Annotated in this window: 54 protein-coding genes and 1 pseudogene (1 of these 55 only partly in view); 22 read left to right on the top strand and 33 right to left on the bottom strand. The window is 53.1% G+C overall.

Translation table 11 applies throughout. The features are described from left to right. The 5 genes from CUN67_RS27135 to CUN67_RS27155 form a co-directional block, all read right to left on the bottom strand. Nucleotides 1-225 (bottom strand): transposase (locus CUN67_RS27135; protein WP_208718398.1); only part of this gene is annotated, 225 nt, incomplete at its 3' end. A gap of 749 nt (nucleotides 226-974) precedes the next feature. Next, the gene (locus CUN67_RS27140; RefSeq protein ID WP_208718556.1) at nucleotides 975-2,222 is read right to left on the bottom strand and encodes a hypothetical protein; all 1,248 of its coding nucleotides are present in this window, start codon (nucleotides 2,220-2,222) and stop codon (nucleotides 975-977) included. Nucleotides 2,223-2,410: 188 nt separating this feature from the next. Further along, the gene (locus tag CUN67_RS27145) at nucleotides 2,411-4,129 is read right to left on the bottom strand and encodes a LeoA/HP0731 family dynamin-like GTPase (protein ID WP_208718557.1); all 1,719 of its coding nucleotides are present in this window, start codon (nucleotides 4,127-4,129) and stop codon (nucleotides 2,411-2,413) included. Further along, nucleotides 4,101-5,753: a hypothetical protein gene (locus CUN67_RS27150; protein ID WP_208718558.1), complete on the bottom strand. Its 1,653-nt coding sequence runs from the start codon at nucleotides 5,751-5,753 to the stop codon at nucleotides 4,101-4,103. Before CUN67_RS27150 ends, CUN67_RS27145 begins: the two co-directional genes overlap by 29 nt. A gap of 1 nt (nucleotide 5,754) precedes the next feature. Then, nucleotides 5,755-6,318, bottom strand: coding sequence for a hypothetical protein (locus CUN67_RS27155; protein WP_208718559.1), 564 nt, complete (start codon nucleotides 6,316-6,318; stop codon nucleotides 5,755-5,757). A 191-nt stretch (nucleotides 6,319-6,509) separates the two neighbouring features. On the opposite strand from CUN67_RS27155, the gene CUN67_RS27160 reads away from it, so the two are divergent. From CUN67_RS27160 to CUN67_RS27170, 3 genes are all read left to right on the top strand, one after another. Then, nucleotides 6,510-8,819, top strand: coding sequence for a molybdopterin-dependent oxidoreductase (locus tag CUN67_RS27160; RefSeq protein ID WP_208718560.1), 2,310 nt, complete (start codon nucleotides 6,510-6,512; stop codon nucleotides 8,817-8,819). Between the two features lie 185 nt (nucleotides 8,820-9,004). Beyond that, complete coding sequence (locus CUN67_RS27165) at nucleotides 9,005-9,244, top strand: type II toxin-antitoxin system RelB/DinJ family antitoxin (protein ID WP_208718561.1); 240 nt, start codon at nucleotides 9,005-9,007, stop codon at nucleotides 9,242-9,244. A gap of 153 nt (nucleotides 9,245-9,397) precedes the next feature. Continuing rightward, the gene (locus tag CUN67_RS27170; RefSeq protein ID WP_208718562.1) at nucleotides 9,398-10,036 is read left to right on the top strand and encodes an NAD(P)H-dependent oxidoreductase; all 639 of its coding nucleotides are present in this window, start codon (nucleotides 9,398-9,400) and stop codon (nucleotides 10,034-10,036) included. Nucleotides 10,037-10,108: 72 nt separating this feature from the next. Here CUN67_RS27170 and CUN67_RS27175 read toward each other — a convergent pair whose 3' ends face one another. The 20 genes from CUN67_RS27175 to hycA all read right to left on the bottom strand — a co-directional run bounded on the left by CUN67_RS27175 (nucleotide 10,109) and on the right by hycA (nucleotide 33,323). After that, a complete protein-coding gene (locus tag CUN67_RS27175) occupies nucleotides 10,109-11,116 on the bottom strand; it encodes a substrate-binding domain-containing protein (protein WP_208718563.1) in 1,008 nt (335 codons plus the stop codon). A gap of 29 nt (nucleotides 11,117-11,145) precedes the next feature. After that, nucleotides 11,146-12,555, bottom strand: coding sequence for a sucrose-6-phosphate hydrolase (locus CUN67_RS27180; RefSeq protein WP_208718564.1), 1,410 nt, complete (start codon nucleotides 12,553-12,555; stop codon nucleotides 11,146-11,148). Next, on the bottom strand, nucleotides 12,555-13,925 hold the full coding sequence (locus CUN67_RS27185) for a sucrose-specific PTS transporter subunit IIBC (RefSeq protein WP_208718565.1): 1,371 nt from the start codon (nucleotides 13,923-13,925) through the stop codon (nucleotides 12,555-12,557). The genes CUN67_RS27180 and CUN67_RS27185 overlap by 1 nt, the downstream gene beginning before the upstream one ends. Before the next feature lie 68 nt (nucleotides 13,926-13,993). Beyond that, entirely contained in the window at nucleotides 13,994-15,514 is a 1,521-nt protein-coding gene (locus tag CUN67_RS27190; RefSeq protein WP_208718566.1) for a carbohydrate porin, read from the bottom strand. Nucleotides 15,515-15,682: 168 nt separating this feature from the next. Continuing rightward, nucleotides 15,683-16,609, bottom strand: coding sequence for an aminoimidazole riboside kinase (locus tag CUN67_RS27195; RefSeq protein ID WP_208718567.1), 927 nt, complete (start codon nucleotides 16,607-16,609; stop codon nucleotides 15,683-15,685). Nucleotides 16,610-16,753: 144 nt separating this feature from the next. Further along, nucleotides 16,754-17,791, bottom strand: a complete 1,038-nt coding sequence (locus CUN67_RS27200; RefSeq protein WP_208718568.1) for an Abi family protein — start codon at nucleotides 17,789-17,791, stop codon at nucleotides 16,754-16,756. Between the two features lie 457 nt (nucleotides 17,792-18,248). Further along, complete coding sequence (locus tag CUN67_RS27205; RefSeq protein WP_208718569.1) at nucleotides 18,249-19,262, bottom strand: HoxN/HupN/NixA family nickel/cobalt transporter; 1,014 nt, start codon at nucleotides 19,260-19,262, stop codon at nucleotides 18,249-18,251. 4 nt (nucleotides 19,263-19,266) lie between these two features. After that, complete coding sequence (hypF, locus tag CUN67_RS27210; RefSeq protein WP_208718570.1) at nucleotides 19,267-21,504, bottom strand: carbamoyltransferase HypF; 2,238 nt, start codon at nucleotides 21,502-21,504, stop codon at nucleotides 19,267-19,269. A gap of 45 nt (nucleotides 21,505-21,549) precedes the next feature. Further along, entirely contained in the window at nucleotides 21,550-23,700 is a 2,151-nt protein-coding gene (gene fdhF / locus CUN67_RS27215; RefSeq protein ID WP_208718571.1) for a formate dehydrogenase subunit alpha, read from the bottom strand. A 14-nt stretch (nucleotides 23,701-23,714) separates the two neighbouring features. After that, nucleotides 23,715-24,266 carry an electron transport protein HydN gene (hydN, locus tag CUN67_RS27220; protein WP_208718572.1) on the bottom strand — a complete coding sequence of 184 codons (552 nt, stop codon included), beginning with the start codon at nucleotides 24,264-24,266 and terminating at the stop codon, nucleotides 23,715-23,717. Between the two features lie 379 nt (nucleotides 24,267-24,645). Further along, entirely contained in the window at nucleotides 24,646-25,323 is a 678-nt protein-coding gene (locus CUN67_RS27225; RefSeq protein WP_208718573.1) for a hypothetical protein, read from the bottom strand. A gap of 186 nt (nucleotides 25,324-25,509) precedes the next feature. Next, complete coding sequence (gene hycI / locus CUN67_RS27230; protein WP_208718574.1) at nucleotides 25,510-25,986, bottom strand: hydrogenase maturation peptidase HycI; 477 nt, start codon at nucleotides 25,984-25,986, stop codon at nucleotides 25,510-25,512. Continuing rightward, nucleotides 25,979-26,389: a formate hydrogenlyase maturation HycH family protein gene (locus CUN67_RS27235; protein WP_208719549.1), complete on the bottom strand. Its 411-nt coding sequence runs from the start codon at nucleotides 26,387-26,389 to the stop codon at nucleotides 25,979-25,981. Before CUN67_RS27235 ends, hycI begins: the two co-directional genes overlap by 8 nt. Continuing rightward, complete coding sequence (locus CUN67_RS27240) at nucleotides 26,389-27,153, bottom strand: NADH-quinone oxidoreductase subunit B family protein (RefSeq protein WP_208718575.1); 765 nt, start codon at nucleotides 27,151-27,153, stop codon at nucleotides 26,389-26,391. Before CUN67_RS27240 ends, CUN67_RS27235 begins: the two co-directional genes overlap by 1 nt. After that, the gene (locus tag CUN67_RS27245; RefSeq protein ID WP_208718576.1) at nucleotides 27,150-27,695 is read right to left on the bottom strand and encodes a formate hydrogenlyase complex iron-sulfur subunit; all 546 of its coding nucleotides are present in this window, start codon (nucleotides 27,693-27,695) and stop codon (nucleotides 27,150-27,152) included. Before CUN67_RS27245 ends, CUN67_RS27240 begins: the two co-directional genes overlap by 4 nt. A gap of 12 nt (nucleotides 27,696-27,707) precedes the next feature. Next, nucleotides 27,708-29,417, bottom strand: coding sequence for a hydrogenase large subunit (locus CUN67_RS27250; protein WP_208718577.1), 1,710 nt, complete (start codon nucleotides 29,415-29,417; stop codon nucleotides 27,708-27,710). 18 nt (nucleotides 29,418-29,435) lie between these two features. Beyond that, complete coding sequence (locus CUN67_RS27255; RefSeq protein ID WP_208718578.1) at nucleotides 29,436-30,362, bottom strand: respiratory chain complex I subunit 1 family protein; 927 nt, start codon at nucleotides 30,360-30,362, stop codon at nucleotides 29,436-29,438. A gap of 9 nt (nucleotides 30,363-30,371) precedes the next feature. Further along, on the bottom strand, nucleotides 30,372-32,180 hold the full coding sequence (gene hycC / locus CUN67_RS27260; protein WP_208718579.1) for a formate hydrogenlyase subunit 3: 1,809 nt from the start codon (nucleotides 32,178-32,180) through the stop codon (nucleotides 30,372-30,374). Further along, nucleotides 32,177-32,782: a 4Fe-4S dicluster domain-containing protein gene (locus CUN67_RS27265; protein ID WP_208718580.1), complete on the bottom strand. Its 606-nt coding sequence runs from the start codon at nucleotides 32,780-32,782 to the stop codon at nucleotides 32,177-32,179. The genes hycC and CUN67_RS27265 overlap by 4 nt, the downstream gene beginning before the upstream one ends. Nucleotides 32,783-32,870: 88 nt before the next feature. Beyond that, complete coding sequence (gene hycA / locus CUN67_RS27270) at nucleotides 32,871-33,323, bottom strand: formate hydrogenlyase regulator HycA (protein WP_208718581.1); 453 nt, start codon at nucleotides 33,321-33,323, stop codon at nucleotides 32,871-32,873. 207 nt (nucleotides 33,324-33,530) lie between these two features. Between hycA and hypA the strand changes: the two genes are divergently transcribed. The 6 genes from hypA (at nucleotide 33,531) to flhA (ending at nucleotide 39,322) form a co-directional block, all read left to right on the top strand. After that, complete coding sequence (gene hypA / locus CUN67_RS27275) at nucleotides 33,531-33,893, top strand: hydrogenase maturation nickel metallochaperone HypA (protein WP_208718582.1); 363 nt, start codon at nucleotides 33,531-33,533, stop codon at nucleotides 33,891-33,893. Beyond that, on the top strand, nucleotides 33,886-34,749 hold the full coding sequence (gene hypB, locus CUN67_RS27280; RefSeq protein WP_208718583.1) for a hydrogenase nickel incorporation protein HypB: 864 nt from the start codon (nucleotides 33,886-33,888) through the stop codon (nucleotides 34,747-34,749). Before hypA ends, hypB begins: the two co-directional genes overlap by 8 nt. Next, entirely contained in the window at nucleotides 34,740-35,000 is a 261-nt protein-coding gene (locus CUN67_RS27285; protein ID WP_208718584.1) for a HypC/HybG/HupF family hydrogenase formation chaperone, read from the top strand. Before hypB ends, CUN67_RS27285 begins: the two co-directional genes overlap by 10 nt. Further along, nucleotides 35,000-36,121, top strand: coding sequence for a hydrogenase formation protein HypD (gene hypD, locus CUN67_RS27290; RefSeq protein ID WP_208718585.1), 1,122 nt, complete (start codon nucleotides 35,000-35,002; stop codon nucleotides 36,119-36,121). Before CUN67_RS27285 ends, hypD begins: the two co-directional genes overlap by 1 nt. After that, nucleotides 36,118-37,128, top strand: coding sequence for a hydrogenase expression/formation protein HypE (gene hypE, locus CUN67_RS27295; RefSeq protein ID WP_208718586.1), 1,011 nt, complete (start codon nucleotides 36,118-36,120; stop codon nucleotides 37,126-37,128). The genes hypD and hypE overlap by 4 nt, the downstream gene beginning before the upstream one ends. Before the next feature lie 109 nt (nucleotides 37,129-37,237). Next, on the top strand, nucleotides 37,238-39,322 hold the full coding sequence (flhA, locus tag CUN67_RS27300) for a formate hydrogenlyase transcriptional activator FlhA (RefSeq protein WP_208718587.1): 2,085 nt from the start codon (nucleotides 37,238-37,240) through the stop codon (nucleotides 39,320-39,322). Nucleotides 39,323-39,358: 36 nt separating this feature from the next. Here the strand turns inward: flhA and CUN67_RS27305 are convergent, their stop codons facing one another. From CUN67_RS27305 to CUN67_RS27315, 3 genes are all read right to left on the bottom strand, one after another. Continuing rightward, a complete protein-coding gene (locus tag CUN67_RS27305; RefSeq protein WP_208718588.1) occupies nucleotides 39,359-40,264 on the bottom strand; it encodes an alpha/beta hydrolase in 906 nt (301 codons plus the stop codon). 31 nt (nucleotides 40,265-40,295) lie between these two features. Further along, a complete protein-coding gene (locus CUN67_RS27310) occupies nucleotides 40,296-42,584 on the bottom strand; it encodes a TonB-dependent siderophore receptor (RefSeq protein WP_439332304.1) in 2,289 nt (762 codons plus the stop codon). A 226-nt stretch (nucleotides 42,585-42,810) separates the two neighbouring features. After that, nucleotides 42,811-43,650, bottom strand: coding sequence for an ABC transporter substrate-binding protein (locus CUN67_RS27315; protein WP_208718590.1), 840 nt, complete (start codon nucleotides 43,648-43,650; stop codon nucleotides 42,811-42,813). A gap of 291 nt (nucleotides 43,651-43,941) precedes the next feature. On the opposite strand from CUN67_RS27315, the gene CUN67_RS27320 reads away from it, so the two are divergent. Beyond that, nucleotides 43,942-44,202 carry a hypothetical protein gene (locus CUN67_RS27320; protein WP_208718591.1) on the top strand — a complete coding sequence of 87 codons (261 nt, stop codon included), beginning with the start codon at nucleotides 43,942-43,944 and terminating at the stop codon, nucleotides 44,200-44,202. A gap of 175 nt (nucleotides 44,203-44,377) precedes the next feature. Here CUN67_RS27320 and CUN67_RS27325 read toward each other — a convergent pair whose 3' ends face one another. Continuing rightward, entirely contained in the window at nucleotides 44,378-45,304 is a 927-nt protein-coding gene (locus tag CUN67_RS27325) for an alpha/beta hydrolase (protein ID WP_208718592.1), read from the bottom strand. 116 nt (nucleotides 45,305-45,420) lie between these two features. Here CUN67_RS27325 and CUN67_RS27330 point away from each other — a divergent pair, with 116 nt between their 5' ends. Beyond that, nucleotides 45,421-46,308, top strand: a complete 888-nt coding sequence (locus CUN67_RS27330) for a LysR family transcriptional regulator (protein WP_254711434.1) — start codon at nucleotides 45,421-45,423, stop codon at nucleotides 46,306-46,308. Between the two features lie 84 nt (nucleotides 46,309-46,392). Continuing rightward, nucleotides 46,393-47,094 carry an NADPH-dependent F420 reductase gene (locus CUN67_RS27335; RefSeq protein ID WP_208718594.1) on the top strand — a complete coding sequence of 234 codons (702 nt, stop codon included), beginning with the start codon at nucleotides 46,393-46,395 and terminating at the stop codon, nucleotides 47,092-47,094. 96 nt (nucleotides 47,095-47,190) lie between these two features. Here the strand turns inward: CUN67_RS27335 and CUN67_RS27340 are convergent, their stop codons facing one another. Next, entirely contained in the window at nucleotides 47,191-47,703 is a 513-nt protein-coding gene (locus CUN67_RS27340; RefSeq protein WP_208718595.1) for a hypothetical protein, read from the bottom strand. A 69-nt stretch (nucleotides 47,704-47,772) separates the two neighbouring features. Beyond that, nucleotides 47,773-48,132 carry a DUF6404 family protein gene (locus tag CUN67_RS27345; protein WP_208718596.1) on the bottom strand — a complete coding sequence of 120 codons (360 nt, stop codon included), beginning with the start codon at nucleotides 48,130-48,132 and terminating at the stop codon, nucleotides 47,773-47,775. A 302-nt stretch (nucleotides 48,133-48,434) separates the two neighbouring features. Here CUN67_RS27345 and CUN67_RS30625 point away from each other — a divergent pair, with 302 nt between their 5' ends. The 4 genes from CUN67_RS30625 (at nucleotide 48,435) to CUN67_RS27360 (ending at nucleotide 51,179) form a co-directional block, all read left to right on the top strand. Then, a complete protein-coding gene (locus CUN67_RS30625) occupies nucleotides 48,435-48,557 on the top strand; it encodes a hypothetical protein (RefSeq protein WP_302882500.1) in 123 nt (40 codons plus the stop codon). Between the two features lie 146 nt (nucleotides 48,558-48,703). Beyond that, nucleotides 48,704-49,249, top strand: a complete 546-nt coding sequence (locus tag CUN67_RS27350; protein ID WP_217621310.1) for a hypothetical protein — start codon at nucleotides 48,704-48,706, stop codon at nucleotides 49,247-49,249. After that, nucleotides 49,209-49,685, top strand: a complete 477-nt coding sequence (locus CUN67_RS27355; RefSeq protein WP_208718598.1) for a hypothetical protein — start codon at nucleotides 49,209-49,211, stop codon at nucleotides 49,683-49,685. Before CUN67_RS27350 ends, CUN67_RS27355 begins: the two co-directional genes overlap by 41 nt. Nucleotides 49,686-50,021: 336 nt before the next feature. Further along, entirely contained in the window at nucleotides 50,022-51,179 is a 1,158-nt protein-coding gene (locus tag CUN67_RS27360) for a glycosyltransferase (protein ID WP_208718599.1), read from the top strand. 46 nt (nucleotides 51,180-51,225) lie between these two features. On the opposite strand, the gene CUN67_RS27365 is transcribed toward CUN67_RS27360, so the two are convergent. Further along, on the bottom strand, nucleotides 51,226-51,669 hold the full coding sequence (locus CUN67_RS27365) for an ester cyclase (protein ID WP_208718600.1): 444 nt from the start codon (nucleotides 51,667-51,669) through the stop codon (nucleotides 51,226-51,228). Between the two features lie 115 nt (nucleotides 51,670-51,784). Here CUN67_RS27365 and CUN67_RS27370 point away from each other — a divergent pair, with 115 nt between their 5' ends. Together CUN67_RS27370 and trpA are read left to right on the top strand one after the other, a co-directional pair. Further along, nucleotides 51,785-52,696: a LysR family transcriptional regulator gene (locus CUN67_RS27370; RefSeq protein ID WP_208718601.1), complete on the top strand. Its 912-nt coding sequence runs from the start codon at nucleotides 51,785-51,787 to the stop codon at nucleotides 52,694-52,696. 123 nt (nucleotides 52,697-52,819) lie between these two features. Then, nucleotides 52,820-53,629, top strand: a pseudogene (gene trpA, locus CUN67_RS27375) (tryptophan synthase subunit alpha). A 57-nt stretch (nucleotides 53,630-53,686) separates the two neighbouring features. Here the strand turns inward: trpA and CUN67_RS27380 are convergent. Then, on the bottom strand, nucleotides 53,687-54,085 hold the full coding sequence (locus CUN67_RS27380; RefSeq protein ID WP_208718602.1) for an H-NS family histone-like protein: 399 nt from the start codon (nucleotides 54,083-54,085) through the stop codon (nucleotides 53,687-53,689). 661 nt (nucleotides 54,086-54,746) lie between these two features. On the opposite strand from CUN67_RS27380, the gene CUN67_RS27385 reads away from it, so the two are divergent. The 4 genes from CUN67_RS27385 to CUN67_RS27400 form a co-directional block, all read left to right on the top strand. Next, on the top strand, nucleotides 54,747-55,343 hold the full coding sequence (locus CUN67_RS27385) for a DUF2913 family protein (RefSeq protein WP_208718603.1): 597 nt from the start codon (nucleotides 54,747-54,749) through the stop codon (nucleotides 55,341-55,343). Nucleotides 55,344-55,412: 69 nt separating this feature from the next. Continuing rightward, nucleotides 55,413-56,105, top strand: a complete 693-nt coding sequence (locus CUN67_RS27390; RefSeq protein WP_208718604.1) for a 2,3-bisphosphoglycerate-dependent phosphoglycerate mutase — start codon at nucleotides 55,413-55,415, stop codon at nucleotides 56,103-56,105. A 148-nt stretch (nucleotides 56,106-56,253) separates the two neighbouring features. Next, entirely contained in the window at nucleotides 56,254-56,508 is a 255-nt protein-coding gene (locus CUN67_RS27395; protein ID WP_208718605.1) for an EF-hand domain-containing protein, read from the top strand. A gap of 23 nt (nucleotides 56,509-56,531) precedes the next feature. Further along, nucleotides 56,532-57,404: the 5' portion of an efflux RND transporter periplasmic adaptor subunit gene (locus tag CUN67_RS27400; protein WP_208718606.1), read on the top strand. 201 nt of this gene lie beyond the right edge of the window; 873 of the gene's 1,074 nt are visible here — the first part of the coding sequence; the start codon lies at nucleotides 56,532-56,534; its stop codon lies off the right edge, out of view.

Genomic DNA, 57,404 nt, shown 5'->3' on the forward strand with positions numbered 1-57,404 from the left:
CTCTGAGACGCTGACCACCTCGTCGCCTGCGGCGATCGCAGACTTCCCACCATCGTTCATGAGCCGTTTCCACTTAAAAAGAAGACTGGGTGTAATGCCATATTGCCGGGCAACGAGTGAGACGGTGTAGCCGGGTTGCATGGCGAGCGCAACAAAACGGGCTTTCTCTTCGGGAGTATAACGACGACGCTTTTGCTCGCCAGTGATCACTTCGATTCTTTGCACAGGACACTCCTTAAACATAGCTCTATGACTATGTCTTACTGGTGAAGTGTCCGGTTTAAACGGGGGCTATTACAGGGTGAAAATAAATTATTAAGATAACAAGTTGAAGAGATCACAATCTATTATTTTAATATCTTGTTAAGCCACTAAGCCACTAAGCCACTAAGCCACTAAGCCACTAAGCCACTAAGCCACTAAGCCACTAAGCCACTAAGCCACTAAGCCACTAAGCCACTAAAAGGCTAGCTTATTTAGTTGTTATTTTAACAAGATAGCATGAAGTTAAGTTGTTATAATCATGCGGGCTGGTGTTAATGCCATAACAACTTAACATCTTAATCAGTTAAGTGCAGATAACTTACTCCAGACTATCACCAGGTTTAGAGCGCCCAGGATAGCATTAATAAATGGGGTGCAGAATCAAAGAAGAATCATGTGACCGAAAGTCAAACGACATAAAGGGAATGGATCAAATTTGGATTGGCAAGATAACAACAGACTAATCCATTATCTTGTTAAGATAATGACATACTGATTGTATATGCATTTTAACAAGACATGAAGTTATCAAAGAGCACAGAAAATGTATTGTTATTTTAACAAGATGATAATTTAACAAGTGATTTTCTTATTAAGAATCAAGAGGCGTCGCAGCAAAAATCACCAAAGCTGATTACCTCCCTGAACCAGCATTGATGCTCCACCATCCACAATATCTCATGAACAAAATACGATGCATCAGGCAACGATTACCCCTTATCTGTCTGAGCAGAGGGGACAGGCTTATGTTCAGCACTGTAAATAAACATCGGATAACCTAACGCCAGGCTTCCCGCTGCGGTGACACTATCAACGAGGATGCCGCCCTGAATTGCAAAAGTATTTGCATAGGTAGATGCAAATAAGGCCGAGCGGCTGGCAATGGGGATGGTAAGCAGGTCGCCAATGCTTTGCCAGGTTATCTCCTCACCCGAACGTAAATGACAATCGATCTGCAATGCTCCGCTGTCAGTAAAAGAGGCATGTAATTGGCGGCAGGTTATATGTTCAACCGTTTCACCTATAACATTCAGGCAGGTAGCCGAGACAACATTAGCCGTGACCGGACCCAGAGCAGCAAGCGAGTCAGCGACATGTGCCATTGCCAGACAGATCAGCGTCTGATTAACGGCATAAGCCCCTGCTGCACAGACTACCGCAGGCAGGACGGCTTCCGGTGTCGCATTATCACGCAACGTCAGAAAGTACTGGCACAGATCCCGAACGGGGACATAAACCCAGAACGCGGAAATCAATGCAGGGGCGGCCGCAGCGAGGCCACTGCTGAATGCCAGACCGGCCATAGCTCCGCTCACCATCGCAATGTTAGCCAGGCGAGCACAATTACTCTGCAGTGTCTGCCTTCCCTGATAGACATCATTGGTCAATCCGGCCAGTTGTAAAATGATCGGCAACAGACCGGAGATGACACCTGCGGTGGTGACTGCAGCGGGAGCAAGTGTGACTAAGCGTGGCAACAAACCATGTCTGAAAACTTCTCTGACGGCGGTCGATACGCCTACCGACACGAGATTGCGAGAAAAAACAGTGCGAAAATTGTTTAACACCTGAGACAGGTCAGTTTTCGTCAGTTCAGCAGTGAAATCAGGGATATCTATCGCGATAAAGTCTTCGGTGAAAATCTGTTCGCCAGCAAAGCCGTCAATATCAATCGCAGTAAAATCTTTGCCAGCCGTAAGCGCGTTACCTTCCTTAGCAGGCAGATCAGACGCATTCAGCGTCACCGAATGTGGTTCTTCCATTTTTATAGCAAACGAAGTTACTGGTAGCCGAACATCATTGCCATCATTACCGGGTGTGATATACGGTCTGTCAACAACGTTCCTGACATAAGAACATCGGCCTGATAATGACTGTTCCCTCGATACATTGCTGGGTGGCAAAGGTTGAACCAGGGGTAAAAAAGAGTGATGAGGGCAGGTGGCGATTGAATACATGTGACATCCATTTTTTATAAGTGAAATAACTCGCTATTCCCAAAGTAGAAATGTTTTAGCTGTTCTTCCCATATAAAAAACTTATTACTTATAACGAGGTAGTCCTTTGATGCGGAATCTTAATGATGGGGAAAGCCAGGAAGGACCGGGCCATACAGACCCGGCGATGAAGCGGTACTCAATGGCAGTTAATTTACCGGCAGGGCTTTCATATCAACCAGTTTCTGGTGCAGGATCCCCAGCTTTTCCTGGTTTTGGGTAATGGTCACGGATGTTTGTTGCAGGTCATTCACGACTTTCTCCATGTTCACAATCTGCGGCGCAAAGAAGGCAAACATTTTCTCGTCATCGGCCAGGATGTCATAAATTTCCTTAAACGCCTCCTGGATAAGTTGAGTCAGAGAGGTTTTTGCTTCTCTGAGTTCCTCTTCACGCGCATGTGCCGCCCACATACCATATAAATCGGTACCAATCTGGATCGCTGCACCCGCGGGGCCAGCCCAGCGAGCAATACCACCAGCCAGCTTAGTGGCTTCCCATGGCTGGAATTTATAGACATACCCTGTCACTTTACCCACCGTATCACGCGCCAGAAAAATGGTGCTTTTGATGGTATCCGGATCAATTTTTGACAGCGTTTTAAACGTTCCGCCGAGAGATTTGATGGCGCCTTCACTCAGTGTGCCGAGAAAACTGGCGCTGGAGTCGACCTGACGAATGATATTGTCGGACAGGCGCTGCGTAATTGATGAAGATTGATCAAAATAACTATCAATCACGCTCTTAATATTCATGCTCAGTTTAAAACCAATACCATCAGCGGCCAGCCCCAGCTCATCTTCCATAAATGAACGGATATCTTCTGCACTGAGCGGGCGGAGCATTCCCATAAGCTGTTTTTCCATCCCCAGCAAATGCGTCTGTAGGTCACGGGCCAACTGTTTAACCTCGCGACGGCTTTGACGAATATCTTCGCTGAAACGAACCGACTCCTCATTATTTTGACGCGCAAATACCGCCAGAGCTTCAAGCTGTTGCTGCGCATGAATAACGCGCTGGCGAATGATGTCATGCACCACATCCAGACCGGTTTTGGCCTGCAATTCAGCAGGAACGGTGGAAGCCAGGATCTCACCGGTCACTTGTTTGAGATGAGGTATCCGTGAGCGGCTGTCGTACTGCTCAGGTTTGCCAAACCAGAATTCCAGTCCACGTCCATTAGGATTGGAGGCGACACAAACAATATACAGTTGGGCCAGTTCATCTGCGGAAAGATCAGCCATGCGCGCGAGTTTATCGCGCAAATTCGCTTTCTTAATGGTTTCCTGCTGCTCGAACAGAGATTGTTCGGTCAGGTCAGTCACCTCGTCCATTTTGTTGATGACAAAAATGGTGGAGGAGAGTTTGTTCAGATCACGCAGCAGCCAGCGAACGATAGCGCTGTGGCTTTCTTTTAGCGGGTTGGTGGCATCGACCACATATAAAATCAGATGTGCCTGTGAGATATATTGTTTAGTCAGATCTTCATACATCACCTGACGACCATCAATCTCACGTTCTTTATCGCCAAACAATCCCGGCGTATCAATGATTTCGCATTTTCCCGGTAATCCTTCAGGTTGATAAACAGCCACCTGATTGGAGGACTCATCCATCGATATCGCCATGTCGTCCATGATCCTACCGAGCCAGGCCGCAATCACGCTGGTTTTACCATCTGAAAATGCGCCGAGCAGGGCGATGCTGAGTACATCAGATTCGACAGCCTGCATTGCCGCGTGGATTTTTTCCAAATCCTGCGCGACGTCGATTTCCAGTTCACCCAGTGACTGCACCACATCGCGCAGTTCATCAAGGGCAGCGATGGCTCGTTGTTTTTCAATACTGAATTGCGTTAAGGCATCCATGGGGCATTTTCTCCAGTTGGTTCTGTATCTGGCCGATAAGTTTTTTCTGTTTATTAAGAATGATTTTGGGTTCATGAAGCGCAGCCTGAATGGCATCGACGCGTTGCAGCAGCTCGATATCAATCTGTTCACGGATTGAATGAACCAGATTGCTGATTTCGGCGGGGAGTGAAGCAAACACCTCATCGTGCATGCTGTTAATTTTGCTGTGCACTTGGGTCTGAGCCTGGCGCACTTTTTTGTCGCGACCCAGGAAAACACTGACCACACTCATCACCGCACCAAAGATGCCGCCAATCACGCCGCCAATAATGTTACCCGGACCGGGAAACAAACTGCCGATAAGCATGCCACTGACGATGTAGCTGCCGATCTTCATCGCCATGCCGCCCAGTTCCCCAATATCAAACTCGCTTTCGAAGGCAAATTCGGTGTCCAGCCGCCAGCTGGCGCCGGGTGTCACCGCCATCTTCTGCTGAAATTCAACATTATGAATATCCTGCTGCAGGCGGAGCAGGGCATGTTCCAGCTGCTGCTGGAGTTGAGCGATGTCATTCGCGGTGTCATCACGAATTTTTGTGTCAGTCTGCGTTCTGAGGCGTTTGAAGGCAGCCATGATGTGACGCGTTATCTCATCTTCATCGCCAAAATGTTTTTCGACGATGTCATCGCTGTCCGCAATCAGGTCGACAAAAAATCTGTTCCAGCCGTTGTCCCAGTGTTTTTTTACCTTGTCTTCAAATCCTGTGATGGCGGCGGCAAAAGCGACCCGGCATTTTTCAAATTCAGGCTGCGCTTTACGCATAAAGGTATCCTGTAACGCCAGTTGCTCATCGAGAATCACCAGATAATCGCTCAGCAATTGAGTGACCTGCGTCTTATTACTTTCAACAATATCCTCACGCCAGCTATCCAGCTTGCCATGAACGACATTTGCCAGCCCTTCAATACGGCTGAAGCAGGTCATTTCCTGCGCAGAGGTGAAATATTTGCGATAGTTGCGTTGCTGAACCACCAGGTCATTACTGCGCGAGGGATGGATGGAGGTAGAGCCGTCTTGATTGATCGCCAGTGATGAGAAGGCGAGCAGGCCCTGAACTACCTGGCCGGGGAGCAGCACCTTTTCATCAAGGGCCGACGCCAGCACGTCGGTCGTTTGCTGCAACGCGCTACCTGCTCCCGCGTGCTGCAACAGATCTATTCTGTCCTCACTGAATTCATAAGCATCAGCATTACCGCGCAGATTGATCACCGGTAAGACCTGAGTGCCTCGCTTAAGATAGCTGCCGATTTTATGCGCTGTCTGCTTCTCTGGTTTCTTGTTGGTGCCGTTAACGTAGATAATCAGGTGTGCGGTGGCGACCGCCTTTTTCACTTCTTCGATATAGCGAGCTTCATCCCCCTCAATGCCGGGAACGTCAAGCAGCTCGAACACCTGGTCAGCGACCTGCAAGCGGTAACGGGTATTGCCTTTGGTGAAGTCGGCGGCACCGGTGCCGATGATCAGTCCATCGGTACGCCCGGCTTGTGCTCTTGCGGTCTCGGTCCGGTTGAGGGCTTGCAGGTAATCGGGCAAATGTTGCAGAACATCCTCTGCTGCCGGGATAGGGGATAGGGTCGACATTTCAGCTTGCCGCCTGGCTGAAATATAACGCCATGACCGTCAGACCGACGCATAAACCAACAGCCGCACCGGTGATATGTGCCTGCCAAAGTTTTGTGCGGGTGGTTTTTAACTGTATGGCTTTCATCTTCTGCGCACTGTTTTGAAAATCTGACAGTGCCGAAGCCAGTTGCTGATAAACCTGCTTCATTCCTTCTCTGACTTTATCGCCCGCCTCAGCCAGCTGACGTTCAGCTTCCTGCACTTCGTTGTGTCGCGCTTCCAATGCCTGCTGGCGCGCTTGTTCGTTGAACAGGATGCGCAGAGATTCGATCAGGGTACTCTTTCCTGCATTGGTTTCACCGAAAAAGGCGAGGGTGAAATGATCCCATTCGGCGTTCTGCTGCAAAAATAGCAGCTCCTCCTCAAAGCCTTTGCGAATCTGCTGGAGATTTTGAGTCATCACGCTGACGTGTGCTTTCCCTTCATCATTGCTGATATCCAGACCGGCAATATCATCCAGAGCCTGGGTGATATTGCGGGTGATATCCTGATATAGCTGGTTGATCTGCAGTGCCTTTTCCATAACCGGACTCCTTTAAGCGGTATCAGGAGATATCGGCGTATTGGTCAGAAACTATAACGATTCCGTCACTGAAAATGGCAAACCACATCGGTGTTGGGCTTCTGTGCAGATTTTTGATCCCTGCACATTTCGCGCTGTGCTACTGTGACGGGATACCAATAACGTTACTGACATCGCAACCTGATCACCAAATGACAACACACCACAACCTCGCCGTTATGCACTGGGGCACTTATCGTGTGTCCACCACCGAAGGCTCTCTCACTGGCGTGGAGCCGGTCGAATGGGACCGCAACCCCTCAGCTATCGGCCAGTCTCTGGTCGGTGCGGTAGATGGCCCAAGCCGTATTCGTCGCCCCGCAGTGCGCCTTGGTTATCTCAAAAATGGCCGCGATTCTCGCCAGGGGCGTGGCAAAGAACCCTTTGTTGAGGTGAGCTGGGAAACGGCCCTTGCGCTGGTCGCCGATGAACTGACCCGGGTTAAGCAGACCCACGGCAACCAGGCGTTTTATGCGGGTTCTTATGGCTGGTCGAGTGCCGGTCGCTTCCACCACGCGCAAAGCCAGTTGCATCGTTTTTTCAATCAGCTGGGCGGCTACACAGACAGCACCAACACCTATAGTCTGGCCGCAGCAGAGCGACTGCTGCCGCATATCATCGGCGAACTGGATGTACTGCAAAAGCAGCATACCCACTGGTCTTCGCTGGCGGAGCATTGCGAGATGTTTGTCGCTTTCGGTGGTTTGCCTTTACGTAATTCCCAGGTCAATGGCGGCGCGGCAAACGATCACTCCCTCAAACACTGGCTGGGGGAGATGCAGCGCAACGGCACACATTTTATTAATGTCAGTCCGGTTAAAAACGATCTTTCCGGTGTCACCAACGCGGAATGGCTTTCACTGAAACCTGGCAGCGACACGGCGCTGTTGTTGGCGCTGAGTTATGTGTTGATTGATGAGTCACTCTACGATGCCCGTTTTGTTGCCAGCCATACCGTTGGGTTTGCCGAGTATAGGGACTATCTGCTGGGTCACAAAGACGGCAAGGCAAAAACGCCGGAGTGGGCCGCTGCCATCACCGGTGTCGAGGCACTGGCCATTCGTGAACTGGCGCGGAAGATGGTGACAAAACGCACCATGATTAATATCGCCTGGTCACTGCAACGTGCGTTCCAGGGGGAGCAAACTTTCTGGGCAACCGTGGCGCTGGCTGCGATGATTGGCCAGATTGGCACCCCTGGGGGTGGTCTCGGCTTTGCCTATGCCAGCACCAATCTGGCGGGTTCCGTGCGTCGTACTTTCTCCGGCCCGCGCTTTCCGGCAGGAGCCAACGCGATAAAGGAGATCATTCCGGTGGCCCGTCTTTCGGACATGCTGCTGAATCCAGGTGGTCATTATCAGTTTGATGGCAAGGACTGCACCTACCCGGATATTCGCGTGGTTTACTGGGCAGGCGGTAATGCCTTCCACCATCATCAGGATCTCAATCGCCTGGTAGAAGCCTGGCGTCAACCGGATACGGTGGTGGTACACGAGCAATACTGGACTGCTCAGGCAAAATTCGCCGACATCGTTTTCCCGGTCACCACCTCACTGGAACGCAACGATATCGGCAGTTCCAGTAATGATGGTTTTATCATTGCCATGCGCCAGCATATCGCTGCGCAGGGGGAAGCGCGTGATGATTACGCCATCTTCCACGCGCTGGCGGAGAAAATGGGTTTTGGTGAGAGCTTTAGTGAAGGACGTGATGCCGATGCGTGGTTACGCTTTATTTACGACGGTTCAAGACCGCGTGCGCTGGCTGATGGTATCGATTTACCTGAGTTCGATGATTTCTGGGCGCAGGGGATGCTGGAGTATGCACGTCCTGACGAACCGCAAATTTTCCTGAAAGCCTTCCGTGACAACCCGGAACTGGCACCATTGCCGACCCCTTCCGGCAAAATCGAGCTATTTTCCCAGACTGTTGCCGATTTTGGTTATGAAGAGTGCCCGGGGCATCCGTTCTGGTATGAGCCAGAAGCAGAGGCACAGCATGAGATTGCCGCCCGCTGGCCGCTGCACTTGCTTTCCAGCCAGCCGCGTACGCGCCTGCATAGTCAGTACGATCACGGCAGCGTGAGTCGTAAAACCAAGATTCAGGGCAGAGAACCGCTGTGGATACATCCCGTTGATGCCGCAACGCGGGGTATCAGCGAAGGCAGTGTGGTGAAGGTGTTTAATCAGCGCGGCGCCATTCTGGCAGGGGTTCATCTCAGTGAAGACATTCGTCCCGGCGTGGTGCAGATGTCAACGGGTGCCTGGTATGACCCGCAAGACCCGCGTCTGACAGCTTCACTCGATAAGCACGGCAATCCGAACGTGCTGACGGAAGATCGTGGCAGTTCAAGGCTGGGGCAGGGCTGTAGCGCGCAGAGTTGCTGGGTCGATATCATTGCCTGGAACGAACCTCTGCCAGAAGTGACGGCCTTCAACCCGCCTGAGTTTGTGGTGGTGTAACGGTATTGATATCTGATTATCATGTTATTTTATTAAGTTAATAAGATTTCAGATTTATGTAATAGATGATGTGTCAGGGAACTTATCAGGTCTTGAAAGCATGATCAGATACGGTTGTGGCTGGCTACTAACCATGCAATAATTGTAATGACGTTTGTAAATACATTTATTGTGAGGGGTGCTATATGGGTAGCATAAATCTTCGTATTGATGATGAACTCAAGGCTCGTTCTTACGCAGCGCTGGAGAAAATGGGTGTTACCCCATCCGAAGCGCTGCGTATGACACTTGAATACATTGCTGAGAATCAAAAACTTCCATTCAAACAGACGCTTTTGAGTGACGAAGATGCTGAACTTATCGAAATTGTCCGTGAACGACTTCGCAATCCCAAGCCAGTACGAGTGACGTTGGATGATCTTTAATGGCTTATCGTCTGGAGTTTGACGAACGTGCATCCTCACCCCATAACAGCTCGTTCTGCTTCAGCGGCAATCCATCAGTGCTGATATCCTCTGAAACGCTTTGCAGGCTACCCTGATGTGGCCTGTGTTCTCAAACACCATAAGGAAGATATCTTGACCACCCTTAATGAAAAACTTGCCTGGCGTTACGCAACCAAGAAATTTGATGCCAGCAAAGTGGTGCCAGACGACAAACTGGAGCGCATCATTGAAGCCGTGCGCTTAACCGCGACCTCCAGCGGATTGCAGCCGTTTGAGTTGATGGTCATCACCAATGCAGAAATCCGCGAAAAAATTCGTGCTGTAGCCTGGAATCAGGCGCAGGTGACGGACTGTTCTCACCTGATGGTATTTGCTGCCTGGGATGACATCACGCCGGAACGCGTCAATATGATGTTCGATCTGACCAATGACGTCAGGGGCTTCCGTAATGAGGGTTGGGAAAATTACCGTCAGATGCTGCTGGGCATCGTGGCCGAACGCGGCACCGAGGGTAATTATCAGGCTGCAGCGCGCCAGGCTTACATCGCGCTGGGCAGTGCTTTGATTGCTGCCGCATTTGAAGAAGTTGATGCGACACCGATGGAAGGTTTTGACCCGGAAGCGGTCGATGAGATCCTTGGTCTGAAAGAGAAAGGTTTGCGCAGCGTGATCATTCTGCCGCTGGGCTACCGTGCTGAAGAAGGCGACTGGCTGGTGAACCTGAAGAAAGTTCGCCGTAGCCGTGAAAACTTCGTCACTGAAATTAAATAACCTGCCTGAACCCTCCGGCAGAGGTACAAAAAAGGGCTCCCAATTCGGGAGCCCTTTTTACAGAATCAGAATCTACGCGGACCGTAAGCGTAGCGTGGCGGGAAGGATGATCTGATTTTGTTCCGGGTCTTGTCCCTGAATCAGCTGCGTCAGCATTGAGAAACACTCCTGCGCCAGACGTGGCACATTCTGTTCGACGGTGTCGATAGGAACTGACAGCGAATCATACAGATAGTGATCATCAAAACTGGCGATGCGAATATCACTGGCCAGCAAATGGTGCTGACTCATATAACGCAGCACCCCTTCCAGCAGGCCGCAGGCGGCGGTAAACAACGCTTTAGGCGGACGCCCGAGCCTGGCGCACAACGCGGCAAACATTTCATAGCCACTGCTGGGGTGATAGTTGCCGTGGATAATCCATTCCGGGCGTGGTGTGACCCCTGCGCGCTCAAGGCCCTGCATAAAACCGGCCAGACGATCTTTGGTGGGTGACAGACGTGGCTGGCCGCCGAGGAAATAGATTTCATCAGGCCTGGCGCGAGCCAGCCGTTCCACCAGGTCGGCAGTGGGGGTGATGGAGTCGGTTGCCACCAGCGGCAGCTGGGTATCGCTCATATGTCTGTCAAACAGCACCACCGGCAACTGCTCGCTGAGTTTTACATAGTCGCTATCGCTCAGCATGCTGGAGGCGACGATCAGGCCATCAACCTGGCGTGCCACGAGGTTATTGACCACCACCATTTCCTGACCGGCATTCTCATCGGTACAGGAGATCAACAGTTGCAGGCCCGCTTCGCGGCACAGATTTTCCAGTTCATGAGAAAACACGGCGAAACCGTGGTTGGTGATTTCCGGTACCACCAGCCCCAGCGTATGGCTGCGGTCATCACGCAGCAGGCGGGCATGGATACTCGGTTGATAATGGTGTTGCTGCGCGAGCGTCAGCACACGTTCCCGTGTCTCCTTCGCCACGCGCAGCTCCTTACCACGGCCGTTCAGCACCAGGCTGGCAGTGGCTTTGGACACCCCTGCCAGTGCGGCGATATCACTGATGGTAACGCGTTTGGTTTTTCTCACGACAATGCATCGGTTAATGAAACAATGACTTATTCTACCATGCAGTGACGTAACGACCAGTAGCGGGCTTGCAGATCTGCGCTGCCGCTCAGGATTAAACGTGCCGGTTGTGCCGGGAAGTAACGGCTGCTCATCACGCCTTCCCCGTCGTTAATAAAGATTTCCACGCTGGAGTGGTCACACAGGATCTGCAAACGGCTGGCGGTTCCTTGCCAGTAACGATACAGCCATTCTCCCGTCTCCAGACTGCGGCGGGCGAGGCGCAGTTCATCCTGATGCCATTCAACAATCAGGGTGTCGGCAAAATTCAGCGTCACCTCTCCCTGGCTTTCCAGCAGCAGCTCCAGCCGTTGTGCCTCTATCGGTGGCGCAGAATCAGCGGGACCGTGGTAACGCTGTTCCTCCCCGCGCAATGCCTGCAATTCTGCGATGGGTTGCTGATACAGTTTGCCATCCCGTGAACTCAGTTCACGCAGGCAAGTCATCTGATGGATCCAGCCCTGGGCGACGGTGGGTTGCGCCATCTCTTCACCGTCCGGAACCCCCATCCAGCCCACCAGCAGGCGTCGCCCGTCGGCGGTCAGGGTGGTTTGCGGCGCGTAAAACTCGAATCCGGCGTCCAGCTCCTGCAACGATCCGTGCCGGTAATGGACCTTGTCATAATCGAGTTGGCCACTGAGGTAGGCGCTCGGATGGGTATTCAGATAGCGTTTCTCTTCCCGCGCCACGCCCTGCGGGCAGCAGATAAGGTAGGTGCTGTCACCGAGGGAAAACATATCCGGGCACTCCCACATATAACCCGCCTCTCCCAGGCCACCGAGACCGCTACCGGCAATCTCCGCGAGGTGGTGCCAGCTGTGCAGATCCGCTGAGCGCAGCAGCAGCACTTTGCCCTGTAATTGCAGGTCCTGTGCCCCCAGCACCATGTACCAGTCGTCACCGTGCCGCCATACTTTAGGATCGCGTACATGCCCGGTATAACCTTCCGGCAGGGCAATCACCGGGCCGATTTTATCAAACGCACCCGTGCTGTTTTGCTGCGCCAGACATTGCCAGGCGGTGCGCGAGCCGTCGTCATATTTGACGTTGCCGGTATATACCAGTGTCAGCATCCCCTGGTTATCGACGGCGCTACCGGAGTAGCAGCCGCTGCGGTCATAATCTTCATCGGGCATCAGCGCGATAGGCTCATGCTGCCAGTGCAACAGATCCGCCGAACTCCAGTGCCCCCAGCATTTATGCTTATGCTGGCAGCCAAGCGCATTCCACTGATAGAACAAATGGTAGCGACCGGCGAACTGGATAAAACCGTTGGGATCGTTGAGCAGCCCGGTCACCGGCGCCAGGTGCCAGCCGGGATAGTGGCGGTCACTGAGCGTCCTGGGTTGACCCTGCATCACCGCCTGTAAAATGGCGGGCAAAAGTGTTGAGGAAGCCATTATTCAGAGTCCGTTTTGTATTTGAGCAGATAAGAGAGAACAAAGGCGGTGCTGAAGGCAATCACCATCCCAATAGCATAATTCAGCAGAGAGCTGGCCTGCACAATCGCCATGCCCGGCAGACCCGTCAGCCCGACCGCAGTCATATAAACATGCACCGATACTACCCAGGCACCGCCCACGGCACCCCCGATCAGCGCAGCGATAAAAGGTTTCATAAAGCGCAGGTTAATACCGAAGATAGCGGCTTCAGTAATGCCCAGCAGCGCTGAGAAAGCGGAGGGCAGGGTGATGGCTTTGATCTTCGCATCTTTAGTTTTAAACCATACCGCCAGACAGGCTCCCCCTTGCGCGACGTTGGCCATGGCCCAGATCGGCAGCAGGAAGTTGACACCAATAGTCGGATTACCCAGCAGACCGGCTTCGATGGCGTGGAAACTGTGATGCACGCCGGTGATGACAATCACCGAATACAACCCGCCAAACAGCAGTCCTGCCAGCCAGCCCGCGTGAGTAATCAGGGTGCTGAGCACAAAGGAGATACCGTCACCCAGCATACGGCCTGCCGGGCCGATGATCAGCAGCGCGACAAAACCGGAGATAATCACCGTCAGGAAGGGCGTCAGGATCAGGTCCAGCGCATCCGGGATCACCCGACGCAGCTGTTTTTCCAGCATACTCATAAACCACACCGCCAGCAGCACCGGAAAAACCGTCCCCTGGTAGCCAATCATCGCCACTTCGATACCGAAGAAGTTCATGGTGTGGAAGCCTGCCGCCACGCCCCAGGCGTTGGTCAGGGCCGGATGGGTAAGGATGCCGCCGAGGGTTGCGCCAAGGAAGGGGTTGCCACCAAACTCACGCGCGGCGGTAAAGCCAATCAGGATCGGTAAAATGATAAACGCCGCCGAGCTGCACATGTCGAGCATGATATACAGCGCGTTATCGGGATTCACCCAGCCGTAGGTTTTGACCATGCCCAGCAGGCCCATCAGCAGGCCGGAAGCGACGATGGCGGGAATGATCGGCACAAAAATATTCGACAACAAACGGGCGATGCGCTGGAACGGGTTTAGCTTACGCGCGGCGATATCCGCTGCCTCTGATTTGCTTGATTCGCTAATTCCCGCTTCGGCGATAAATGCCGCGTAAACCTTGTTAACCACACCGGTGCCGAAAATAACCTGCAACTGACCAGCATTACGAAAGCAGCCTTTCACGCCATCGATTTTGCCAATGGCATCGGTATCCGCTTTGGCATCGTCCACCAGCACCAGACGCAGGCGCGTGGCACAGTGCGCGGCGCTGGCAATATTGTCCCTGCCTCCCAGCAACGGCAGTAGCGACCGGGAAATTTTTACAAAATCCATACTTACCTCTGTCTTCTCGTTATTGTGCTATCAGCCCGGCTGAAACGGCCCCGCAGGGGGCCGTATGATCAGAACCAGGTTTCCATTTGTACACCGAAGTTCCATTCACCACCGGCTTTGAAGCCGTTGCTGCCAAAGGCATCATCGCTGGCATAGTTGTCGAGGCGATGATCCCAGTCCATCCAGGTGGCGAAGAGGCGGATTTCCGGACGTTTCAGAAACTCGCCCACGTCACCGGCTTTGAGTGTCGGCGCGACGGTGAGTTTGTAGAAGCTGCCGCTTACTGCGTTACGGCTGTTGTAGCCTTTCGGGCGCAGGTCCATATATTGATAAGAACCTTCGTACTGCATCTCGAAATTCTGGGTAATCTCCTGAATCAGGCGCAGGTTAGCCGTGGCCCATTCATAGCTGTCACCCCTGACGTACCGATCCTTGCTGCTTTGCGCCAGCAGCGCCGGGGCGATATGCCAGCCACCGCCCAGCGGGGTGATGCCATAACTCGCCAGACGCCAGGTATTCGCTTCCGGCAGCAGTGCCCCATCGGAGCCGATGGATTTCACCTCCGCCCCCAGGCCGTGGCCGTAGAGCAGGGCGGTTTTCGCGGAACCTTCACGCAGGCCGTAGAAACTGTCGTTATGCAGGCCAAGCAGGGCGTGCATGCCGGTGTTGGCCGCATCACCTTTGACTTTGTTGCCATCGGTATCGACGCGGTCATCGTTATCTCTGGCGCGCATGCCGCTTACCATCAGCTGTAACGGTCCATAGAAGTTATTCAGCGACAGGATGTAGTCCTGGGCGGTGTTTTCGTTGTTTTCGATATCGCCAAAGGTGCGGCCATACAGCGAGAGGTTGCTGCGCGCCTCGTCACCCCATTTCATGTCATAGATACCTGCACCGGTCCCGGCGAGGAACACCACATCGGAGTCGATCCAGTGGATGTCAAAGTTATCGCGGTCAAAACGCTTGCCAGCCCAGACGGTGGAATCCTTGAAGGCACCGGTGAAGGTGGGCAGATGGCCGATCTCGGTAAAGGCCTGGCGCAGGTTGAGATCGCTGCTGGAGGCGGTCCAGTCGTTGTAGGTACGTTGTCCGTCGGCCAACATCACCTTGAAGCGAGTGGTTGCGCCGTTGTTCAGCGTTTGTTTGTGCTCAAGGTTCAGCTCGACATAGGTATCGGGTTCGTTACCCAGACGACCAATATTGCCGCCGGTTTCACCTGCCGGGGTGACTGTCGGGCCGCCCTGGGTTTTAGACGCAGAGTTATTCATCAGCAAGCCGGAACGGGCGTAGCCGTGGAACTCAAAACCCTCATCATCGCTGGTGGATTTCTGATCCAGGCGGGCGGTACGCTGCTCTACCTGGGTGGTGATGGTTTGATTCTTTTGTTGAGCGGCGGCAAGTTGCTGTGTCTGCTTTTCTGCGGCCTCGGCGCGGTTTTCTGCGGCATTAGCGCGTTGTTCGGCGGACTGTAAACGCTGTTCCAGCGCTGCCAGACGAGCTTCAATGCTGCTGATGCTGGGGTCTGCTGCCCATGCAGACCCGGAACCTAACAACACACCAAGGGTTATAGCGAGAGTGCTTTTTTTCATTGTTTTGCGTCCCTGAGGAAAGGCTATCATCACAAAGTTGTTTTTTTGCTAAACCGGTTTAGGCGTTGAATCATAATCACGGGTAATTTCTCCGCGCAATGAAATTTGCTAAACCGATTTAGTGATTGTGAGATGGCTCGCAAAACCAAACAGTAACCGGGCCAGAAATTAGCCGAGTTGCTCCTCAAGCTGATGCAAATAAGGCAGGGCAGTCATGGCGCCTTTGGCGGTGGTCGCCAGTGCACCACAGATTTGTGCACAGGCAAGGCGTGCTGCCAGCTGTGGTTCATTTTCCGGCAGGCCATGCTGCGCCAGCCCCCACAGCAACCCAGCGACAAATGCATCACCCGCACCGGTGGTGTCCACGCTGATAACAGGTAAGGTTGGGTAGTGTGAAATCTGTCTGTTATGGCAGGCTTTAACGCCCGCCTTGCCCTGTGTCACCAGCAGTAGCCTGATGTCGAAGCGTGCTGCCAGTTGCATCATACTGGTATCGATGTGTGTTGAACCGGAGACAAATGCCAGTTCCTCTTCGGAGAGCTTCACCACGTCTGCCAGTTGCAACGCCCGGTCCAGGCAATGACGCAGATCCGCATCGTCCGGCCACAAGTCGTGGCGGATATTCGGGTCGAAGCTGACAAAACCGCCCGCCGTCTTTACGCGCTGCATTGCGGTGAAGGTGGTGGCGCGAGAAGGTTCGGCAGCCAGCGCGATGGAACAGCAGTGCAGCCATTCCCCGGCGTGAAATTTGGGTAAATCATCGGGTTCAATAAACAGGTCGGCGCTCGGGCGCACCATAAAGGTAAATGAACGTTCGCCGTCTTCATCCAGCGCGACCACTACTGTCGAAGTGCGATGGGCGGGATCGGCGCTCATAAAGTGAGTATTCACCTGCTCGTCGGTCAGCGTCTGACGCATAAAGTGACCAAAAGGGTCCTCGCCGACGCGGCCAATAAATCCGCTGTTCCCCTGTAATCGGGCAATCCCTACCGCGACATTTGCTGGTGCCCCACCAGGACATTGCATCAGGCGTCCCGGCCCTTCCGGCAACAGATCTACTACGGCGTCTCCCAGACACCAGACTCGTGCTGACATGTCATCATCTCCAAAAGTGATTTTGTAGAAAATTAACTAAACCGGTTTAGCAAGGCAATCGAAATTTGTCTGATAGCGATGTTGTGCGAGTGGCGGTGATTTTTGGGTCTCTGAGGGCATCTGCATCGTACGCAGTAAATTTGCTCAGTACTTACGGTGTGATTTCGCAATAACCCCATGTATTTTCTTATCTTCCTGGATAACGATGTACATCACTTTTTTTCTGAGAAGAGAAGATATGTTGGTGATATTAAGCGTGGGTGGGCATTGGAGAGCATTCATCCTAAGGGATAAAAAATTTATAACGTCACTAAATGTATAATCGCGTAGGGAGATAAGTAATTCACCGTTATTGCGCAGTGAATATAGAAAATCAGCTATATGTTGTTTCTCAATAACGGCGACCAGATTATCCTGATTTAAACAAACTATGAATCGTCTGGAGAAATCGATATCAATATTGTCATCTGGTGCCACCTGAACAAAATTACTGTCACTGATTGTTTGATGACGAACGGTGTCATTCCCATTTGTATGGGGACGGGTGCGCAGACAGGAATTCACTGTGGAAAAATGTTTGACCCATACTGACATCTCGGGGGATAGCCATTGCAGTGTCTCTAAAATTATTTGGTGTAGCTCACTGAGGTTAAGTTTATGAATAGGCTCGTGATGAGCAATTCTGTTGCGGAAGTTGTTGAGTAGTCTGACCCTCTTCTGAAACTCTTTTCTTGTAATGTTCTGAGACGGAAGGAGTTGTGCCATTAGATTTTGCCAGATATCGCGGTCATATTCTGGACGAAAGAGATTGGACCAAAAGTCAAACGATAATGTAGACACGACATCCTCGACATTGTGACTATTTGCCCGATGAATTCCCATATCCAGCACGCTTCGACTCTCGGAAGACAGTATACTTCTGAAATGTTTATCGTGGCACCAGTTGTCGGTAAATTGAGAGCTGAAAACGGTGTGAATGCGATTTCTTAAAGTCACTTCAAGCACATGAAGTGGATAAAGAAATGACTTTGCCATTCTGGCGTTATATAAATACAAAGCAAATGCGAATTCTTTTCTGAAGCCAGCATTGATCAGGTAGGGTTTGAATCTTTTGCCGGAAAGATTTGCCACCAATTCATCTGTGGTGTGTTCATAGTTATAAGGAACTTGACTTTCGGCCATAGCGATCTAAAATCCTTTTCAGAGCAGTTGGACCGGCCCTTCTGGATTTAATCCACGCGCCACCAACAATCTACCCAGAGCCCCGAGACAGACGCAAGTCCCTCTCGGGGTTTCGCTTTTTCTAGCGCATTTACAATGCACTCAACCTCAACATTCTAGCCTGATTCCTTCTGTTAAGGAAAGACACCGAATCTTTGCGTCAGCTACTGGAAAATGCCTGAATTTCGTCGGTTATCTCCCCACAGGATCTCAACCTGTTGTATTGCGAGAACAAAACAATCGGGCTTAGTTCTGCCAGGATCAGTCAAAAAAACGAAGCGGTCAGTAAATAACCGCCTCTTTCCCGGCCCCCACAGGGCGCAGCGTGACAGGATTTATCCACAGGGTTTTGGGCGGGATATGCACCCTGAATGTGGACAACATAAATGGGCGCTGATAACCCATTGAGCCGAAGAATCTATAAAAAATCATACCCTTTCCAGCGGTAGTTCAGCATCGAAACCACCCAGCTGGCAATAAACAGCCCCACCACGACAAAACCCGCATTGCCAAGGTTATCGTTGAGTGCACCAACCCAGTTCCACACACCACCCTGCATCCCGAACTTATCCGCCAGCAGGCCCAGCGCTTCGAGTCCGCCGATAAACAATGCAGCAACCACTGAGGTGCCGGTAATGGTCATGTTGTAGTAAAGCTTGCGCTGGGGTTTGTTGAATGCCCAGCCGTAGGCATTGACCATCAGGATATTATCGAGGGTATCCACCAGCATCATGCCGCTGGCAAACAGTACCGGAAAAACCATAATCGACCAGATTGACATACCGGAAGAGGCGCTGGCGACTGAGATACCCAGCACGCCGATCTCGGTGGCGGTATCAAAACCTAAACCAAACAAAAAGCCCACCAGATACATATGCCAGCTTTTATTCACCATCTTAAAGGCTGAATTAAACAGCCAGCTCATCATGCCGCCACCGGTCATTTCGAGGGCATCGGCGGTGAGCACTTCACCACGTTTCCATTGGCGGAAGTTGCGCCAGACGCTTTTCAGGATGACCAGATTCACCAGCGCCATCGCCAGTAAAAAACAGGCAGAGACGGCGGTACCGATCACACCGCCAATTTGGTGAAACCAGCCCATGTTGTTCTGAAAGGCAGCCGCGGTGGCAGCAATCGCCAGGGACGCCAGGATAACGATGCTGGAGTGTCCGAGTGAGAACCATGCGCCAATACCAATCGACCGTTTGCCCTGCTGCATCATCTTGCGGGTGACGTTATCAATAGCGGCGATATGGTCCGCATCGACGGCGTGGCGCAGGCCGTAGCACCACGCCAGCAGACTGGCGGCCATCAGCGACGGGCTGTGATGAAAAATCATCAGCGCCCATGCCCAGGCGGCAAGATTGGCGATCACCAGCAGCGCCAGTAAAACGCCTGCGCGCGAGTTAATCAGGGGATGAGGTAAACGCATTATTTTATCCTTGTGGGTCTGTCATCAAATGGGCAGCGGCAATCAATGCCTGGCCGAGCGAAAGAGCACTGTCGCCAGCAGGCAACTGTGTCGGGAAGAAAACCTGAAAATCAGCGAGGTAGAACGCCAGACGGGCGCGCATCAGGCGGTTGTGCATCACGCCGCCACAGCAAACGATGGTGCTAATGCCCTGTATCCTGGCGTGATGGCGCGCAAGATTTGCCAGCCCCTGTGCCAGTGCGTCATGAAATGCCCATGCCCGCGCCGGGACGCTACTCTGCCAGCCGAGCCATTGCTGCCAGAAGGTCGCCATATCAGGCTGATCATCAACCAGAGGTAAGGTGACAGGATGCAGGCAGGGACCGTGATCGAGCGCCAGCGTCTCCAGCAGACACGCCGCCTCGCCTTCATAACTTTGCTGCCATGGTGTGCAGCCGAGTGCGGCCGCCACGGCATCAAACAGACGGCCGCAGGAAGAGGCGAGGGGAGCATTGATGCGGCGCTTGATCGCCTGCGCCAGCGGTTGCCAGTTCTGCTGACGTATCACAGTAGTTTCAGGATAGCGTTGCCAGTCCGGCACAAAGGCTTCGCACTGCGCCAGCAGGTTACGCCACGGCTGGTGGGCCGCCAGGTCGCCTCCGGGCAGCGCCACTGCGGGCAGGCCGCCAAGATGCAGGCAATCACGATAATCCACCCGCAGGCATTCGCCGCCCCAGAACTGTCCATCCGCGCCGTAACCAATCCCGTCCAGCGCCAGCGCGATGACGTTACCGCCGTTCAGTGGCCAGTGATGTTCGGCCATGCAGGCGGCGGCGTGGGCGTGGTGGTGCAAAACTGTCGTCAGCGGCAGCGCCATTTCCCGTCCCAGCTGCGCACTGCGCCAGGCTGGATGGGCATCGATAGCGATCCGCTGCGGCACGAATTGGTAGATCTCACACATCAGGTTTAATGCGTGCCGCCATTGTGCTTCGCTACCATTTTGCGTCAGATCGCCGAGATATTGACTCAGCACCGCCTGCCCACCGCGTGCCAGGCAGAAGGTATTTTTCAGATCGCCACCCAATGCCAGAATGGGCGGCAGAGTGTCAAAGCCGGGTGGGAGGGCGAGGGCATCCGGGACAAACCCCCTGGCGCGCCGCAGCATCTCACCGCTGGTGCGCATCACGGAATCGTCCATACGTTGCAGGATGGGGCGATTATGCAGCAGCCAGCCATCGGCAATATCCGCCAGTTCGGTCAGTGCCTGTTGGTTATCGATGGCGGGCGGCAGACCATTCAGATTGCCGGAGGTCATGACCAGCGGGCCGCCAAAATCCTGTAGCAGCAAATGTTGCAGAGGATTGGCGGGTAACATCACGCCGATTTCGTTGCGCCCCGGCGCGATGGCGCTACTCAACCCCGCGATGGCGCTGCGCTCCAGCAGGACAATGGGTGCCGCTGCCGAGGTGAGATGCAACAGTGCTGACGCGGGCAATCCTTGCGTATCTGCCACCATCACTGCGAAGGGCTTTGATGGTCTGCGCTTGCGCAAACGCAGCCGCTCGACGGCAGCGTGATTACGCGCATCAACCGCCAGATGGAAACCGCCCACTCCTTTGATCGCCACGATCTTTCCGGCAACGAGCATGGCAATCGCCTGTTGCAGCGCATTTTCACCCACCAGACGTTGGTCAGCGCTGTGCCAGTAAATGTGTGGCCCGCAATCCGCGCAGGCGACGGGCTGGGCATGGAAGCGCCGGTCCATCGGGTTGTGATATTCATCATGGCAGGCAGGGCAAAGTGGAAACGCCGCCATCACGGTAGCGGGGCGGTCGTAAGGCATGGCTCGAATGATGGTGTAACGCGGGCCGCAGTGGGTGCAGTTAATAAACGGATAACGGTAGCGCCGGTCACCCGGGTCGTTCAGTTCGCGCAGACACGCCGGGCAGGTTGCGGCATCCGGGGTAATCTGGGTATCCATGACGCTCAGGTCGCTGTGGCGGATGGTGAATCCCTGCGGAGGGCTGGTCCAGCGCATCAGTTGCTGTTCCACGCTATCAATCCGTGCCAGCGGCGGGCAGTGTTGATTAAGCGCGGCGAGGAAGGTGTCGGGGGGACTTGCCAGACGCACCAGCACCCCCGCACCGTCGTTGCAGACGTCACCACGTAGTTGCAGCCTTTGCGCCAGCTGCCAGACATAAGGACGGAAACCCACCCCCTGAACTTTGCCGCGAATACGTAACGCGACGCCGTGGTCAGACATATAAAGATCCCTCATTTGAGGGATCTTTCGTTGGCAGAAGACGCATTACGCTTCTGCCGCTTCACGCAGTCGCGCTTTCATCTCATTGTAGGTGGTCTGAGCATACATCTCGGCCCATGCCTGATCCTCAATGGCGCTGACATTCACCGCGCAATACTTGGTTTCAGGCGTTTTGGAGATGGGGTCGAGATTATCCTGAGTCAGTTCATTACAGGCCCCAATCCACCACTGATAAGTCATATATACCGAGCCCTGATTGATGCGTTCATTGACGTCGGCACGGCTGATCACCTTACCGCGTCGTGAACTGACCCATACCAGCTGACGATCGGTGATACCCAGGGCTGCGGCATCTACCGGATTGATCTGCATAAAGCCCGGTTCATCGGCCAGCGTCTGCAATGCGGCGCAGTTGCCGGTCATGGAACGACAGGAATAGTGGCCGACTTCGCGTACTGTGCAGAGCACCAGCGGATATTCCTCATCCGGTACTTCTGCCGGTGCGCGCCATTCGGCAGCGAACAGTTGGCCTTTGCCGGTGGGGGTGTCGAACTTGCTGTCTTTATACAGATACGGTGTGCCGGGATGATCCAGGGTTGGACACGGCCACTGCACATGGCCCATATCGCCCATTTTTTCGTAGGTCACACCGTAGAACAGCGGACACAGCTCGCGCAATTCGTTCCAGATCTGTTCGTTGCTGTCGTAGTGCATCGGGTAGCCCATCTCGGTGGCGATCAGGCTGATGATTTCCCAGTCACGTTTGACGTTGTATTGCGGTTCAATGGCTTTTTCAAAACGCTGGAAGCCGCGGTCAGCGCAGGTAAACACCCCGCCGTGCTCACCCCATGAAGTGGCAGGCAGCAGCACGTCTGCCACTTCGGCGGTTTTGGTCATAAAGATGTCCTGGACCACCACAAAGTCGAGCGCCTCAAAGCCCTGGCGCACCAGGCCTAAATCCGCTTCGGTCTGCAGCGGGTCTTCCCCCATGATGTAGTAGGCTTTGACCTTACCTTCCAGTGCCAGATGGGGCACTTCAGTGATGCGCACGCCGACTTTGTCATCCATCACCGCCGGATTAATGCCCCAGGCGTTGGCGAATTTGGCCCGGATGGCCGGGTCGACCACATCCTGATAACCAGGGAACTGGTTGGGCAGCACGCCCATATCGCAGGCACCCTGCACGTTGTTCTGTCCGCGCACCGGACCCACGCCGACGTTTTCCCGGCCAAGGTTACCGGTGAGTAGCGCCAGGCTGGACAAGCCTTTCACCACATCCACCGCCTGGCCGAACTGTGTGACCCCCATGCCCCACATAATGGTGGCGGAAGGCGCTGCGGCGAAGGTCCGCATGGCCTGGCGTACCTGCTGGGCAGGGATGCCGGTAAGATGTTCGACGTCTTCTGGTGCGTAGCCTTTCACCATTTCGCGATAGGCTTCCAGCCCTTCCGCGTGTTTGGCTACGTATTCTTTGTCATAGAGTTGTTCTTCCAGCAACACATGGCCGAAGGCATTCACCAGCGCCATATTGCAGCCGTTTTTAATTTGCAGATGTTGATCGGCAATACGCGCGGTTTCGATGCGGCGTGGGTCGCAGACAATGATTTTGGCGCCGTTGCCTTTGGCTTTAATCACACGACGCGCCACGATGGGATGCGAGTCAGCGCAGTTATAGCCGACGATCAGCAGGCATTTTGAGTTTTCGATATCGCCGATGGAGTTACTCATCGCCCCGTTACCCAGGGTGACCTGTAATCCGGCGACGGAAGGACCGTGGCACACGCGGGCGCAGCAGTCGACGTTATTGGTGTTGATCACGGCACGGGCAAACTTCTGCATCACGAAATTGGTTTCGTTACCGGTGCCCCGTGACGAGCCAGTGGTCATAATGGCGCGCGGGCCGAACTGCTGTTTAATGTCTTTGAGGCGTTTTGCCGTGTAGCTGATCGCTTCTTCCCAGCTGACTGGCTGAAGTTTGCCGCCTTTTTCATAGCGGATCATCGGCTGGGTCAGCCGTGGGGTGAGCAATTTGGTGTCGTTAAGAAAATCCCAGCCGTAATAGCCTTTCAGGCACAGCTCATTCTGGTTAGTCACGCCATCAGCCGCTTCGGCGCGCAGGATTTTATTGTTTTCGACAACCAATTTCAGTTTGCAGCCTGCACCGCAGTAGGGGCAGACGGTAGTAATTTTTTTCATCAGCAACAGGCCTGTTAAAAGTTGAAAGTTAGTGATGCGGCAGCATCTAACGCCGCACGACGGCGTTTTTCTGCGCTCATCTGTTCGAGCCTGTTACGATCGACGCACAGGATGGCATTGGTCGGACAGGCTTGCAGACACGCCGGGCCGGATTCACGGTGGTAGCAAAGGTCACATTTATTGGCCTCAGCTTTCTCCGCCATCACGTTCAGTCCGGCGCCGCTGTTACGGATCACCGGCCGGACCACCACTTCCATCGCGCCGTAGGGGCAGGCGACCACGCAGGTTTTGCAGCCAATGCAGCGTTCCTGCATTACGTGGACAAAGCCCTGATCGCGGCTAATCGCACCGTTCGGGCAGGCGTTGGCGCAGGGAGCGTCTTCGCACTGACGGCACATGGTGGCGGTTGAGATATTCACGCCTTTGATGACGTGAATGCGCGGCAGGAAGGTTTGCGGGGTAAGCGCGGAACAGTCCTGGTTTTCCTGATGGGACACGACACAGGCCACCTCACATGTACGGCAACCAATACACTTGCTTGAATCGGCAATGATGAAACGGTTCATCAAAAACTCCTGCATTGAACTTGTTATTCAAAGGAGCTATTCATAAACCGTGCCAGGTTTTTAGTGCTTAAAAATCAGATGGTTAGTTTGTTGGTGGGGAGAAGTGTCGGTGACATTGACACTTTTGACGATGACATCTGTGGCGAGATGACAGCTGAACAGGTTGATTAATGCACAGTTATTTATTTCCAGTATTTCCTGATAATGATGAAATCAATAATGAAAATTACCACTGTGAATGTCGCCGTGGCTCCCCAGGCATATTCTGGCCAGATGTCATACAGGGTTGAGCCAAATATTACTATTAAAGTCAATGGAATCCAGACACCCAGGATTGTCCATATTAAGTCCTTAAACCGTGCTTTTAAAAACGCCCTCATTAATTCTCCAGTAGTTTTCCCAGGTCATAGATTGCTCCATCCACATCACCGAACCAGGGATAACTGATGCGTTTGAATGCGGGTTCTATAAGAAAGTACATCATCTCAAGACGCTGCCTATATAATAGCTGGTAGTAGAAATTTGCAGAGTTTTTTAATCTATTCGCTGCGTCTGCCGCTTCCTGAACGATACCATAAGCACTTAAAGCGAGTATGGAAATTGTACTGGTTTTTCCTATTAATGGATTGTGAATTTTAAAACTCCACGCTATTGATCGCGAAATACTAAGTGATAGAGCAAGAGTTGTAGCTTGATTGGTCGAGAAACGAGAACCTCCTTTGGAGAGAGTTTGAATGAGTTTTTTGATATCTCTTTCACCCAAACCCCTCAGCCTTTCATCAACATAGATTTTAATCATGTCCAATATAATGTCATTCCGATTTAATAACTCTTTCACTCCAGCTAAAAACCTTAGATCTTCTTCTTTTAATTTTGAACAAACATCCTGGTAATTTTCGGTAATACAAGAAGTGTACCAGGTAAGGCGCGCTAAGCCTTTTTCTAGTTGATTGATTTGTAGGGTAATATTTTCTGCTGCGCCTTTAATTGCATCATGGAAACGAAGTGCTAATGCTTCATCTGACTGGATTTTATTAATTATCATTTTATTGTACATGTTATATTCCTTTATAACTAAGTCATGTAATCCTCATGAGCGATATGATTGCTGTGAACAATTAATCAAAAAAAGTGCGGATAACTTCGATGGGGGTTATGAAGTTAATCCGCCTTGTATTTATACGCAACAAATATTTTCTTATCTTAAAAACCGAATTCAGATTAATCTCTGAAAGTAATAAATTTAATAAGAAAAATCAGTCTCCTCCAGCGCCATAAACCCGCCATTTCCTTCCCAACCTTCCAGCCTCTGATACACCTCAGCCACGGCGTTTTTTACCGCCTCCGTCATGGGATAACTGAAGCCAACAATATCCGGCTGGATACCGATAAACACCACTTCGCCGACATCGTCCTTCAGCTGATCAATCAGAAAGTTAAGCGGCATATTATGGGTGGTCATCATAAACATTTCGGCGATATCGTCCGGGTCGATCACCCGGATTTCGCCGGCTGGCAGCAGCATGTCGGTGGCATCGACAATCAACAGCAGCTCCGGGCGTAATTCGCGGATGGCAACCACGTCGTTTTCCGGTGCGCTGCCACCGTCGATCACTGTCCAGCCGCCACGTGGGGCGGTGCGACATTTTTCCGCCAGCAGCGGGCCTGCGCCGTCGTCGCCCATCATATTGTTGCCAACGCAAAGTAAAACCTTAGTCATAGCGCCTCCTGACCATCAGATAAATGGCCGGTTCCTGTTGAATGGCCTGTAGCATGTCGAGCAGCGCCTGGCTCCAGCGCTGCTGCGGCGGGGTTTGTCGGGGACGGGCAGCATCAAACGCCTGCGCCAGCATCACGACATGGCTGTGGTCGATAACGATTTCACCGTAGCGCGGCACGCCGTCCATTTTGCGTTTTGCCGTACTATCAGCCGGTAATGTGGCAATCCATGCCTGATAAGCCTCCAGCGGACACACCAGGCTTTCTTTCAGGCAGTCAATCACCCCGAGGTGATGGCCAATCGCCAGGCTGTAATAAACCACCTGCTGCGCATCCGTTGGTGTGTGGTCATTTTCATCAATAAATTTCCGGCTGAGCTGGCAAAACACCACGGATTCGCTCATCACACGCGCTCCAGATGCACCAGGTTTTCCAGGCTGGCGACGATCTCGGTCAGACGCGGATCGTTTTCTTCCATCAGCCACTGCTGAACCGCTTCCGTACCCGCCGTCAGTTTGATGATGTAGTTGTCAGCAATCTGGCGTCCATAGCGATAGCCCGCCATGCGGCGGGCGGCCCGGTCAATACGCACGCGCAGCGGCTGAACCAGCTGCGGATGCAACAGCTGTGCGGGTTGCAGGTCCACGTCACTGGCCGGACGTGCATGGATTTTCTGCTCCAGCAGGCCGAGAGCCATCGCAAAACCGTACAAGGTGGCGGCGGGGGTAGGCGGGCAACCGGGAATATACACATCTACCGGCACGATCTTGTCGGTGCCGCCCCAGACGCAGTAAAGATCGTGAAAAATGCCGCCACTGTTGCCGCAGGCACCATAGGAGATGCAGATTTTCGGGTCGGGCGCGGACTCCCAGGCGCGCAGCGCAGGTGCACGCATGGCACGGGTCACCGCTCCGGTAAACAACAAGATATCGGCATGGCGCGGTGAGGGAACCACCTTGATACCGAAACGTTCAGCATCAAAAATCGGTGTAAGGGTAGCGAAGATCTCGATTTCGCAGCCGTTGCAGCCGCCGCAGTCCACACGGTAAACATAGGCGGAGCGTTTGATTTTTTTCAGCAGCGACGCCTTCATGCGCGCAATGGACTCTTCCACTGGCATCGGTAGTGGTTGGCCCTGTTGATCGCGCGGACCGAGTAAATTATTCATCCGGTAATTCCTCTCAACTGGCGGGTGACCTCAATGCGTCCGGATGAGACCAGGCTGTGCTGGCGTTTACATTCCGGGCAGGTTTCGAAGGCGGCGCGACGGGTTTCTGCTCGGGTATCGCCGTTGTGCTGCAACAGCGCGATGGCGTAATCGATCTCTTTCTGCACGGCGAAAGGACGACCACAGTCGCGGCAGTGGCATAACGGGAAGCGCGCCTGTTGAAGCAAATCCGCTTTATTCCACACCGCCAACTCGTACTGCTGGGAAAGCCGGATGGCGGCCGTCGGGCAGACCTCTTCACAGCGACCACAGAAAATGCAGCGGCCGAGGTTAAAGCTCCACGCCAGCTCTCTGCTCGCCAGATCGGTTTCCACGCTTAACGCATTGGAAGGGCAGGCGTTCACGCAGGCGGCGCAGCCGATGCATTGCTGTGAATTATGCTCTGGCTTACCACGAAAATTGCTATCCACGCTGACGGGTTGCAGCGGGTAAGCGGTGGTGGCGACCCCGCCGCTGAGGGCTTTTTTGATAAAGGTAAACATGGTGGCTCCGGGCTATTTCAGCGGCGAATGGGTGCGCTCAATGCTGTAGCGCTCCAGTTCTTTGTAGGGCACGACCCTGGTTTTCTTGCGGCGCACATCCACCACCGTCATGCGGTCGGTACAGGAGTAGCAAGGGTCGAGGCTGCCGATAATCAATGGCGCGTCAGAAACCGTATTGCCACGCAGCATATAGCGCAGGGTTGGCCAGTTGGCGTAGGTTGCCGCCCGGCAGCGCCAGCGATATAGCTTCTGGTTATCGCCGGTCATACTCCAGTGGATATCATCGCCGCGCGGCGCTTCAGAAAAACCGAGGGCAAAGCGATGGGGTATATAGGTAAAACCCTCCACCGCGAGGGGGCCGCCCGGCAAATTATCGAGACCGAAATCAATCATATTCAGCGCGGTAAACACTTCATTGATGCGCACTTTCAGGCGTGACAGCACATCACAACCGTCGAGGCTGTTGATCTGCATCGGCAGCAGGCCGTAGCCGACAAAGGGGTGATCGACCCGGGTATCACGGGCATGACCGCTGGCGCGGACCATGGGGCCAACGTTACTAAAATCACGGGCGATTTGCGGATCGAGGCGGCCAATGCCGACGGTACGTGACTCAATATTGGGGGTGCTCAGCAGAATATCGGACAGATTCTGCACCTCACGGCGCATCTGCTGTGCCAGCTTACGGGTCTGGATCATGTCGTCTTTCAGCAGGTCGCGACGAATCCCGCCGATCAGGTTCAGGCCGTAGGTCTTGCGCGCGCCAGTCAGGATTTCCGCCATCTTCATCGACATTTCACGCACCCGGAAGAACTGCATAAACCCGGAGTCAAAACCGACAAAGTGGCAGGCAAGGCCGAGATTCAGCAGATGGCTGTGCAGGCGTTCCACTTCCAGCAGAATGGCGCGGATCATCTGGGCGCGTTCCGGCACCACAATCCCCATGGCGTTCTCAACCGAGGTGGTATATGCGGTGCTGTGGGCAAAGCCGCAGATGCCGCATACGCGGTCAGAAAGGAATGTCACCTCGTTGTAACCCATGCGGGTTTCCGCCAGCTTTTCCATGCCGCGATGGATATAGAACAGACGATAATCGGCATCAATAATGTTCTCGCCATCGACAAACAGGCGGAAATGACCGGGTTCATCGGAGGTGACGTGCAACGGGCCAATCGGCACCACATTGTTCTTGCTACTGCCCAGTTCATTGATGAACTCATAGGTTTCGCGGTCGGTGGTCGGGGCTGGACGCTGGCGATAATCCATGCTGTCCTTACGCAGCGGATAGAGATCGTCCGGCCAGTCATCTGGCAGCACCAGACGGCGTTCATCCGGCAAACCAATCGGTTGCAAGCCATACATATCGCGCACTTCACGTTCGCCCCAGACGGCGGCAGGTACGCGTGGTGTCACTGACGGAAACTCAGGCTTATGGGCATCCACCAGCACCCGCACGGTGATCCAGCATTTGGTGCCACGTTCCATCGAAAGCACATAGTAGAGCGCGAAGCTGCCACACAGCGGGCGTTCATCATTACCGAACAGCACCGAGAGCCAGCCTCCCTGCTGGTAATACAACCACTCGACGATTTCCGGCAGCATGCCGAGTTTGACGGTGACGGTGATTTGATCACGCGTCTGCCAGCTTTCCTCGAGCACCGCGTGAGGAAATTGCTGATGCAGTGCGGCGAGATAGTGTTGGCCAATTTTTTCTTCAGACATGGATAAAATTCTCTTTAATCACGCCGCCAGCAAGGAGACGAAAGCTAAAAATGCAATACCAAAACCGGCCCAGGTGATGCGCGAGGTATCGAGCATCCGCAGGCGTGCCATGCTGTTTTCAAACAGCGCGATAATCAGCACTCCCGCCAGCAGCTTGACGATGGCCAGCAGTACGGCGAGTACCAGCCCGCCCCAGCTGAACATCATCATTTGTCCCCAGGGCAGAAACACGCCGACAAACATTTGCAGCACCACCAGCTGTTTCAGTGAGATGCCCCATTTCATGATGGCAAAGCCGGCACCGCTGTATTCAGAGAGCGGTCCTTCCTGCAATTCCTGCTCGGCTTCTGCCAGGTCAAACGGCAGTTTGCCCATTTCGATAAAGGTGGCGAAGGCACAGGCCGCAAGGGCCAGTACCAGCGTCAGGCTATGCGCGACCGGCCAGGTATGGAGGGTGAGGGCGATATTGCTGATATGTGTGCTGCCAGCGACCTGAGCGGCAACCCACAATCCGAGCAGTAAAATCGGTTCCACCAGTACGCCGAGCATCGCTTCACGGCTGGCACCAATGCCAGTAAACGGACTGCCGGTATCTAATCCGGCAATAGCGAAGAAGAAGCGAGCAATGGCGAACAGATAGATTAACGTGACGATGTCACCTAATGGCGGCAGTGGCGAGGCCAGAGTGACCACCGGCAGAGTCGTGGCGATGGTCAGCATCACGCCAACCATCACCAGCGGCATCAGGCGGAATACCCAGCCGGAAGCGGCAGGCGCTACGCTCTGGCGTCCCAGCAGTTTGCGCAGATCGCGATACTCCTGAAGCACGCCGGGCCCCCGACGATTATGCAGACGGGCGCGGGCCACGCGGGTGACACCAGATAGCAGCGGCGCGATAAAAAACAGCACCAGAGCCTGGATCAGGGCAAATAAAAACGTTGTCATGTTAGCTCCTCAGGCAATGACTGCGACCAGCAAAATCGCCAGTTCAATGAACGCCAGGCGACGGAAGCATCCGGCAAGCCACTCTCCACGCCAACCCGATATCCATTTGCCCGGATTCAGGGTGCGGCGCAGGCGCAGCAGCGGTGCAAAGGCGGCTTTTACCGGCTGGGCGAAACCTGTGGCGGTAATCACCATCGCCTGCTCATGATCGTAACCACACACCCAGGCTGCGCCGCGCGAACGGTTCGGTAAGCGGTCACCGCGCAGGATGATCATCAGGATGAATGGCAGCAGTGGGGTGGCGATCAATAGCAGGGCGATCATCGGCTGGGATAGCGAGGTTTGTGCGGTTTGCAGCGGCAGCGGAACAGCCTGCCGCAACAACGGCAGCAGCCAGGGCGCGGCGACACCGGCCACAATGCAGCACAGTGCCAGCACAGCGACGCAGAAATTCATCAGCCAGGGCGCGGCCTCAGCGGTTGCAGCCTGTGAGGTACGGGGTGCGCCGAGGAAGGTCACGCCATAGACTTTCGCCATACACATCACCGCCAGCGCACCGGTAATCGCCAGCCCAACGGCCAGCAGCGGCCCAATCAGGCGAGCAATAAACGGTGGCAGGCTGCCAAGGTGGAAGAAAGCCTGATAGATCACCCATTCCCCGGCAAAGCCATTCAGCGGCGGCAACGCTGCCATCGCCATCAGACCGGTCAGCATCGCCAGTGAAATCAGCGGCATCCGCTTGCCGATCCCACCGAGTTTTTCAATATCGAGATGACCGGTGCGAAACCATACTGCACCCGCGCCGAGCAGCAGCGTGGTTTTGAACAGGCTATGGTTGAACAGATGGTACAGACCACCGGCCATGCCGAGTGCCGTCAGCACCGGTTCGTTAAGCGCCATCCCCGTCAGACCACAACCCAGCCCGAGCAGGATAATGCCGATGTTTTCCAGCGAGTGGTAAGCCAGCAGGCGCTGGATATTGTGTTCCATCAGCGCATATAGCCCACCGATAAACGCCGTCACCATGCCCAGCACCAGGATCAGCACCCCCCACCACAGCGGCAGAACATCACTGAGTAGCGAAAAACTCATGATGCCGTACAGTCCGATCTTCAGTACCACGGCAGAAAACAGCGCCGCAGCCGGGGCCGGAGCATTGGCATGTGCCAGCGGCACCCAGCCGTGCAGCGGGATAATGCCCGCCAGCAAACCAAAGCCGAGCAGCCCGGCAATCAGCACCAGCGGCGAAAGCGGCGTACCATGCAGCGCGAGGCGTAGTTCGCTAAAGCTGAGGGTGCCGTATTGCTGCCACAGCAGGTAGCAGGCCAGCACCAGTAACAGGGTGCCGAGGCGTCCAAGGGCAAACCACAGCTGGCCGGACTGGCGGCAGCCGGTGAGAAAGTAGCCTGCCAGTGAGACGATCTCTGCCATCAGCACCAGGGTCGCGAAGTTATCGGCCACCAGTGCGGCCACGCTGGCAGCAAGGATCAGATTGATCAGCAACCCGTTTGCCTTAATGGCGTGATGACGGTGCCAGGCGATGTTAAACAGCGAGATAAACAGGCCGCAGGCTGCCACCGTTACCAGCCACACCGCATTGAAAGCGTTGAGCTGCAGCTGCCAGTGCCAGAGGGTGGCGGTGCCGCTGAACCCGGTCAAACCCTGTATACCTGCCGCCAGCAGCAGCGCGCAACATAGCGCGCCGCCCGCTCCGGCAAGAAACCCGCTGAGCGGGCGGGCCGTGGCGGTGATCCCCGCCAGTAGCGCGCTGGCCAGCAAACCCGGCAGCGCCCAGTGAATCAGAACCAATGCATTCATTTTCTTGCCTCTGGCTGGCTGAACAGACTCAGGTCGCCGAGCGTCACCCCAAGGCTTAACTCGCGCTTGCGCTGACTGGCGATAGCGATGTCGCTGTTATCGACCAGGCGCAGTGCCTTGGTCGGACAGGTGCGTACACAGGCCGGGCCGCTTTCATCGAAGCTGCACAGATCGCACTTCACCGCCACGGCACGCACACCGGGTACCCAGTCCAGCAACGTGCTGACGCTGGCCGGGTCCGGGGGGGCCGGAGGGGCTTTGGTGCTATGGACATTGGCGGGAATATGCACCGGGCGGCTGCCGGAAAATTCAATGGCACCAAACGGGCAGGCAATGCCACACAGTTTGCAGCTGACGCACAGGTTGGCATTCAGCTGTATTGCGCCATCCTGCCGGGTGATGGCATTCACCGGGCAGACGCCAGCACAGGGCGCGTCTTCGCAGTGACGGCACAGCTGTGGGGCCGATTCATCCCGGTTGCGCATGACTCGCAGGCGTGGCTGGGATTGCAAACCTTGCAAGCGGTGTGCCTCGGCACAGGCCGCTTCGCAGGTATGGCAACCAATACATAATTTTGAATCAGCGATTACAAAACGGTTCACCAACAGGTTCCTCAGGTGACAGTCGTCATTTTTGACGAATCCATGCCGATATCCTGCCGCTTCGACAGTTTTCGACACCCAGCGTGACTCACACAACGGCGCGTTGCAGCTGCTCCAGCGACACCGGCGTGTTTTCATGCACCGCGAGATAAAGGCTGTCGTAAACCGGGCGGATCAGGTCAAGGTAATGGGCGAGTACCTGTTCGCGGTCGCGATTGCTGAAACGGTGGTCCACGCTGCCTTCTTCGTTAATGTTTGCTTTAGCAATCATGATGTTATCGCCACCCTCTGGCAGTTCGAGATGATACTCAATGCTGTGGCTGTTAAAGCCTTCGCCAGGCCGGATATGGATCACGAAGTGATCAAACAGGAAGAAGCGCAGTTCATCGTTCGGGCTGGAAGCCACGGTGTGATATAGCCTGGCTTTTGCCAGCGTAATCCCCTGAGTCAGGGTATTGCCGTACAGCTTCCACTGGGCCTGCAGGCGTTGATGCTTGTCGGCGATGTATTCTGCTTTTTCACTCAGTTCCCTAATGTCCATCTTTGTTTCACTCTTTATTGTGCTGATATCCCCTTAAGGCATGTTTCGTGCCATGTTTTTAACTTATTGTATTAAATGGAAAATAATATTTTCCCTGCCCGTGTTCGCCGAAAGTGACGTGTCATTTCGTCATCTTTGCCATCCCTGTGACGCTCTGCCTGGCATCGTCCTTGCATTACCCGCTTTAGTTAACCCCGGAGTTGAAACATGCACGAAATAACGCTTTGCCAGCGTGCAGTCGAACTGATTGAAACCCATGCGCGACAACATGCCGCCCGTCGCGTCACGGGCGTCTGGCTTGAGGTCGGTGCGTTTTCCTGCGTTGAAACCAGCGCGATGACGTTCTGTTTTGAACTGGCGTGCCGCGGCACGCTGGCAGAAGGCTGCGAGCTGCATCTTCATCAGCAGGAAGCGGAGTGCTGGTGCCATGCCTGTCAGGTATACGTCACCTTACTGACTCAACGGGTCAGACGATGTCCGCAGTGCGGTGGCAGTGAGCTGCGCATCGTGGCAGACGATGGTGTGCAGATTAAGCGGCTGGAAATTGATCAGGAGATAAATCATGTGTAGTACCTGCGGTTGCGGCGAAGGCAACCGGTATATCGAAGGGGATGAGCACAACCCACATTCGGCCTTTCGCAGTGCGCCTTTCGCGTCTGTTTCTCGCCCGGCGCAGCCCATCACTGGCGTGAAATTCGCCCCCTCGGTGGGTAAGCAGGGTGACCTGCATTATGGCCACGGCGTAGCAGGCACCCACGCGCCGGGTATCACCCAGCGCAGGATGCTGGAAATAGAACTCGATGTGCTGGACAAAAACCAACAGCTGGCGACTTATAACCGCGCGCAGTTCGCGGCACAGCGTCAGCTGGCGCTGAATCTGGTTTCCAGCCCCGGTTCCGGTAAAACCACGCTGCTGACTGAAACCTTGCTGCGGTTGCAGGGCCGTGTTTCCTGTGCCGTGATTGAAGGGGATCAGCAGACGGTGAATGACGCCGCGCGTATCCGCGCCACCGGTACGCCTGCGATTCAGGTCAACACCGGGAAAGGTTGCCATCTTGATGCCCAGATGATCCGTGATGCAATGCTGCGCCTGCCGCTGGCCGCAGATGGCGTGTTGTTTATTGAGAATGTCGGCAACCTGGTGTGTCCGGCGGGATTTGATCTGGGAGAACGTCATAAAGTGGCGGTGCTTTCGGTCACCGAAGGTGAAGACAAGCCGCTGAAATACAAATATATGTTCGCTGCCGCATCGTTGATGCTGCTGAACAAAATCGATCTGCTGCCTTATTTACAGTTCGATGTGGCGAAGTGCCTGGCTTATGCCCGTGAAGTCAATCCGGACATTAAAATCATCTGCCTTTCCGCGACCAGCGGTGCCGGAATGGATGAGTGGATTGACTGGCTGGAGGCGGAACGATGTGCATAGGGATCCCCGGACAAATTGTCGCGCGCGAGGCCGATGGTAGCGCCAGAGTGGATGTTTGTGGCGTACAGCGCGATGTCAATCTGGCACTGGTGGGAGAGGCTAGCGTTGGCCAGTGGGTATTGGTGCATGTCGGTTTTGCCATGAGCGTGATTGATGAAGCAGAAGCCCGCGACACCCTGGATGCGCTGCAAAACATGTTTGAGGTGGAACCGGACGTGGGTGCATTGCTTTATGGCGAGGAGCGCGGCTGATGCGTTATGTGGATGAATACCGCGATCCCGCCAGGGTGATGCAATTGATCGACAAGTTACAGGCCCGCGCACCGCTGCTGGCTTATAGCGAGCAGCGACCGCTGCGCATTATGGAGGTCTGTGGCGGCCATACCCACGCTATCTTCCGCTTTGGCCTTGACCAGCTGCTGCCGAAAAATATCGAGTTTATCCACGGACCGGGTTGCCCGGTGTGCGTGTTGCCGATGGGGCGCATCGATAGCTGTATTGAAATTGCCAGCCACCCGGAGGTCATTTTCTGCACCTTTGGCGATGCGATGCGCGTGCCGGGTAAGAACGGCTCACTGCTCCAGGCCAAAGCGCGCGGCGCGGATGTGCGGGTGGTGTATTCGCCGATGGATGCTTTGCAGCTGGCGCAGCAACACCCGCAGCGCAAGGTGGTGTTTTTCGGTCTGGGTTTTGAAACCACCATGCCTGCCACCGCCATCACCTTGCAGCAGGCGAAAGCGCAGGGGATCACCAATTTCTCCTTCTTTTGTCAGCATATCACCCTGATCCCGACGTTGCGCAGCCTGCTCTCTCAACCGGACAACGGCATCGACGCCTTTCTGGCGCCAGGTCATGTCAGCATGGTGATTGGTACGGCAGCGTATGATTTTATTGCTGATCAATTCAGTCGCCCGTTGGTGGTGGCCGGTTTCGAGCCGCTGGATTTATTGCAGGGCGTGTTGATGCTGGTGGAACAAAAAATTACCGGTCACAGCCAGGTCGAGAATCAGTACAAACGCGTGGTGCCGGATAGCGGAAATCTGCTGGCGCAGCGCGCGATGAGCGAGGTTTTTTGCCTGCAGGGTGACTCCGAATGGCGCGGGCTGGGGGTGATTGCGGAATCCGGCGTGCGCCTGACAGAACCTTATCGTCAGTTTGATGCGGAGGCCTTGTTCCAGCCACGACCACAGCAGGTGTATGACGATCCGCGTGCACGTTGCGGTGATGTGCTGACCGGACGCTGTAAACCCCAGCAGTGCCCGATGTTTGGCAGCGGCTGCAATCCACAAAACGCCTTCGGCGCGTTAATGGTCTCTTCCGAGGGAGCCTGCGCGGCGTGGTATCAGTACAGAAGTCAGGAAATTAATGCATGAAATCCATTGAATTAGCCCACGGCAGTGGTGGCCGGGCGATGCAGCAACTTATCGCCAGCCTGTTTCTGCGCGCCTTTGATAATCCGTGGCTGACGGAGCAGGAAGACCAGGCCAGGCTGGCCCTGAGTGAGCTGACTGCCCGTGGCGATCGTCTGGCGTTTTCCACTGACAGCTACGTTATCGACCCGCTGTTTTTCCCCGGTGGTGACATTGGCAAACTCGCCGTGTGCGGTACGGTCAATGACATTGCCGTCAGCGGCGCGCAACCGCGCTGGCTTTCCTGTGGTTTTATCCTTGAGGAAGGACTGCCGCTGGCGACGCTGGAACGCACGGTCGCCAGCATGGCGCAGGCAGCGCAAGACGCGGGTGTCAGCATCGTCACCGGTGACACCAAAGTGGTGCCGCGTGGTGCGGCGGATAAATTGTTTATTAACACCGCGGGACTCGGTGCCATTCCTGCCGGGCTGAACTGGGGGGCCACGCAGATTGCAGCGGGTGATGTCCTGATTGTCAGCGGGACTTTGGGTGACCACGGTGCGACCATCCTGAATTTACGTGAACAGCTGGGACTGGATGGAGATTTACACAGTGATTGCGCAGCCCTGACGCCACTGATTGCCCCGCTGGTGGCGATGCAAGGCGTGAAAGCGTTGCGTGATGCCACACGCGGCGGCGTAAATGCGGTGCTGCATGAGTTTGCTGCTGCCAGCGGCTGCGGTATGGAAATCGTTGAAAGTCAGCTGCCGATCGCCCCGGCAGTCCGCGGCGTTTGTGAGTTGCTGGGGCTGGACGCCCTGAATTTTGCCAACGAAGGCAAACTGGTGATTGTCGCCACGCGTGAGGCGGCTCCGGCGGTCATCACAGCGTTACAAAACCATCCATTAGGCCGTCAGGCCACCCTCATCGGTGAGGCTGTAGAACAACGTGGCGTCAGAATGACCGGCCTTTACGGTATCAGACGCGTCCTGGATCTGCCGCATTCCGAACCCTTGCCACGCATTTGTTGACCTAAACCATTAATTGTCCAATGAAGACTGAATAAACTTTGACTTTGATGAATAGTGGACGATATACGCGCCCCGTGTTTTTGCTGGTGGTTTTCAATGGACGACGATAATGACATACACCCCGATGAGCGATCTTGGACAGCAGGGGCTGTTTGAGATCACTCACACGCTGTTACAACAGCCCGATCCTGGCGCATTAATCAGTCGCCTCACTAAGCTGGTTAAACAGGCGGCGTTAGCCGATCGCGTGAATATGTTGCTGTTTGATGCACGGCATCAACAGGTGAGCTTTTATGGCATGGATAGCGCCGGCAAACCGCAGCATGATGAAGATGCCAGGGAACTGAGCAATGGCCCGGTCCGGCGTCTGCTTTCCCGACCAGAAGCGCTGATGTGTACCTGGCAGGAGTTTAGTGATACCTGGCCGCAGGTGGCCGGGCTTGATTGTTACAACGCTTTTGGCCGTTACTGTCTGCTGCCGCTGGCGTCTGACGGGCATATTTTTGGCGGCTGTGAATTTATTCGCGATAACGACAGTGGCTGGAGCGAGAAAGAACTGGCTCGTCTGCATACTCTGGCCCAGGTGGTCGGATTGGTTGTGCAGCAAATTCAGAGCCTGCAGGATACCCATCATGACCGGCTGCAGTTGAGTCGTGAACGGGACGCCTTTCGCACGCTGGTGGCAGTCACCAATGCGGTGCTGTCGAGGCTCGATCTGGATGAGGTGATTAGCGAAATCGCCCGCGAGATCCACAGCCACTTCGGCATCGATTCGGTGGGTATCGTGGTGCGCAGCAGCCGTAAAGCGTGGCTGACGATCCACTCAACCCATTTTGTTGATGAAGCGTCGCCCATTCACGATCAAAGCGAAGTGGCAGAAGCCGGGACGCTGTCGGAGAAGGTGTTTAACAGCGGTGAGATGCTGCTGCTTAACCTTTATACCGATGAACAGGCCGCTTCCTTTGAGCGACTGCTGCAGGATCTCTGGCACAACCAGATTCGGACGCTCTGCCTGCTGCCGCTGAAATTTGGCGATAACATGCTGGGTGTGATGAAGCTGGCGCAACGGCAGGAAGGTGGCTTTACTGCGGCCAATCTGGCGTTGCTGCAGCAGATCGCTGAGCGTATTGCCATCGCGCTGGATAATGCGCTGGCCTGGCAGGAAATCAAACGGCTGAAAGAAAATCTGGTGGGCCGTGATCTGTATATCACTGAGCAGATCGACAATGTCGCGGGTGAATCCGGAGAAATTATTGGTCGCAGCGAAGTGATGACCAATGTGCTGAAGCAGGTGGAAATGGTGGCCCGCAGCGACAGTACGGTGCTGATCCTCGGCGAAACCGGCACCGGTAAAGAACTGATTGCGCGCGCTATCCATAACCAGAGTGAACGCAATCGGCACCGCATGGTGAAAATGAACTGCGCCGCCATGCCCGCTGGCTTGCTGGAAAGCGACCTGTTCGGCCACGAGCGCGGTGCTTTTACCGGCGCCAATACCCAGCGCATTGGCCGCTTTGAACTGGCGGATAAAAGCTCATTGTTTCTCGATGAAGTGGGCGATATGCCGCTGGAATTACAGCCCAAACTGCTGCGTGTGTTGCAGGAAAAGGAGTTTGAGCGTCTCGGTAGCAACAAATTACTGACAGTCGATGTGCGCCTGATCGCCGCGACTAACCGCGATTTGAAGCAGATGGTGTCCGAGCGTGAATTCCGCAACGACCTTTATTATCGACTCAACGTTTTTCCCATCCGGTTGCCACCGTTACGTGAACGTCCGGAGGATATTCCGCTGCTGGTGAAATCCCTGACCTTTAAAATCGCCCGTCGTATGAATCGTAATATCGACAGCATTCCGGCGGAAACCCTCCGCACCCTGCGCCGTATGGAGTGGCCGGGTAATGTGCGCGAGCTGGAAAATGTGATTGAGCGGGCGGTGCTGCTGACGCGAGGCAATGTACTGCATCTCTCGCTGCCGGAAATTGACTATCGTCCACGGGAGGAAAGTAGCGAGCCTGCCATGCCAGCCGCAGAAAGCCAGGCCGGAGAAGATGAATATCAGTTGATTATGCGGGTGCTGAAAGAAACCAACGGGGTGGTAGCTGGCCCGCGTGGTGCGGCTCAACGGCTGGGAATTAAGCGCACCACGCTATTATCACGGATGAAGCGGTTAGGGATTAATAAGGCGGTTTCTTAATCGTAACGGTATCGGGACGATGTCCCGATACCCATTTTATTGGGCCTCAGACAGGCGTAATAGCGCTGACTGAAACGAGGGCGTGAACATCGCGCCATGCGTCAGCCCAGGAAACAGCGCCCATGTTGCCGCAACACCGCTGGCGCGCAGGCTGGAGACGGTATCCCGCACGGCACGCAACACTTCCGATGGGCCGGTGTTTGGGTCCTGTCTGCTGTCACCGTTACCTTCCATCAGCACCAACTGTTTATGGCTGAAGCGATCTTTGCTGGTTGATCTCATCTCGTTGAGCAGGTGGAAATTATCACGTCCCAGCGAGGGGCTGGCTGAATAATAGAATGTAAAGAACGGCGAGGAGAGATACGTATCCAGCACAAATAACCCGCCATACGAATGTCCCCAGATGCCGCGTTTCAGCGGGTCGACAGGGAGTTGCTGTTCGGCCTGAAGTGCGATGGTTTCTTCCAGCAAATGACGGAAGGCAAGGCTGCCGCCACCACTTCTGCCATGGCCATCCCGTCGCGGTTCACCGTTGTCACTGGTCACTGCCGGTGTGTAATCATAAGCCCTGGCGTCCAGGTCAAACGGCAAGTTGGTCTGGTAACCGATAACCACCAGCACCGGTGGGGATCCCGCTGATACCTTCTCTAGCAGGCTGTCGGATAACCGGTCCATCACCGCATTGCCGTCCAGCATATACAGTACGGGATAGCCCGCTTTTGGCGGGGTTTTATTGGGGATCCCGGTCCACACTTTGTAGTGCCGCTGGCCGTCGGCGGAAGCAAAAGTGCTAAGCGAAAAATGGTAAAAAGCGGAACCTTTGTCGGCAATATTGGGTCCCAGCGGCGTCATATCGGGCCGGGCATAACTGCTCCCGGCGCTAAGCAACAGCAGCAAAAATGCGGCCAGATGTACTAACCTGGGATATCGGCGGTGATGCATGCGGGTCATTCTCCCAATTGAGTTGACGTTTTCAGAAATGCAGACCCAGCTGCATATACCAGGTACGGCCTGACTCGTTATAAGTGCGCGCCCCTGCACCATAGGCATAGGTGCCATTAGCGCCGGAGGTGAGGGCGTTACCGGCACGGAAGTGACGTTTATCCAGCAGGTTATCAACACCTGCTGTGACATCGACATCCTTGTTGATGCTATAGACCGCACTCATACCGAACACCGCGTAAGGTGAGACCTGCCATTTTTCACTGCCTGAAGTCGCTTCTCCCTGGGCGTTATACTTCTGCGGTTTTTGCCTGCCATACCATGTCATGGTGCCCTGTAACGCCAGATCGCTGGTGGCTTGCCAGTCCAGCGTCGAGTTAATGGTGTATTTCGGGATAATCGACAGGTAATCACCGGTGGATTTGTTTTTATTTTCGATGTTGTAGGTGAAGTTGTTCTTCATGGTGACCGTCGCGCTGAGTGGGAAATTCAGCGTGCCTTCCAGTCCCTGAACCACCGCTTTCGGGACGTTTTGCCATTGATATACATTTGACGTGCCGTTGAAGTATTCCGAGGTGTTACCAGCTTCAATTTTGTTGTGGTAATCGTTGCGATACCAGGTCAGACCGGCCTGGACATCATCGTGATGATATTCAATGCCGATCTCTTTATTGACGCTGGTTTCTGCCTTCAGATCCTTGTTGCCCTGCAAATAGCAGCTGACTGAGCTGGCATAACACCCATTGCCGCTGCTGTATAACAGATAGTTGGGGTTGGTCTGATACAGATTAGGGGCTTTCCACGCACGGGCGATCCCCATTTTCAGGGTGAAATCATCCCCCAGTTCCTGCGACAGATTCAGCGACGGACTGATATTGCTGCCGGTGATGGTCTGATAGTTGAAGCGCAGCCCTGGCGTCAGGCGCGTTGAGTCGGTCAGGTCCATATTATCTTCGGTATAGACCCCGTAGATATCCGCGGAACTGTACGGGCTGCGCCCGGTGCTGGATGCCCCATCCACCGTGGATGAAGTGGTCACAGTATTTGACGTGGGATCTTTCATGGTCTGATGATTCATTTCCGCGCCGAAGGTGACGGTCTGGCTGACCCACCAATCGAACGGGATATTCACCTCAGAATGCAGATTGGTGTCATTCAGATTGATGGTGGAGAAGCCTTCATCAGTGGTACTGAAAAGCCCTTCCAGCCCGCCGGATAACCCCTCATTCAGGCGGGTGTTGCGGGTTTTTTCAAACTGGATGTAGTTGCTGGTGGTGACGCCATTATCCCAGGCACCGGTATATTTCAGGGACAACGTCTGACGATAAATGATGTTGGTTTCTTTGCCGTAGTTTTCTTTCACCAGGGTGCTGCTGTTGGTATTTTGCGTATCACCCGCGTACAAATTGCCCTGACGGCTGAATCCGGCGTTCAGTTCCAGCGCCTGCATGGGCATAAATTCCCAGCGTAATACGCTATTGATGTTTTTATTGATAACACCTTCCCGACCCGCCGGCACCATGCCCGCGTATTTACCGGTGCGTTCCGCTTCGTGGCCGCTGTTGATATCCTGAGCATCGGCCTGAGTTTTACTCCAGTTACCGTAGATACGCATTGTCAGATTATCAGTCAGGGCACCGCTCAGACTGCCGTCGTAACGGCGGGTGGCACCTTCCGATTTATGTTCCGGCACGTTGTAATAGGAGTTAAAGCTGCCGTGCCACTCTTTGCTTGCCGGTTTGGTGATGATATTGACCACACCGCCCATCGCGCCATTTCCATATAGCGCAGCTGCCGGGCCACGGATAACCTCAATACGATCAATCATTTCTGGCGGCACCCAGTTACTGTCGCCACGGGTGTCCCTTTCGCCACGCCAGCCATAGCGCACGGAGTTGCGGCTACTAACGGGCATACCATCAACCAGAATCAGGGTGTTTTCCGGCCCCATACCGCGAATATCGATTTGACGGTTATTGCCGCGCTGACCACTGGTGGAATTGCCGGTCAGATTTACGCCTGGCATGGTGCGGATGATTTCGGCAACGTCGCGCTGGATGGGATGCTTTTTTATCGCTTCACTGTCAATAACTGACACGCCGGGTGCCTGGAGCGTCTGCTCTCTGGCTGTCACCACCAGGGTATTTTCACCGCTGCTTTTCGCGTCAGAAATCGCCAGTGGGTGGCTTTGGTCGCTATCGCTGGACGGAGTCTTTTTGGGCGTTGTGTCGATGGGAGTTTCGTCAGCCAGTGCGACAGATACACCCAGGCTGCCCGCAACCAGTGAAGCCAGTAGCGGGTACTTAAACTTACTTTTCATCATGTTATTAATCACTTATCCAATGTGAAGATGATCAGAAAGCCAAACAATTTAATGATAATGATTATCAGTTTCAATAAAGTAACGTCAAAATGAAACAATCTATGGCGATGTATTCCATTCGCAGAATAGTGCGGGGCAGATGGGGCGGGTTAAAGGTCATGAGGCTGTGAGAGGTGGGGCGGTTAAAAATCCGCGCGTACAATACGCGCGGTGTTGTCGCTGGTTAGCCGATAATCGCCCGCAGCTGGTTCAGGATGATACGTGCTGCCGTGGGTCCGGCGTTATTAAAGTAAGGCTGGTAGTCAACCTCAACTGCCTTGCCCGCCTGCACTGCGCGGAGATTCTCCCAACCGGACATGGCGCGGATCAGATTTGAGCCGTTTTTCTGGCCGCCAAAGATAATCCAGTCGGCATCAATATCGGCCAGATCTTGCGGTTCTATGACACGCGAGACATTGTCAAAGTCTTCACCGCCTCCCCAGGTCAGCCCTAAATCATGCGCGATTAAACCGGCGAACGAGTGACGGCCCATGAGTTTTACGCGCTGTCCATTGGACTGAATAAACGCAATCGACACCGCCGCTGGGCGGGTATGCAGGCAGTCGTGATCCCAGGACTGTAACCAGCTGTCAGCCTCCGGCAACCGGCCCAGCGCCTCCGCCACTTTAAGAAAATCGCTGCGCCAGTTGGTGCCACGACCTTTTGTCACCACCGCAGGGGCGATGGCTTGCAGGGCGGTCAGAATCTCGGGCCGCTGTAATCCGGCGGAGTTAAGCAGGATAAGGTCCGGATGCACGGATTTTATGGCTTCAATATCGGGATCTTTACGCTCACCGAGGTCGCGCAGGGTCCCTAAACCACGTGCGTACTGGGGATAATAAAGCGATAAATAGGGTTCGAATACCCCGGTACCGTGGCCCTGTGTGGTGCCAACAGGAATGATCCCCAGAGTGACACAGCTATCCGTCTGTCCGGTAGAAATGGTGGCAACACGAACCGGCTGACTGGTCAAAAAAGTTTCGCCATATTCGTGTGAAATTTGGTGAGGAAAAGAATTCGTCATTTCTGTCTCGGGCTGGTGTAATTTTGAGTCCTGACACTAAAGGTTCCCGGTATCCCGGGCAACGGACTTTTATCTATGATTTTGATAGAAAAAATTAAGTGAAAGTGACTGATCGATCAATTTGTCCTCCTCCGCATTTAATTCATGCTTACAATTTCCTTACAGAATCTTTTCGATATAATGAGCGGGATGTGTAACCCTTAATAGTTAATGGAAGCCAGATCCTGAACGATCTGGATTAATGGGGAAATCCGTAAAACGGCATCTAACTATTCACCTCGGGAGGGGGTAATGGCGTTATCAGAAGTGCAGCTTATTACTTTGCGTCGTATACAGAGCGGAACGAAACACAAGTTGCGTGGCGATAGAGCGATAGGACTGGAAATGAGAAGGGATATTTCGGCCTGCAACAGAAAAGATATTACCTGCCGTAGCCTGGCGCCGCTGATGCGGGCAGGTCTGATTGAATTTATTACTCATCCCACCGACAAGTCGCGTTATTACGAAGTCAGACTGACGGTGACTGGCAGGGAACTTATACAGGCAGGGTGATGAAATATCGTATGATTATTATTCAACGTTGCCAGTGACGTTGCATTCAATAGCATTGGTTTAATCTGGCATATTCTGTGGCGACGCGATCAATACCCTTATTAACAAGGCCGGTATAAATGCCTTCCTGCCACTGTAAGGTGCGAATTTATTCGCACCTGGAGACAGAAAAAGATCAGCGGGATGGCGTCAGAGCGTCATCAAGGAACCTCACCGCGTTGCGTAACGCCTGATCGGCTTCGGGAAGCATCCCGGCAAACAAATGCCAGACATGGAACATTCCGGGCCATACCTCAAGCGAACTGCGGACGCGATTTTCGCCAAGGTGCGCGGCGAGCCGGATTGCACCACTCAGCATCACCTCATTTTCACCAATCTGAATCAGCGTGGGGGCCAGATCCCTGACATCGGCAAAAATCGGTGAGGCATCAGGATGGGTGGGTAATTCTCCTGCCAGAAAAACACCTGCCAGCTGGTTAAGAAATTCCGTGCTGCATAAGGGATCGAGTCCATTCCTGACGCGCGCCGATGCTCCGCTGTGGGTGAGGTCCGCCCAGGGAGAAAAAGCCACGGCGGCGACAGGCAACGGAAGCTGAGCATCGCGCGCTTTCCGCATGATGGTCACCAGCATGGCCCCGCCTGCCGAATCGCCGGAAATAACCAGTGATTTGGCATCCACCCCGCTTGCCAGCAAGGCGCACCAGGCTGTGAAGGTATCTTCAATCGGCGTCGGGAAGGGATATTCGGGTGCCTGGCGGTAATCCGGGACGTAAACACGCGCCCGCAGTTGTCTGGCATAGTTCCCGGCCAGGCCGCGATAGGCTTTTATCCCGCCGTGAACATAGCCACCGCCATGGATATAAAACAGTGTCCGGCCTTCTATGACATTGTCCGGTGTGACCACCATGGTGGCGACGCCACCTAAATCCGTCTGAGTAAAGGTCACGCCTGCCGGTGCCGGGAAAAGCCGGTCCAGCCCCGCAACATAGCTGTCGCGCGCTTCCTGCCAGCTCTGATCACTGGCTCCCTGCATTTTCAGTAATACCGGCATCGCCGCCTCTTTCCAGCCTTCTAACGCTTTTTGTGCCCTAACAGGTAACATTTCTCGCTCTCCTGGTGAATAATTTTCTCCTTAAGTAATTTAACCAAACAGTCAGGGAATAGGTTTCTACAATGGGTATCCGCACATTCATCACTGAACCGCATGCCGGCGGTGGCATGGAGCTGAGGACCATGCGCACCTTCGTGGCGATCGTCGAATTGGGAAGTTTTGTTGCGGCTGCGAAAGCGTTGGGGTTAACACGCTCTGCTGCGGGTAAGGCCCTGGCGCGCCTGGAAACCCATCTGGGGACGCGTTTGTTACATCGTTCGACCCGCACCTTGTCACTGACCACCGATGGGCAATATTTTTACGAACGATGTGTGCAGATCCTCGCGGATATTGATGAAGCTGAAAGCAGCGTCAGGCAGGATAATCCCGAGCCAAAAGGGACGCTGCGTCTCACGGTAACCTCAGCTTTTGGCCGCATCGTGATTTTGCCGCTGCTGAATGAATTTCTAACAGAATGGCCTGAACTGGAAATTGAAATCAGCTTTACTGACAGGATTATCGACTTAGTGGAAGAAGGATTCGACCTGGGTATCAGGATGGGAGACCTGCCCGTCGATTCATTAATGGTTGCCCGCCGCATTACCCGCTGCCAGCACTTTATCTACGCTTCACCCGCTTATTTGCAACAATACGGCACACCTGAAAATCACCATGAGATTGCAGCCCATCAGAGATTGATATATGGCCTTCAGCCCGGTTCAGGGGTTTGGCAACTGACAGGGAAAGAGGGGCTTGAGGTCGCCATTAGCGGCAATCGCCGCCTGCGCTTTGACAGCGGCGAAGCGATAAAAGATGCGGCCGTGGCCGGAATGGGGATCGCCCTGCTGCCCTCATTTCTGGCGACTGATGATTTGCATCATCATCGGCTGGTGAAATTATTTCCCAACTTGTCAGGAAAGGACATCGCCATTAACGCGATATACCCGAACCGCAAACATCTGGCGGCAAAAGTCCGGCGATTCATTGATATGTTGGTGATGCACTTTCCATCCTGAGATGCGCGTGGCTTGACCAGCGTGACATTGATACCTGGATTTCTATGTATACTTTGTGATGTCCATCACATTAAGGAATTCACTATGTCACGCTTCGCGAAGGTTCTGGTTGGTTCTTTGTTACTGCTGTTGGCGGGTAGTACCCATGTTTTGGCTTCCCCCCTGCCGCGCATTGGTATTATTGGGGCGGGTGATATGGGAGGAACGCTGGGGCGGTTGTGGGTAAAGGCGGGGTATTCGGTGTTTTTTGCCTCCCGTCACCCGCAGGCGTTGCAGCCGCTGGTTAGTTCGCTGGGGGACCACGCTCAGGCAGGTACCCCATTACAGGCAGCAGAATTCGGCGATGTCGTCGTTATGGCGGTGCCTTATGGTGCCTTACCGGCGCTGGCGAAAAGTCTGTCTGCACCTTTGCAGGGAAAAGTGGTGCTGGATGTCGCGAATCCTTATCCGCAAAGGGACGGTGCGGTGGCCACTCAGGCATTACAGGCCGGTAGCGGTGTTTACAGTGCCCGTCTTTTCAGCGGCGCAAGGGTGGTACGGGGATTCAATTCGCTGGCGGCTGCCAGCCTGGCCGCCGAGGCACATCGCACAGGTGAGCCGCTTGCGGTGCCGCTGGCCGGCGACGATAAGCAAGCGCTGGATACAGTAGCAAAACTGACGCAAGCCGCAGGTTTCGCCCCGGTGGTGACAGGTAACCTGGCAACCGCAACCTTGTTCCAGCCCGGCAGCGATCTGTTTTTACAGACGCTGACGGCCGAAGAAGTCAGACAGGCTATTCATCAGTAACTATCGCGTACTCACCTGCTGGCATGCGTGTCCAGCAGGTTTTTCCCTTGCGTGCAGTTCTCTGTGTTCGCCGGATGTCTTGAAGGACTCATTCGCTCAGGGTGCGGTATCTGCATAAATAACGACCATCCCCAGCATGTTGGAACGCTTGGTGACCCGGATAGTGCTATTGGTGAAATAATATCCTGCCGGTTCACAGACCTTGATGCGTTTTTTCAAATCAGGATCATAGAAGCGGGCACCTGCACAGCTGTGACGTCCACTCGCGGAAAATTCATAGGCAGCGGTATAGGTGGTGATTTGTCCTGGTAATAGCCAGGCGGCGTTGATAAGCAGAAAATAACTGAGCAGGGTGACAATGATGACCGAGCCAGCATATAACTTTAAATAATCACCGGGTGACTGTGGTTTTTTACCTTTACCCCATTTGACAATGCCGAAGAATGGCAGCAGCGTCAGAATGAAAGCAGATAAAAGCATTATCTTCACAGTAGATGAACTGAGGAAGGTGTTTTCATCAATAGATGAACGCCAGACAATGAACCCAAAGATTATGCCAAGCCCGGCGGCGGTCGCTATCAGTAATGTTAAGTAAGAATAATTTTTCATTTATGCTCTTTCCCTGAGAATAATGCACAAAATTTACTGAGTATCATACCGCTGGACGGCAATTTAGCCTTAAAGTTGGTCCCATGCGGGAAGTTTGTTGACCACTTTTCGCCAGTAGTGGAATGCGGCCATGGAAAAACCGAACAACAGCCCTGCACAGACTGAGGTTAATAACACCGAGACCAGGCCGTTACCGGCATTCTTCCAGAGTATGAGCCACATCATCAATCCCCAGGCTGGGCCGAACATGATCGAGAAGATGAACATATTTGAGCGGAAAGTGGTGAACGGCGGTGGGGGAATGTTCACTCCCAGTTTCCATAAAAGGCGGTGCAAAGGGGGCGCATAGTTACTGCTCCACATGCCTTTACTCGCCATAATGTCAATTGCCCTTGTTTTCTTTCTTATGAACTCTGCATCCTTTACCATGAATAGCCTCCTTTTTTATTCCTTTATAGATCGATCATATCCTGATGATCAATTGTTTCATTGCGGACATGTAGATGGCCTCAGAAAATGTCAGTGATAACCCGCCAGAATTCGGGAATCATCCCCCTGCTGAGAGTGGGGTAATTTCCCTGGTTCCTGAAGATTCACTGATTTTAGTTGCTAACTATTTTTCTCAGAGCAATCCGAAATTAGCATGTTTCGTTGTCGGTCCCAGCGGGAAAACATTCGCCCGATAATCGACTAACCAATAAAAACCCCATGAATAATATAAAGGTATCAAAATGACTACTCGCTTAAACACCCTGTCACTTATTAAAATGCTGCAAACCAAAGAGGCTATGAAAAAAATCCAGTCACTTTCTGCGGGCTGTATGGCGCGTTGTTTTGCCGGAGGTCATGCCTGATTTTTTCAGGATGCAAAACGGGTAAAGCCATTGTCGATGATGGCTTTATTCCTCGTTTTATGAAAGCAGGCCGGATTTTCTTCGGTTTAGCATAAACTGCATGGGCATCATTATTTTCTGAGGCTGGTATGGAACACACAAAAAAGATGAGTGCGAATGATATTCGCGGCTTAATTTCGCCAGAGTATATTGATATCGTCTTTAATTTCCTCACTGATTATACAGAAACGGTAAGGGATGAATTGATTGATGAATGTCTGAAATTTCTATGGATCTGTTCGTCAATTAATAAAAAAGCTTTCGTCCCGGTGAGCCAGGATGTTGATAATGTCTGGCATGCTTTTATCCTGCAAACACGGCTGTATCCGGGGCTGTGTAGCATTCTGCCGGGTAAGGATTTTATTCATCACCAGAGTGGTTCTTTCTACGATTACATGAGTGCGACATCGGGTCAGTTAATGGCTGAAGAACTTGTTCTTTGGCTGACCGAATATCACCGTATGTTCGGCGATTTTACGGCGGAATCGGCGCAGCATTGGGTGATAGTTAACTTCCTGATGCAGGGTGAAGGGTTAAGTCTGGCCGAAGTGAATACGCTTGCCGCCGGAGGGGAAGTCAGTGTGTCTTTGTCGGATACGGGAAACCCAGCCAATGACCAACAAACCTCTGTCATTTCGCATGGCGACTGTTGACGATGTGTCTGATATTTATGAACTGATTGGCCGTTGCTGCATGGATTTGCGTGGAAAATCAGGGAAAAGTCGGGGTTCATTGCCTGCGGTTGATGTGGAAAATCTTATACAGCAGTTAAGTGAGCAACGTTCGGCCATTGCTCTGTATCAGCATCGCATCGTGGGTTACGTTGGTGTCAGCCACGTACACCTTGAGGATGACGACTGGCTGAGAATGGGACCAATTTGTTCCCTGGCTGAGTCTTCCCTTGCAGGCATCAGCCTGATGAAATGGTGGAAAACAAACTATGTGGTACAGCAAAACTACGCTGGATTGCTCGGTTATGTCACCAATCCGCGTGTTGCAAAACTCTATCGCTATTATTTTTCTGCCAGCTATAGAGAATATATCCGAGCAAATGGTGAGGTGCTGGATATTATGTATTGCAGGTTCTAAATATATTGGTTGAGAAGAGGTTATCGAGGCTACCTGTGTAGCCTCGCTGGCATCCAGGGAGCACAGTCAGATCTGAACGGTCTCCGCGTGTCGCAGGGTGTGAGATGGCAATAAACTCCACCGCTTAAGCAGGCCCCCTCCGTCGCACCCATCACTCCAGATATAATGTTCGGCATTGTCCTTTGAAATCATTTCAGCCCTCTTTATCTATAGATCATCATCGTAATATGTGATGGTGATAGACGATTTTAACCATGATTATGCAATAAAATATCCTTACCAGGAAGGGCTGTCATACGAGTATGAAAAGTAATAATTCATATCTAAGGAGAGAATATGTTTTCTACTACAAGCGCTATTTCACCGGCTTCAGGTCCATCTTTTTTAAATAGTTATCATGTGAATCCCTCTTTCCGTGCTGCACCAAATATAGTCGCGGTGAATAATACGGGAATCACTTATCCAGATTCGAATTTCCCTTATGTCGTTAGTGAAACAAAGGGTTGTGAGATAAAAATACCAGAAATAGCCCACTTTGCCTGGGAAGGGAAGGGTATACCAGAGACTCATCTCTCAAATATTCTTAATTTCATGAGATTAAATCCTGAGTTCGAGGTGAAAATATGGACAACTTGTCCTGGCGCGATTAATCGAACTCTGGAGAAAATGTTAATCGGTGATGATGCAAAGTATCGCTATCTCGCTTTTAACTATAGTGATAAGAAAAACGGGAGGCGATTTTTAAAAACTGAGGATCCACGTTCCCTTTTTTTAGATCTACCGCAAGGCATTTATGCTGCCTGGGCCAGAGAGCATTGCGGCAGTTTTGCTAATCAGGCTGCGGCTTCTGATGTGACCCGTCTGGCTGCACTATACCATTATGGTGGAACATATTTCGATGTGGATGTCAGTATGACAAAAAAATTCAATAACCCTGGTTATTATTCACACGAAAAGTCCACATGCGGCATATTAACCTATGGTAATCCTGTCATCACCGCGATAAAAAACAGCCCAGCTATCGCAGCATCACTCATGACTATCGATAAAAACTACAGGGCTATGCCAGGAAAGATTTGCGACGATTTCTATCGTGATGAAAAATTATTTGCAGAGGATAAACGTAACCTCAAAAGTGAGGATGTCTGGGATGTAAAGAGAACGACCATGAGAGGAAGGGTGTTTGGTTCCGTGGCACTAACAGGAATAAGAGTTTTCAAAGGAGGTTGGTGGCCAGAGGCTGACCCTCTCAGTTGTAAAAAAATATTTGGTCATAATGAACAAAAGAGCATTATCCCTGCTATTTCTTACATTTTGGGAGCACTTAAGAAACAAAGAGGTTCGGAAGAATGCAGAGAGAAAATAAAATATATTCTGTCACCCTTAGATGATCCTCTGACTCGTGACTGGGAAAAAGGTGTCGATGGCAAGGCAGAATCCTATAAACGTGTAGCGAAGTTAAAATCCAGGCGGTCAAGTATTCCCGGCAGTTAAATTCCCCTGCTTTAACAGCGCGATTTATCGCGCTGTTACCCTGCGTTTACGGACGTGGTGGGAACTGACCTAACTGCATAAACAACCCGAACCAGTCCTCCATATGCCAGGTGGTGGTAATACGCTCGCCATTAAGCTGATGGAACTCATGCAGCCGGAAGCTGACCTGTTTTCCCGTCGGCTCAATCCCCATGATTTTCCCTTTATGTGTTCCGGTAATTTCCGCCCGTACCGCAATCTGGCCTGGAACCTGGATCAGATCGTGAATGATGATCTGAACATCCGGGAAGGCATGGATAAATTCTCTGATGACAGGTTTCAACCCTGCCGGGCCCGCTGTCTGACCGGGGGCAAGGGGAATATCATCCCATTCCGGCGTTACTGCTTCATCAATCAAATCAGGATCCTGAAGATTGAAGGCCTGATAAAGTTTTTCTACAGCCTGACGTTCGGCCATAAGGCGATTTATGGTCTCTTGATTACCTGACATTGCTTAATTCCTCTGGCGGATGATTTTTTGTGATGAATCCTGAATACGCAGTCAGTATCACATCCGCATCAGCTATAATTAAAATAAATAATGGATATAGAGGATTATACAATTTATGGATTTTAGAGGGCTTGACCTGAATCTTCTGGTGGCTTTTGACGCCTTGATGGAAGAGAAAAATGTGACCCGAGCTGCGACTAAAGCTTCTGTCAGCCAGCCTGCCATGAGTGCCGCACTTTCCCGGTTACGCACGCATTTTGCCGATCCGCTCTTTATTCGCAGCGCTTCAGGGCTGTTGCCGACCGCGCGCGCAAAAGAAATTGGCTTGCACGTATCAAAAGCGCTGGAGGAACTGTCGCATCTGCTGTCCCCGGATGAGTTTTCCCCGGCAAATCGAAGTATGTCATTCACCCTGGGGATGTCTGAATACCCGATGATGGTGCTGCTACCTGGAATAATGAAAGCGGTCAATCAGCAGGCACCGGGAGTGACGATTCATGTGCAGGCTTATATCGACCGGGATGAATCTGTTGCCATGCTGGATAGCGGTAAAATTGACATGGTGCTCGGCATTGCGCCGACGAAATCGGAAAACAGAATATTATCGCTACCGTTAATTCGTGATGAGTTTGTCACCCTTGTCCAGCGGGATAGCGCAGCGGCACGAGAGGGGATGACGCTGGAGTCCTGGCTGAGGACCGGCCATATCCTGGTCTCGCCTGAAGGCAATCATTATGGTCTGGTGGATGAACGTCTTAAGGCAATGGGACTGACCCGCGATCTTCGCCTGACGTTGCCTTCTATGTTCGCCGTTGCTGGCGTGATCCAGCAAACGCAATATATTGCGACAGTGTTGAAACGCAGTGCATTAGCTGGCGAAAAAAATGAAGACGTATTGATGTTCAATCCACCGCTTGAGATGCCCCAAATCCAGTTCGATTTGCTATGGCACCGGCGGTCAGATGCCAGCAAAGCACAACAATGGTTGAGGCAGTTGGTATGTGAACAAGCCAGGGAATTGAGGTGAGTTCACGCCGCGGCGGCGGCAAAGCTGAAGTAAGCTCCCCCCTTCACATAAACTTAAACAAGCTGTGATATCAGATTCATATTCCATTGTGGCCGGTTGTTTTACAGTTAAAGGAGTATGTGGATGGATCGCTATAAAATTATGTTTAAACGCCTTGAACAGAATAAAGAAGGGGCTTTTATTCCCTATGTCACCCTCGGGGATCCAAATCCAGATCTGTCATGTGAAATTATAGAGACATTGATCAATGCTGGTGCAGACGCTGTCGAGTTGGGTATTCCTTTTTCAGACCCGTTAGCCGATGGTCCGGTTATCCAGGCTTCAGCGATTCGTGCATTACAGACAGGCGCTACACCTGACTGATGTTTTGATATTCTTGCCCGGCTGCGCACCCGCCATCCTCATATACCAATCGGCTTGTTGATGTATGCTAATCTGGTGTTCACTAACGGCATCAGTAATTTTTATAAAAGATGTGCACAAGCTGGCGTGGATTCTGTGTTGATTGGAGATGTCCCGGTTGAGGAATCAAATGAGTTTCGTGAGGCCGCTGAGAGCTGTGGCATTTCCACCGTTTTCTTTGCGCCACCTAATGCTGATATGACCACCTTAGAACAAGTATCAACATATGGCGGTGGCTATACTTATCTGCTTTCTCGTGCTGGAGTGACCGGTATTGAAAATAAGGCAGGTCAGCCCTCACCACATATCCTTGAAGCGCTCAGACACTTTAATGCTCCGCCAGCAATGTCAGGTTTTGGCATATCCATGCCAGCACAGGTCAGAGAAGTGATGAAAAGCCGTATTGCGGGGGTTATATCGGGTTCTGCGGTAGTAAAAATAATAGAACGTAACATTGATGCACCAGATGCAATGTCGGCTGAACTCTATTCTTTTGTCACATCAATGAAAGAGGCGACACGTAACCGATAGAAAAAAGCTGCGGTGGTTTAACACTGCAGCTTTTTTAACATACTGAAAAGAAAAAGGTTAGATCAGGAAGTCATCCAGAGATTTACCGCTTTCAATCGCAGCTTTAATGACAGCAGGGGTACGGCCCTGACCAGTCCAGTGTTTTTCCTGACCATCTTCAGTATATTTATACTTGGCCGGACGCGGAGCACGTTTAGTACGTGGTTTACCCGCACCTTGCAGAGATCCCAGTAATTCAGTTGGGTCGATACCGTCTTCCAGCAGCAAGTCACGATATTTAGCCAGCTTCTCTGCTTTCTCACGAACAGCAGCTTCTTCCGCATGGCTTTCTTCACGACGTTCTGAAACAACAACGCTGAACTTCTCAAGCATTTCTTCCAGATCGGCCAGAGCCAGTTCACGTGCCTGCGCACGCAGGGTACGAATGTTATTTAGCGCCTTAAGTGAATCACTCATGGAAATCTCCAAACGGTGTCGTTGAACGAGTAAAGTATGACTAATCTAAGATTTAAAATAAGTCTGTGAAATGAGTATATACTCACACGCCACTGTGTAAAAGGGGAAACTTAACGCTGACTATAAAAATAATGACATCAGGTGTTATTTTTGGGAGGCAACGAGGGTTTTTTCCATCAATGTTGTCATCACCATGATGAATTATTTACTTTACTCAGAAACTTGCCGGGGGTATCGGCACAATTCTTAATTTATCCTTACGATTTTCTACCAGGTTCCAAATTCGATCACGTAATTGAAAATACATCTTTCCTTTAGGATGAGTTGAACTATAGTTCAGTTCGGCAGCATATTGACGATAATTTCAGGCCGGTTTTGTGCTCGCCTTCTTAACTTGCCGTGTCGATAAGTTGATGGGGCAGGTTATTACGCCCGCCCCGCCAGCGCGCAAATAAAATGCAGAACAGTGGAATTATGATGCTGGAGGATAACCTGACGGAGTTATAGCAATAACGGACGTTGCCCCTTTTTCGTCGGTTATCAGCATCGGGAAAACGCCTAAAACTCAACAAATTCACTACAAACCATTTACATTGCAGGCAAGTTGTACTTCACTAACTCTCAACGGAATAACCATGAATTACAAGGAGATGTTGCGGAGATGACGCAATCCTTAACAGACAAAACCGGGCATCTGGCATGGTGCGCCCTCATCGCACTTCAGCTGGCGAAACATGATGGGCTGGTCAGTTCTGAATCCCAGGAAAATATTTTCCTGACGCGCTGGCTGGCTACCGCGCTGAAACAACATCGCTTTCCCCGGGAAGTCGCCAGTGATATTCAGTGGTTGTTGAAACAGGGCAGGGCTTTTGGGCCCGCAGCCAAACTGCGGAGCAAACTCGATTATCTGTGGCGCTCATGTACGGGCGAACTGGCCCAGCAGAACGATCTGTTTCGTTTGACCTACGCCATTGAAACCGCCAAACAAATGCAATGGGTCTATCGGGTGCTGAGTGACAGAGAATGGTCAGGGCGGAATACGGTGGTCACCAACGGCGAACTCGACGCCATATATTTGTCACGATCCGGGTTGGATGTCTCCTTCGATGCTGACGGTGGGCAGATTGCGCCACTGATGGCCCGACTCACCGGTAATGTTGCCGGTCTGGAAAAAATACTGCATCGCAGCGGGTGGCGCAGCGAAGTTTGCCAGGAAACGCAAACGCCTTTTCTTTTCCAGCTGATGACGCACTCATGACTCTGATAAAGATGAGAAGTATGCCAGAATGACCAGGATTCAGATTGGTCGGCCCTTTATGGGATGCGCATGCACACATCAACACTTATTTTATTACGTCATGGCGAAAGTCAGTGGAACCGTGAAAATCGTTATACCGGCTGGACCGATGTGCCCCTTACGCCACAGGGATATCTGGAAGCCGAACGGGCGGGAGCGCTAATCAGGCAAGCATCACTGATGCCTGATTACGTTTGCAGCTCGGTGATGACTCGCTGCATCCATACTTCCTGGCGCGTGCTGGATCAGCTTGATCGCGCATGGCTGCCGGTGGACAAAACCTGGCGTCTTAACGAACGACATTACGGAGCGTTGCAGGGGCTGAATAAAGCAACAACCGTGCATACGCTGGGTGAAGAGAATGTCTTCCGCTGGCGCAGAACGTTACATGGTATGCCTCCGACTGATGCAGCTGCACCCGCCCGGCTGCAAACCGACCCCCGTTACCGCCACATTGCCTTGCATGATTTGCCCACGGGAGAGAGCCTGTTTATGACCCTGCACCGGGTACTTCCTTACTGGCAACAGGTCGTGGTGCCTGAGTTACGGGCCGGTAAGACGGTGTTGATCATCGCGCATGCTAATTCACTGCGCGCACTGATGACCTTCCTGGAAAAACTCAGTGACGAGGCCATTACCCGGTTGCATGTGCCAACAGGGGTGCCGATAGTCTACTCAATGGATAGCGCCGCCAATGTGCTGACGCAGCGCGTCCTGACCTGACCGGGCGTCCGGTCAGTTCCCATGACATGCGATGACATAAGTCTGGAACAATTCAGAAACCCTTCCTGCCTGGCTTTTCTATATCCTTTTTTCCGTGAATTTCTGCTTTTCCCCATACGCTCTAATTAACGGTCAATCGAGGTAATAAATGAAAAAGTTTCTGGTGCTGGTGACAGGGTTCGTTTTTATCAGTGCTGCCAGCGCAGCACCGGCGGGAACCTTCGCGCAACGCATGCAAAATCGTTTCAATGCGGCGGATACCAATCATGATGGCAAACTGACGCTGGCAGAGGCGCAGGTCGGTATGCCCCGCGTCGCTCAGCACTTTGCAGAAATAGATACGGCGAAAAAAGGCTATATCACCTTCTCGCAACTCAGTGCATTTATGGCTGCGAAAAAATAATCAACCCGATGAACGCGCTATCCATGAAGACGCTCAGGGTGACGTGCCGATATGGGCTGCTGCTGCTGGCAGGTTATATTCTGGTGGGTTGTAAACCCCAGGAAAATGCTCACCCGCAGCCGGTTCCTGCGGTGTCGGTGAGCGTGCCGCAAAAACTCACGTTTGACTCGTCAACTACCGTCACCGGCACACTGAGTGCTTCAGAACAGGTCCAGATTACCGCGCGTGTCGCCGCGACACTGCAATCGGTCAATTTCAGGGACGGCGATATCGTTCAGGCCGGACAAGTGCTGTTTACCTTAGACCCCGCCGCTTTGCAGGCACAGTTCAATTCGGATCAGGCCACGCTGGTGAATGCCCAGCGTGAAACCGACCGGGACCAGGCACTCTATCCATCACACGTTATCTCTCTGTCCGCCTTGCAGGACGCACAAACCACCAGAGATCAGGCGCAGGCGCAGCGGGATATTGCGCAAATTAATCTTGGTTATACGCGTATTGTCGCCCCCTTCACCGGGCGTATCGGACGGCGCACGGTTGATGTCGGTAATCTGGTCGGTAGTGGCGGTAATACCGTGTTAGCTACGCTGAATAAAATTGACCCGCTGTATGTCACTTTCAGCCTGAATCAGTCAGACGCCACGCGCTTTGGCATTCTCGCGGCACACGGTGATGTACCCGAGCATCAGCCAGTGGACATTACTATCCCCGGCCTGGATCAACCCCTGCACACCAGCATCGATTTTGTTGATAACCAGCTCGACAGCGCCAGCGGCAATATCACCCTGCGCGCGACCCTGCATCAGCCGCCGATTAACCTGCTGCCGGGCATGTTTGTCCAGGTCACGCTGCATGCGGCAGCGCCGGTGAGCCAGCTGCAGCTTCCGGCCACGGCG

The organism is Pantoea cypripedii, assembly GCF_011395035.1.
Taxonomy (GTDB): domain Bacteria; phylum Pseudomonadota; class Gammaproteobacteria; order Enterobacterales; family Enterobacteriaceae; genus Pantoea; species Pantoea cypripedii_A.

Excerpts from the sequence above, each read along its gene's own strand:
- CUN67_RS27390 (WP_208718604.1), top strand. The coding sequence starts at position 55,413 with ATGCACACATCAACACTTATTTTATTACGTCATGGCGAAAGTCAGTGG.
- CUN67_RS27315 (WP_208718590.1), bottom strand. The coding sequence starts at position 43,650 with ATGACGAATTCTTTTCCTCACCAAATTTCACACGAATATGGCGAAACT.
- CUN67_RS27370 (WP_208718601.1), top strand. The coding sequence starts at position 51,785 with ATGGATTTTAGAGGGCTTGACCTGAATCTTCTGGTGGCTTTTGACGCC.
- hypD (WP_208718585.1), top strand. The coding sequence starts at position 35,000 with ATGCGTTATGTGGATGAATACCGCGATCCCGCCAGGGTGATGCAATTG.
- hycI (WP_208718574.1), bottom strand. The coding sequence starts at position 25,986 with ATGACTAAGGTTTTACTTTGCGTTGGCAACAATATGATGGGCGACGAC.
- CUN67_RS27150 (WP_208718558.1), bottom strand. The coding sequence starts at position 5,753 with ATGTCGACCCTATCCCCTATCCCGGCAGCAGAGGATGTTCTGCAACAT.
- CUN67_RS27395 (WP_208718605.1), top strand. The coding sequence starts at position 56,254 with ATGAAAAAGTTTCTGGTGCTGGTGACAGGGTTCGTTTTTATCAGTGCT.
- hypB (WP_208718583.1), top strand. The coding sequence starts at position 33,886 with ATGTGTAGTACCTGCGGTTGCGGCGAAGGCAACCGGTATATCGAAGGG.
- CUN67_RS27285 (WP_208718584.1), top strand. The coding sequence starts at position 34,740 with ATGTGCATAGGGATCCCCGGACAAATTGTCGCGCGCGAGGCCGATGGT.
- CUN67_RS27245 (WP_208718576.1), bottom strand. The coding sequence starts at position 27,695 with ATGTTTACCTTTATCAAAAAAGCCCTCAGCGGCGGGGTCGCCACCACC.
- CUN67_RS27310 (WP_439332304.1), bottom strand. The coding sequence starts at position 42,584 with ATGAAAAGTAAGTTTAAGTACCCGCTACTGGCTTCACTGGTTGCGGGC.
- CUN67_RS27250 (WP_208718577.1), bottom strand. The coding sequence starts at position 29,417 with ATGTCTGAAGAAAAAATTGGCCAACACTATCTCGCCGCACTGCATCAG.
- hypF (WP_208718570.1), bottom strand. The coding sequence starts at position 21,504 with ATGTCTGACCACGGCGTCGCGTTACGTATTCGCGGCAAAGTTCAGGGG.
- CUN67_RS27180 (WP_208718564.1), bottom strand. The coding sequence starts at position 12,555 with ATGGCTTCCTCAACACTTTTGCCCGCCATTTTACAGGCGGTGATGCAG.
- CUN67_RS27185 (WP_208718565.1), bottom strand. The coding sequence starts at position 13,925 with ATGGATTTTGTAAAAATTTCCCGGTCGCTACTGCCGTTGCTGGGAGGC.
- CUN67_RS27325 (WP_208718592.1), bottom strand. The coding sequence starts at position 45,304 with ATGTTACCTGTTAGGGCACAAAAAGCGTTAGAAGGCTGGAAAGAGGCG.
- hycA (WP_208718581.1), bottom strand. The coding sequence starts at position 33,323 with ATGGACATTAGGGAACTGAGTGAAAAAGCAGAATACATCGCCGACAAG.
- CUN67_RS27335 (WP_208718594.1), top strand. The coding sequence starts at position 46,393 with ATGTCACGCTTCGCGAAGGTTCTGGTTGGTTCTTTGTTACTGCTGTTG.
- CUN67_RS27140 (WP_208718556.1), bottom strand. The coding sequence starts at position 2,222 with ATGTATTCAATCGCCACCTGCCCTCATCACTCTTTTTTACCCCTGGTT.
- CUN67_RS27190 (WP_208718566.1), bottom strand. The coding sequence starts at position 15,514 with ATGAAAAAAAGCACTCTCGCTATAACCCTTGGTGTGTTGTTAGGTTCC.
- CUN67_RS27385 (WP_208718603.1), top strand. The coding sequence starts at position 54,747 with ATGACGCAATCCTTAACAGACAAAACCGGGCATCTGGCATGGTGCGCC.
- CUN67_RS27165 (WP_208718561.1), top strand. The coding sequence starts at position 9,005 with ATGGGTAGCATAAATCTTCGTATTGATGATGAACTCAAGGCTCGTTCT.
- CUN67_RS27330 (WP_254711434.1), top strand. The coding sequence starts at position 45,421 with ATGGAGCTGAGGACCATGCGCACCTTCGTGGCGATCGTCGAATTGGGA.
- CUN67_RS27160 (WP_208718560.1), top strand. The coding sequence starts at position 6,510 with ATGACAACACACCACAACCTCGCCGTTATGCACTGGGGCACTTATCGT.
- CUN67_RS27320 (WP_208718591.1), top strand. The coding sequence starts at position 43,942 with ATGGCGTTATCAGAAGTGCAGCTTATTACTTTGCGTCGTATACAGAGC.
- CUN67_RS27145 (WP_208718557.1), bottom strand. The coding sequence starts at position 4,129 with ATGGATGCCTTAACGCAATTCAGTATTGAAAAACAACGAGCCATCGCT.
- CUN67_RS27345 (WP_208718596.1), bottom strand. The coding sequence starts at position 48,132 with ATGGTAAAGGATGCAGAGTTCATAAGAAAGAAAACAAGGGCAATTGAC.
- CUN67_RS27365 (WP_208718600.1), bottom strand. The coding sequence starts at position 51,669 with ATGTCAGGTAATCAAGAGACCATAAATCGCCTTATGGCCGAACGTCAG.
- CUN67_RS30625 (WP_302882500.1), top strand. The coding sequence starts at position 48,435 with ATGACTACTCGCTTAAACACCCTGTCACTTATTAAAATGCTGCAAACC.
- CUN67_RS27225 (WP_208718573.1), bottom strand. The coding sequence starts at position 25,323 with ATGTACAATAAAATGATAATTAATAAAATCCAGTCAGATGAAGCATTA.
- fdhF (WP_208718571.1), bottom strand. The coding sequence starts at position 23,700 with ATGAAAAAAATTACTACCGTCTGCCCCTACTGCGGTGCAGGCTGCAAA.
- CUN67_RS27235 (WP_208719549.1), bottom strand. The coding sequence starts at position 26,389 with ATGAGCGAATCCGTGGTGTTTTGCCAGCTCAGCCGGAAATTTATTGAT.
- CUN67_RS27340 (WP_208718595.1), bottom strand. The coding sequence starts at position 47,703 with ATGAAAAATTATTCTTACTTAACATTACTGATAGCGACCGCCGCCGGG.
- hydN (WP_208718572.1), bottom strand. The coding sequence starts at position 24,266 with ATGAACCGTTTCATCATTGCCGATTCAAGCAAGTGTATTGGTTGCCGT.
- CUN67_RS27360 (WP_208718599.1), top strand. The coding sequence starts at position 50,022 with ATGTTTTCTACTACAAGCGCTATTTCACCGGCTTCAGGTCCATCTTTT.
- CUN67_RS27255 (WP_208718578.1), bottom strand. The coding sequence starts at position 30,362 with ATGACAACGTTTTTATTTGCCCTGATCCAGGCTCTGGTGCTGTTTTTT.
- hypE (WP_208718586.1), top strand. The coding sequence starts at position 36,118 with ATGAAATCCATTGAATTAGCCCACGGCAGTGGTGGCCGGGCGATGCAG.
- hypA (WP_208718582.1), top strand. The coding sequence starts at position 33,531 with ATGCACGAAATAACGCTTTGCCAGCGTGCAGTCGAACTGATTGAAACC.
- CUN67_RS27200 (WP_208718568.1), bottom strand. The coding sequence starts at position 17,791 with ATGGCCGAAAGTCAAGTTCCTTATAACTATGAACACACCACAGATGAA.
- CUN67_RS27155 (WP_208718559.1), bottom strand. The coding sequence starts at position 6,318 with ATGGAAAAGGCACTGCAGATCAACCAGCTATATCAGGATATCACCCGC.
- flhA (WP_208718587.1), top strand. The coding sequence starts at position 37,238 with ATGACATACACCCCGATGAGCGATCTTGGACAGCAGGGGCTGTTTGAG.
- CUN67_RS27205 (WP_208718569.1), bottom strand. The coding sequence starts at position 19,262 with ATGCGTTTACCTCATCCCCTGATTAACTCGCGCGCAGGCGTTTTACTG.
- CUN67_RS27380 (WP_208718602.1), bottom strand. The coding sequence starts at position 54,085 with ATGAGTGATTCACTTAAGGCGCTAAATAACATTCGTACCCTGCGTGCG.
- CUN67_RS27350 (WP_217621310.1), top strand. The coding sequence starts at position 48,704 with ATGAGTGCGAATGATATTCGCGGCTTAATTTCGCCAGAGTATATTGAT.
- CUN67_RS27195 (WP_208718567.1), bottom strand. The coding sequence starts at position 16,609 with ATGTCAGCACGAGTCTGGTGTCTGGGAGACGCCGTAGTAGATCTGTTG.
- hycC (WP_208718579.1), bottom strand. The coding sequence starts at position 32,180 with ATGAATGCATTGGTTCTGATTCACTGGGCGCTGCCGGGTTTGCTGGCC.
- CUN67_RS27305 (WP_208718588.1), bottom strand. The coding sequence starts at position 40,264 with ATGCATCACCGCCGATATCCCAGGTTAGTACATCTGGCCGCATTTTTG.
- CUN67_RS27355 (WP_208718598.1), top strand. The coding sequence starts at position 49,209 with ATGACCAACAAACCTCTGTCATTTCGCATGGCGACTGTTGACGATGTG.
- CUN67_RS27240 (WP_208718575.1), bottom strand. The coding sequence starts at position 27,153 with ATGAATAATTTACTCGGTCCGCGCGATCAACAGGGCCAACCACTACCG.